The sequence below is a fragment of the Streptomyces sp. NPDC019443 genome, from assembly GCF_044389785.1.
GTDB lineage: Bacteria > Actinomycetota > Actinomycetes > Streptomycetales > Streptomycetaceae > Streptomyces.
In genome coordinates, this window is sequence record NZ_JBIRYJ010000002.1 from 855,870 (window position 1) to 901,967 (window position 46,098).

Below are 46,098 nucleotides of genomic sequence, written 5' to 3' on the forward strand. Positions count from 1 at the left end.
GCGAGCGGCGCCCGCCAGCTGCTGGCGCACGTCGAGGTCTCGCTGGTGCGGGCCGAGGCGGAGCGGGTCGCGGCCGAGGGAGCCAAGGCCGAGCGCGAACAGGAGTTGAGCGCAGCCCGCAATCAGGGGCGCGACCTCAAGAGCGAGCTCGACAAACTCACGGATTCAGTTCACCGCGGCGAGGTACTCGGGGCGGAGAAGCGGCTGCGGATCGAGCAGTTGGAGACCAAGGCTCTGGAGGAGCTCGGCGTGGAACCGGCCGGGCTGATCGCGGAGTACGGCCCCGACCAGCTGGTGCCGCCGTCACTGCCCGCCGAGGGAGAGGACCTGCCCGATGATCCTGAACACCCGCGCAACCAGCCGAGACCTTTCGTACGCGGTGAGCAGGAGAAGCGGCTCAAGTCCGCCGAACGGGCGTATCAGCAGCTCGGGAAGGTGAATCCGCTTGCCCTGGAGGAGTTCTCCGCGCTGGAGGAACGCCACAAGTTCCTCTCGGAACAGCTTGAAGACCTGAAGAAGACCAGGGCCGACCTACTCCAGGTGATCAAGGAAGTCGACGAGCGCGTCGAGCAGGTCTTCACCGATGCGTACCGGGACACGGCCCGCCAGTTCGAGGGTGTCTTCTCGCGGCTCTTCCCGGGCGGCGAGGGCCGGCTGATTCTGACCGACCCCGACAACATGCTCACCACGGGCGTGGATGTCGAGGCCCGGCCGCCGGGCAAGAAGGTCAAGCGGCTCTCGCTCCTGTCGGGCGGCGAGCGGTCGCTGACCGCCGTCGCGCTGCTGGTGTCGATCTTCAAGGCCCGGCCGAGCCCGTTCTATGTGATGGACGAGGTCGAGGCTGCGCTCGACGACACCAACCTCCAGCGGCTGATCCGGATCATGCAGGAGCTCCAGGAGTCCTCGCAGCTGATCGTGATCACGCACCAGAAGCGGACGATGGAGGTCGCTGACGCGCTGTACGGCGTCTCCATGCAGGGCGACGGCGTCTCCAAGGTCATCAGCCAGCGCCTTCGCTGACAACCGCTGACAACGCTGACCAATCTTCAAGTGTTGAACTCAAGTCGATACGCCTGCGGTTCAATCTCTTTGATACACGGGCTTGACTTCGAAACTTGAACGAATAGTCTCTGCAACGTTGCTTTTACCTTCAGGTGGTGGGCGTCGTGGAGTTGTGCGCCACTTGAAGGGCTCGCCCTGCCCACGCCCGGCGACGCTGCCGGACGGCCCCAGGAGTACACGTGACCAGCACCTCGCAGCCGCCACCGGCATCGGGAGCCCGTGAAGCCCACCCTGAGCATCTCGCCCACGTCATCTTCATCACGGCCTCCGCCGCGATGGGCGGCTTCCTCTTCGGGTACGACAGCTCCGTGATCAACGGCGCCGTCGAGGCCATCCGGGACCGCTACGACATCGGCTCGGGAACGCTCGCCCAGGTCATCGCCATCGCCCTGATCGGCTGCGCCATCGGCGCCGCCACCGCCGGCCGGATCGCCGACCGCATCGGCCGCATCCGCTGTATGCAGATCGCCGCCGTGCTCTTCACCGTCAGCGCGCTGGGCTCCGCTCTCCCCTTCGCTCTCTACGACCTCGCCTTCTGGCGCGTCATCGGCGGCTTCGCCATCGGCATGGCCTCGGTCATCGGCCCGGCCTACATCGCCGAGGTGTCCCCGGCTGCCTACCGAGGCCGGCTCGCCTCCTTCCAGCAGGCCGCGATCGTCATCGGCATCGCCGTCTCCCAGCTGGTCAACTACGGCATCCTGCAGCTCGCCGACGGTGAGCAGCGCGGCGAGATCGGCGGGATCGAGGCCTGGCAGTGGATGCTCGGCGTCATGGTCGTCCCCGCGATGCTGTACGGCCTGCTCTCCTTCGCGATCCCCGAGTCGCCCCGCTACCTGATCTCCGTCGGAAAGGTCGACAAGGCGAAGGGGGTCCTCAGCGAGGTCGAGGGCAAGAAGATCGACCTGGACGCCCGCGTCGCCGAGATCGACCTCGCGATGCGCCGCGAGCACAAGTCGAGCTTCAAGGACCTGCTGGGCAGCCGCTTCAACTTCCTGCCCATCGTCTGGATCGGCATCGGACTCTCCCTCTTCCAGCAGTTCGTCGGCATCAACGTCGTCTTCTACTACTCCGCGGCGCTGTGGCAGTCGGTCGGCATCGACCCGGCCAGCTCGTTCTTCTACTCGTTCACCACGTCGATCATCAACATCATCGGCACAGTGATCGCGATGGTCCTGGTCGACCGGGTCGGCCGACGTCCGCTCGCCCTCGTCGGCTCGACCGGTATGGCGATCGCTCTCGCCTTCGAGGCCTGGGCCTTCTCCGCCGACCTCGTCGACGGCAAGCTGCCCAGCACCCAGGGTGCCGTCGCTCTGATCGCCGCGCATGTCTTCGTGCTCTTCTTCGCCCTCTCGTGGGGCGTCGTGGTCTGGGTCTTCCTGGGCGAGATGTTCCCGAACCGGATCCGTGCAGCGGCACTCGGCGTGGCCGCGTCCGCGCAGTGGATCGCCAACTGGGCCATCACCGCGAGCTTCCCGAGCCTGGCGGACTGGAACCTCTCCGGCACGTACGTCATCTACACAGTCTTCGCCGCGCTCTCGATCCCCTTCGTGCTTCTGTTCGTCAAGGAGACCAAGGGCAAGGCGTTGGAGGAGATGGGCTAATCCCCGCTGCCCCTCTCCTCACCACGGAACTGCCCCGGCTCAGCGTCTCCCAGAGGCCCTTGAGCCGGGGCAGTACGTGTGCCCGGGCTCAGCCGGTGAGCCGGGGGAGCACGCTCTCGGCGAAGAGCTGAAGGCTGCGCCAGCCCTCGTCCACCGGCATGCCGCCGCACAGCGGATGCAGCACCAGACTGTCCCCGCCGAGCGCCACGCACTCGTCCGGCGTGACGATCCGGTACACGCCCTCGTGGCGCAGCTCCTCGACCGTCGTCGCCTTCGAGCGCACCGCGGAGCGGATGTCCTTCGACTGCCAGGAGGCGTACATCCGCGCCTCGTGCAGGAAGTGTCCGCCATGCTCGGCCCATGCGCGGTCCGGGTCCTCCGCGAGATGCAGGAGCGGCGTCTTCTCCGCCGGCATCATCGTCCAGCCCTCGGTCCCGTACCGCTCACGCTGCTCGTGGTAGTACGCCTCCAGCTCCGGCAGATGAGCGCTCGGGAAGAACGGCAGCCCGAGCCGGGCCGCGCGCCGGGCCGCCGCTCGCGAGGAGCCGCCCACCAGCAGCATCGGATGCGGCCGGGTGTACGGACGCGGGGTCACCCGGACAGTCCGGCCGCGGTATGTGAACGGCTCACCGGTCCACGCCGTCAGCAGTGTCTCGAGCAACTCGTCCTGGAGCTTGCCGCGCCGGGTCCACTCCACCCCCAACTGCTCGTACTCCTCGGGCCGGTAGCCGATGCCCGCGACCGTGACCAGACGGCCCTTGCCGACCAGATCGAGTACGGCGATGTCCTCGGCCAGCCGCAGCGGGTCGTAGAGCGGACCGATGATCGCGGAGACGGTGACCGCGATCCGGCGCGTGGAGCCGAGGACCGCGCCGGCGAAGACGAAGGGGGACGGCAGCCAGTTGTTCTCGGCGCCGTGGTGCTCCTCGGTCTGGATCGTGTCGAGGCCGCGGTCGTCGGCGTACGCGGCCATCTCCAGGGCGGCGCGGTAGCGAGCCGCGAGGGTCTCGGGCGTCGCGCCGGGATCGACGAGATTGAAGCGGGCCACTGTGAAGGCCATGGGAACGTCCCCCTCCGCCGGTATGAACGTGGCGAAGGGGGACGGTAACTGACGTAGCGTCAGATTGACAGGGTCTCGGACTCGGATTCCGCGACGGGGGCGGCCGGGATCGGCTCGGGCGCCGCGGACCGGGTGCGCGGCAGCACCGCGTACAGCGCCGCCGAGACGACGATCGTGGCCGCCCAGCCCAGGCCGTGCTTCCCGATCCAGGTCGGGGCGAGCGGACCGGCGAACCAGTCGACCTTGGTGAAGAGCAGACCGACCAGCAGCGCGAGCGCCCACGCCGTCATGGCCTGCCAGGCGAAGCCGCCGCGGTACCAGTAGGCGCTGGCGCGCGTGGTGTCCATCAGCGCCTCACCGTCGTACGTACGCCGGCGCAGCATGTCCACACCGAAGACGCCGATCCACGCCGAGAACGCCACCGCCAGCAGCGTCAGGAAGGAGATGAACGAGCCGATGAAGCTGGTCGCCACCACCATCAGCAGGAAGCCGAAGACCAGGCTGATGACGGCGTTCACGCTGACCGCCCAGGCGCGCGGGACCTTGATGCCCAGGGTCTGCGCGGTGAAGCCCGCCGAGTACATCGACATCGAGTTGATCAGCAGCATGCCCACCAGCGCGATCAGGAGATACGGAACGGCGATCCACATCGGCAGAATCTGGCCGATGAACGCGACCGGGTCGGTGGCGCTCGCCAGATCCGGTGTCGAGACCGCCATCACCGCGCCCATCAGCAACATCGGCAGTACGACGATCCCGGCTCCGCCGACCGTCGAGCCGACCATCGCCCTGCCGGAGGCGGCGCGCGGGAGGTAGCGGGTGAAGTCCGGGCCCGAGGGGACCCAGCTGATGCCGCCCGCCGCGATGGTGCCGATACCCGCGACCATCATCGCCGTCGACCCGGCCGGCTTGCCGAAGACCGCGGACCAGTCGGTGTTCGCGACCAGATGGACCAGCACCAGCACGCTGAACGCGCCGAAGAGATATGTCGACCACTTGCTGCACACACGCAGCGCGTTGATGCCGAGGCCGGAGACCAGGAACGTGCAGGCGACGAAGACCAGCAGCGTGACCACGATCAGCGCGGTGTTGCTCTTCACGCCGAAGAGCAGATCCAGCACGGTCAGCACGGCATACGCGCCGGTAACCGCATTGATCGTCTCCCAGCCCCAGCGCGCGACCCAGATGAGCGATCCGGGGAAGAGATTTCCGCGCTGGCCGAAGACCGCGCGGGACAGGGCCATGCCGGGGGAGCCGCCGCGCTTGCCGGCGATGGAGATCAGGCCCACGATTCCGTACGAGACGAGGGGTGCCGCGACCCCGACGACCAGCACCTGCCAGAAGTTCAGACCGTTGAAAACGATCAGGCCCGCGCCCATGGTGAGCAACAACACGCTGATGTTGGCTGCGACCCAGGTGGGGAAGAGTTCACGTACGTGGCCGGTGCGCTCGCCGTCGGGGACGGGTTCGAGGCCACGAGTCTCTATTGCGCCTTCGGATTCGGAGGCGTGGGGCATGGAAGTGCTCCGTACAGAGGTGGGGGCGCCGGGGGAGAGGTGCCGGCCGGCAGAGGCCTGAACAACCAGCATCGCCCGTACCCCCCAAAAGGTCCAAATGGAGTCCGATGCCTTGTGGGATCCTCCGGGGGCTGCTGCGGGTGAGCGGTCGTGGCCGATACTGGGTGGGTTATGGAAATCCTCATCCTTGCTGTAGTCATCGCCCTGGTCGCGGTCGGCGCGATCAGCGGGCTCGTGGTCAGCAGCCGCAAGAAGAAGCAGCTGCCGCCCTCGGCGCCGTCGAGCACGCCGACCATCACTGCCCCGCCCGCCGAGCCTCAGGTCGGTGAGGACGCGGCGCCGACGGTCGAAGAGCCACGCCGCACGATCGAGGAGGTCGACCTCCCCGAAGCCGCCGAGGCCGTCGAGACCCCGGCCGCCGTCGAGGATCCGGTCGTCGCGGCGCCGCCGCTCCCCGAGATCGAGATCCCCGAGCCGACCGCAGGCCGTCTGGTCCGGCTCCGCGCCCGCCTCGCCCGGTCCCAGAACACGCTCGGCAAGGGGCTGCTCACGCTCCTGTCCCGAGACAACCTCGACGAGGAGACCTGGGAGGAGATCGAGGACACCCTGCTCACCGCGGACGTCGGCGTCGCGCCGACCCAGGAGCTGGTCGAGCGGCTGCGCGAGCGCGTAAGGGTGCTCGGTACGCGTACGCCCGACGAACTGCGCGGCCTACTGCGCGAGGAACTGCTGCATCTGCTCGGCACCGACTTCGACCGCGCGGTGAAGACCGAGAGCGGTCTGGACACCCCTGGCGTCGTCATGGTCGTCGGCGTCAACGGCACCGGAAAGACCACGACGACCGGCAAGCTGGCGCGGGTGCTCGTCGCGGACGGCCGCTCCGTGGTGCTCGGCGCGGCGGACACGTTCCGCGCGGCGGCCGCGGACCAGCTCCAGACCTGGGGGGAGCGGGTCGGCGCGCGCACGGTGCGCGGACCGGAGGGCGGCGACCCGGCGTCGATCGCGTTCGACGCGGTCAAGGAGGGCATCGCCGAGGGCGCCGACGTCGTACTGATCGACACGGCGGGCCGGCTGCACACCAAGACGGGCCTGATGGACGAGCTCGGCAAGGTCAAGCGCGTCGTCGAGAAGCACGGACCGCTGGACGAGATCCTGCTGGTCCTGGACGCCACGACGGGGCAGAACGGTCTGGTCCAGGCGCGGGTGTTCGCGGAGGTCGTGGACATCACCGGCATCGTGCTGACGAAGCTGGACGGCACGGCCAAGGGCGGCATCGTGATCGCGGTCCAGCGGGAGCTGGGCGTACCGGTGAAGCTGGTGGGCCTGGGCGAGGGATCGGACGACTTGGCGCCGTTCGAGCCGGAGGCGTTCGTGGACGCGCTGATCGGCGACTAGCTGCCGCTGGGGCGGGCCTGTTCCCCGACCCGCCCCTCCCTGTAACTGGGGCTCCGCCCGGACCCCGCGCCTCAATCTCCCCAGGCTTCGTCCGGGGACCCCCACGAGGCTTGGTTTCGGGGCTCCGCCCCGAGCCCCGCTCCTCAAACGCCGGAGGGGCTGGATTCTGGGCTCCGCCCCGGACCCCGCGCCTCAAACTTCCCCGGACTTCGTCCGGGGGGACCCCCACGGGGCTTGAGTTTCCGCCGGGCGGGCGGAAACTCAAGCCCGTCCGGCGATTGAGGACAACGCCCGAAGGGCGTACGGGGGGCTGAGGGCTTGCCCCCAGTTCGGGAAGCGGCGGGGCGGGGAGCAAGCCCGCCGAAGGCGCACCCGCTCGCGGCGCGGCATGGGCGTGCCCAACGAAATGCCCGGCTACGTGGTGCAGACGAGGCCGGGCACTCCCGTATCGGCTGCCCGACCCAGCGTCACGAACGATGGCAGACGTACGCCAGCGTGCCCAACAGCAGTCGCGCCTCCGGCGGCGCCGTCGCCGTGTCCAGAGACGGTGGGCGCAGCCAGCTGACCGGGCCCAGGCCCGCGTGGTCGGAGGGCGGGGCCGTGATGTGGGCGCCCGGGCCCAGGCAGTGCAGGTCCAGGTCCGCGTCGTCCCAGCCCATCCGGTAGAGCAGGTCCGGGAGTTCGTCGGCGGCGCCTGGGGCGACGAAGAACTTGCAGCGGCCGTCCGGCGTGGCCGTCACCGGGCCGATCGGCAGCCCCATCCGCTCCAGGCGCACCAGCGCCCGGCGGCCGGCCGGGGCGGCGATGTCGAGGATGTCGAAGGTGCGGCCGACCGGCAGCAGCAGCGACGCGCCCGGCACCTCCGACAAGGCCTTGGTGACCTCGTCCAGCGTCGCGCCCGCGGGCACCTCGGGTGCGAAGCCCAGTGGATGGGCCCCCGGGGACGCGCAGTCCGCCACCCCGCAGGAACATTCGCCGGACGCCGCTCGCGCCCCCGGCGCCACGTCCCAGCCCCACAGCCCTGTGTACTCGGCCACCACTGTGCACTCTGTGGTGCGGCCGCGGCGCCGTGAGCCGGACCGCATCTCCCGGATGCCGCCGATCGTGAAGCCCATGCCCCCTCCAACGGGTCTGAGTCGCCGGTGGTTACGACCCGAAGTCTCCTCGTGACACTGAGTCGCAACCGGTAAAGGTCTGGTGGCGCACAGTGGCGCAAGGGGTGGTGCGGACCAGGCTGCGCGCCTGTGCGTGCACCGCTCCGCCACGTCCTGATTGTCGTATGTCAAGTGAATCGCGCCCGGCGGCAAGGGAGTTCATTCGAAGGGGTGGCGAATGGTGGCGTTTCTGCAATTGCGCTCGCGAGAGGGGTGATCGTGGGATTACTTTCAGTACACGAACCCTGGAGCTTTGCGCACCCGCGGGTATGCCGGGGGCAACTCGGTTTCCTGTTCGGTAGGGCGCAACCTCCGCACGGACGGTCTCAACTCACGGCATTCTGGTAGGGGTTCGGGGCAACAGAGGCTTCAGCGGATGGGGGCGTTCCAGTGGACGGCAGCGGCGCAGGCGGTACGGAGGCCGGCAAGCGCCCGAACGAGCAGTTGAGCTCGTGGTTCGTGCGCAGCGGTTGGTCGAAGGGCGAACTCGCGCGTCAAGTGAACCGCCGGGCGCGCCAGATGGGCGCACACCACATCAGCACCGACACCTCACGCGTACGCCGATGGCTCGACGGCGAGCAGCCGCGCGAGCCGATTCCGCGCATCCTCTCCGAGCTGTTCTCCGAGCGCTTCGGCACCGTTGTCGCCATCGAGGACCTCGGACTGCGCTCGGCGCATCAGTCACCCGCAGTGTCCGGGGTGGATCTTCCCTGGGCGGGCACCCAGACCGTCGCCCTGCTCAGCGAGTTCTCGCGCAGCGACCTGATGCTGGCCCGGCGCGGCTTCCTCGGGACCTCGCTCGCCCTGGCCGCGGGACCCGCACTCGTCGAGCCGATGCAGCGCTGGCTGGTGCCCTCCCCGCCCGGTGAGCCGGGGCAGCAGGTGCCTCTCGCAGCGTTGCGCAGGGCTTCGCGGCTCTCCAAGCCCGAGCTGGAGCTGCTGGAGTCCACCACCGCGATGTTCCGCCAGTGGGACGCGCAGTGCGGCGGCGGGCTGCGACGCAAGGCCGTCGTGGGCCAACTGCACGAGGTAACCGATCTGCTGCAGGAGCCGCAGCCCCAGGCCACCTCGCAGCGGCTGTTCAGGTGCGCCGCCGAGCTCGCCGAGCTGGCCGGCTGGATGAGTTACGACGTCGGACTGCAGCCCACTGCTCAGAAGTACTTCGTACTCGCCCTCCACGCCGCCAAGGAAGCGGGCGACAAGCCCCTCGGCTCGTACATCCTGTCCTCCATGAGCCGCCAGATGATCCACCTCGGGCGGCCCGACGACGCCCTGGAGCTCGTCCATCTCGCGCAGTACGGCAGCCGCGACTGCGCGACCCCGCGCACCCAGGCGATGCTGTATGCGATGGAGGCCCGCGCTTACGCCAACATGGGCCAGCCCAGCAAGTGCAAGCGAGCCGTCCGGATGGCCGAGGACACCTTCGCCGACGCCGGTCTCGACGGCGAGTCCGAGCCCGACTGGATCCGCTTCTTCTCCGAGGCCGAGCTCAATGGGGAGAACGCCCACTCGTACCGAGATCTGGCCTACGTGGCGGGCCGCAGCCCTACCTACGCCTCGCTCGCCGAGCCGGTCATGCGGCGCGCGGTCGAGCTTTTCGGCCAGGATGACGAGCACCAGCGGTCGTACGCACTCAATCTGGTCGGCATGGCCACGGTTCATCTGCTCAAGAGGGAGCCCGAGCGGTCCACGGAGCTGGCAGGCCAGGCGCTCAAGATCGCCAAGCGGGTGCGCTCCGAGCGGGTCAACACCCGGTTGCGCAAGACCGTCGACACGGCGGCCCGGGACTTCGGCGACGTGCCCGAGGTCGCCCACTTCACCGACCAGCTGACCTCCCAGCTGCCCGAGACCGCGGAAGCGGTCTGAGCGGGCGGCGTCACCAGGCCCCGGCCGCGGCGCTCACCCCGAACAACCCGACTCGGCTCCCCCGTGCCAGGTCAGGCGGGTAGGCGTCGCGGTCGGCTGGTGATGTGCGCAGAGGGTACTCCGGGCCCTCCCGCCCGACCCACCTGTTCATAGCTGCGTAACATGCCGGACCTCTTCGTCACTGCGGCGAAACATGGTGCGGCATTGACGGAAACCGCCTTGCGCCAACTTTAGGGCGCATAACCGGCCCGCCCTTCCGCACAGGCTTCGCCCGCACGCGGCCGCACCGACGACGAGGAGACGCCGATGCCTCAAGGCATCTCGACGCTTGCCGCAGACGCTCCAACACTGTCTGCAGCCAATACCGGCTTCATGCTCATCTGTTCCGCCCTGGTGATGATCATGACGCCCGGCCTTGCCTTCTTCTATGGAGGCATGGTCCGGGTCAAGAGCACCCTCAACATGCTGATGATGAGCTTCATCAGCCTCGGGATCGTCACCATCCTGTGGGTGCTGTACGGCTTCAGCCTGGCCTTCGGCACCGACAAGGGCTCCATCATCGGCTGGAGCGCCGACTACGTCGGGCTCAGCGGCCTCGGGCTCACCCAGCTGTGGGACGGCTACACCATCCCGGTGTACGTCTTCGCCGTCTTCCAGCTGATGTTCGCGATCATCACACCCGCGCTGATCAGCGGTGCGCTCGCCGACCGCGTGAAGTTCACCGCCTGGGCGCTGTTCGTCGCGCTGTGGGTCACCGTCGTCTACTTCCCGGTCGCGCACTGGGTGTGGGGCGCGGGCGGCTGGCTCTTCGAGCTCGGCGTCATCGACTTCGCGGGCGGCACCGCCGTCCACATCAACGCAGGTGCCGCGGCCCTCGGCGTGATCCTCGTCATCGGCAAGCGCGTCGGCTTCAAGAAGGACCCGATGCGGCCGCACAGCCTGCCGCTGGTCATGCTCGGCGCCGGTCTGCTGTGGTTCGGCTGGTTCGGCTTCAACGCCGGCTCGTGGCTGGGCAACGACGACGGTGTCGGCGCGGTGATGTTCGTCAACACCCAGGTCGCCACCGCGGCCGCGATGCTCGCCTGGCTGGCGTACGAGAAGATCCGCCACGGCGCCTTCACCACCCTCGGCGCCGCGTCCGGCGCGGTCGCGGGTCTGGTCGCCATCACCCCGTCCGGCGGCGCCGTGAGTCCGCTCGGCGCGATCGCCGTCGGCGTCATCGCCGGTGTGCTCTGCGCCATGGCTGTCGGCCTGAAGTTCAAGTTCGGTTACGACGACTCGCTCGACGTCGTCGGCGTCCACCTCGTCGGCGGTATCGTCGGCTCGCTGCTGGTCGGCCTCTTCGCCACCGGCGGCGTCCAGAACGACGTCAAGGGCCTCTTCTACGGCGGCGGCCTCGACCAGCTCGGCAAGCAGGCCATCGGTGTCGGCGCTGTACTGGCCTACTCTCTGGTGGCATCGGCGCTGCTCGCCTTCGTCCTCGACAAGACGATCGGCATGCGGGTCGAGGAGGACGTCGAGGTCTCCGGCATCGACCAGGACGAGCACGCCGAGACGGCGTACGACTTCAGCGGTGCCGGCGGCGGCGCCGGTTCCCGTAAGGCCGTGCCCGCCCCGGGCGACTCTGTGGCAGCCGCAGCTCCGACCAAGAAGGTGGACGCATGAAGCTCATCACCGCCGTCGTGAAGCCGCACCGGCTCGACGAGATCAAGGAGGCCCTGCAGGCCTTCGGAGTCCAGGGGCTCACGGTCACGGAGGCCAGTGGATACGGCCGCCAGCGCGGTCACACCGAGGTCTACCGCGGTGCGGAGTACACCGTCGACCTGGTGCCGAAGATCCGCATAGAGGTACTGGTCGAGGACGACGACGCCGAACAGCTCATCGACGTGGTCGTCAAGGCGGCCCGTACAGGCAAGATCGGTGACGGCAAGGTGTGGAGCGTCCCCGTAGAGGCAGCGGTACGGGTGCGGACCGGCGAACGCGGCCCGGACGCGCTGTAAACGCAGAGCAGAACAGGAGCTGCTGGGTGACGAGCCTTGATGTGACCACCGAAGCGGAAGACTCGGGACCCAGCGGCTATGCGGCGGCCCGGCTGCGCCTTCTCAACGAGAAGGCGCAGTCCGGGCCGCCGCGCCGTGCTGCCCTGGCCAGACTGACCGACGACTGGCTGAACGCGCTGTTCACCACCGCCTGTCTGGAGGCCGGGGTACGGGGCGCGGCGCTCGTCGCCGTCGGCGGTTACGGGCGCGGTGAACTCTCCCCGCGCAGCGACCTCGATCTGCTCCTGCTGCACGACGGGCGGGCGGACGCGGGTGACGTCGCCGCCCTCGCGGACCGGATGTGGTACCCGGTGTGGGATCTGGGGCTCGCACTCGACCACTCCGTACGCACTCCTGGCGAGGCCCGCAAGACCGCGGGCGAAGACCTCAAGGTGCAGCTCGGGCTGCTGGACGCGCGCCATGTAGCGGGCGATCTGGGTCTGCTGACCGGACTGCGCACCACTGTGCTGGCCGACTGGCGCAACCAGGCCCCCAAGCGGCTGCCCGAGCTGGACGAGCTCTGCCGTGAACGGGCCGAGCGCCAGGGCGAGTTGCAGTTCCTCCTGGAGCCGGACCTGAAAGAGGCGCGCGGCGGGCTGCGGGATGCCACCGCACTGCGCGCCGTCGCCGCCTCCTGGCTCGCCGACGCGCCTCGTGAAGGGCTCAACGAAGCCCGCCGGACGCTGATGGACGCCCGGGACGCGCTGCATCTGACCACAGGACGGGCCACCGACCGGCTCGCCCTGCAGGAGCAGGACCAAGTCGCCGCCGAACTCGGCCTGTTGGACGCCGACGCGCTGCTGCGGCAGGTGTACGAAGCGGCGCGCACCGTCTCGTACGCCACGGACGTCACTTGGCGCGAGGTGAACCGCGTACTCAGGTCACGCGCCGTACGGCCCCGGCTGCGGGCGATGCTGGGCGGCGGCCGCGGCACCCAGCCCGAGCGCAGCCCGCTCGCCGAGGGCGTCGTCGAGCAGGACGGCGAGGTGGTGCTCGCCCGCGCCGCGCGGCCCGAACGTGACCCGGTGCTCCCGCTGCGGGCCGCCGCGGCGGCCGCCCAGTCCGGGCTGCCGATCTCCCTGCACGCGGTACGGCGGCTCGCGGCCACTGCCCGCCCGCTGCCCGTGCCGTGGCCCGCCGAAGCCCGCGAGGAGCTCCTCACCCTGCTCGGCGCGGGGGAGTCGACGATCGCGGTCTGGGAGGCGCTCGAGGCCGAGGGCCTGATCACCCAGCTGCTGCCCGACTGGGAGCGCGTACGGTGCCGGCCACAGCGCAACCCTGTACACACCTGGACCGTCGACCGGCATCTCGTCGAGGCGGCGGTCAAGGCATCCGCGCTGACCCGCCGGGTGGTCCGCCCCGATCTGCTGCTGATCGCGGCCCTGCTGCACGACATCGGCAAGGGCTGGCCCGGGGACCACTCGGTGGCGGGCGAGACCATCGCCAAGGACGTCGCCGTCCGGATCGGATTCGACCGCGCCGACGTGGCCGTCATCGCCACGCTCGTACGCCACCACCTGCTGCTCATCGAGACAGCCACCCGGCGCGATCTGGACGACCCGGCCACGGTCGCCTCCGTCGCCGAGGTCGTCGGATCGGCCGGCACGCTCGAGCTGCTGCACGCCCTGACCGAGGCCGACGCGCTCGCCACCGGGCCCGCCGCCTGGTCCTCCTGGCGCGGTTCGCTCGTCGGCGACCTGGTGCAACGGGTCGCCGCGGTCCTCGCGGGCAATGCCCCGGCCGAGCCGGAGCCCGCCGCGCCCAGCGCCGAACAGGAACGCCTCGCCATCGAGGCGCTGCGCACCGGCGAACCGGTTCTCGCGCTGCACGCCCAGACCGAGCCGCCGGCAGGTGAAGAACCCGAACCCGTCGGCGTCGAGCTGCTGATCGCGCTGCCCGACCAGCCGGGGGTGCTGCCCGCAGCGGCCGGCGTGCTGGCCCTGCACCGGCTGACCGTCCGGGCCGCCGACCTGCGCTCCATCGACGTGCCCAGCGAACTCGGAGGGCCCAGTGGCGTACTGCTGCTGAGCTGGCGGGTGGCGGCGGAGTACGGCTCACTGCCGCAGGCCGCCCGGCTCCGCGCCGATCTCGTACGGGCCCTGGACGGCTCGCTCGACATCCCGGCGAGGCTCGCCGAGCGGGAGGCCGCCTATCCGCGCCGCCGTGGGGTCCAGGCCCCGCCCCCGCGCGTGACCGTCGCACCCGCGGGCTCCCGGCTCGCCACCGTGATCGAGGTACGCGCCCACGACGCTCCCGGGCTGCTGCACCGCATCGGCCGCGCGCTGGACGAAGCGGCGCTACGGGTGCGCAGCGCCCATGTCTCCACGCTCGGCGCGAACGCCGTCGACGCCTTCTATGTGACGGGCCCGGAAGGGGCGCCGCTGCCGGCCGAGGAGGCCGCCGAGACGGCCCGTGCGCTGGAGGCGGTGCTGCGCGCCTGACGTGAGACCCCCCACGGGGCAGACCACACCGCGCGCGGCCGGATACCCTGGGGGACACTGTCCGCCTGCTCCCGACACCTGAGGATCCGCGACCACCGTGTTCGACACCCTCTCCGACCGCCTTGCCGCGACATTCAAGAACCTCCGGGGCAAGGGCCGCCTGTCCGAGGCGGACATCGACGCCACGGCGCGCGAGATCCGTATCGCGCTGCTCGAGGCGGATGTCGCGCTGCCCGTCGTCCGGGCCTTCATCAAGCAGGTCAAGGAGCGCGCGAGTGGCGCCGAGGTCTCCCAGGCGCTGAACCCGGCCCAGCAGGTCATCAAGATCGTCAACGAGGAGCTCATCGGCATCCTCGGCGGCGAGACCCGCCGCCTCCGGTTCGCCAAGCAGCCGCCGACCGTGATCATGCTCGCGGGTCTGCAGGGTGCCGGTAAGACGACGCTGGCCGGAAAGCTGGGCCTGTGGCTCAAGGGCCAGGGGCACTCGCCGCTGCTCGTCGCCTGTGACCTCCAGCGCCCCAACGCGGTCACCCAGCTCTCCGTCGTCGCCGAGCGCGCGGGCGTCGCGGTCTACGCGCCGGAGCCGGGCAGCGGCGTCGGCGACCCGGTCAAGGTCGCCAAGGACTCCATCGAGCACGCCAAGTCCAAGCAGTACGACGTGGTCATCGTCGACACCGCCGGCCGCCTCGGCATCGACCAGGAGCTGATGCAACAGGCCGCGGACATCCGCGACGCCGTCAGCCCCGACGAGGTCCTCTTCATCGTCGACGCGATGATCGGTCAGGACGCGGTCAACACCGCGGAGGCGTTCCGCGACGGCGTCGGCTTCGACGGCGTGGTGCTCTCCAAGCTCGACGGTGACGCCCGCGGTGGCGCGGCGCTCTCCATCGCGCACGTCACCGGCCGCCAGATCATGTTCGCCTCCAACGGCGAGAAGCTGGACGACTTCGACGCGTTCCACCCGGACCGCATGGCGTCCCGCATCCTCGGCATGGGCGACATGCTGTCGCTGATCGAGAAGGCCGAGCAGACCTTCAGCCAGGAAGAGGCCGCCAAAATGGCCTCCAAGCTGGCGAGCAGCAAGGGCAAGGACTTCACGCTCGACGACTTCCTGGCCCAGATGGAGCAGGTCAGGAAGATGGGCTCCATCTCCAAACTGCTCGGAATGCTGCCCGGCATGGGGCAGATCAAGGACCAGATCAACAACATCGACGAGCGGGACGTGGACCGTACCGCCGCGATCATCAAGTCGATGACGCCCGGCGAGCGTCAGGAGCCGACGATCATCAACGGCTCGCGCCGTGCCCGTATCGCCAAGGGCTCCGGTGTCGAGGTCAGCGCCGTGAAGGGCCTGGTGGAGCGGTTCTTCGAGGCCCGCAAGATGATGTCGAGGATGGCGCAGGGCGGTGGGATGCCGGGTATGCCCGGGATGCCCGGCATGGGTGGCGGCCCCGGCCGCCAGAAGAAGCAGGTCAAGCAGGCCAAGGGCAAGCGCAAGAGCGGCAACCCGATGAAGCGCAAGGCTGAGGAGCAGGCGGCCGCGGCGCGCCGCGAGCAGACGACGCAGGGCAACGCGTTCGGCCTGCCGGCCAGTGAGCCGGGCAAGGACTTCGAACTGCCCGAGGACTTCAAGAAGTTCATGGGCTGACGCGCCGACACGCTGACGCGCTGACATCAGCCCCGAAGGGCCCGCGGCCGGACCGGCCGCGGGCCCTTCGCGTGCTCGATCCCGCCGGGTGACGGCGCCCTCGCAGGGCCTGCGGCTTCGGCTGGCGACGCCTGGGGATCTGTGCGGTCATGGGCACAGGCGCCGAGTCACGGCAGAGGAGAGCAGGCGTGGCCAACCCCGTACCCCCACGCGAGCGGACCGACCAGCCGTGGCGCTCCGAGGGTGTGCCTCCGCCGAGGAAGATGCCCGGAGGCTGGGCCGGCCTGATTCTCACCGCGCTCGTCGTCTTTCTGGCCGCCAATCTGCTGCTGTCCTTCTTCGGTGGTGGGGGCGGGCCCGCCATCTCGTACACGGAGTTCAGCAAGCAGGTCGGAAACGGCAACGTCTCGAAGATCTACGCCAGGGGCGACACGATCCAGGGCGAGCTCAAGCGGGAGGCGCCCCTTCCTGACGGCAAGGGCGACTACACCAAGTTCACGACCCATCGACCGGCCTTCGCCGACGACAAGCTCTGGGACGAGCTGAGCAAGCAGAACGTCACCGTGACGGCCGAGCCGGTCGTCACTTCGGGACGCGGCATTCTGGCCAATCTGCTGATCTCGCTCGCGCTGATGCTGTTCCTCGTACTGCTGTGGTTGTACATCGCCCGGCGGATGGGCGCGCCGCTGGGCGGCGGCGTGCTCGGGCGTAAGCCGAAGCCGGTGGAGGTCGAGCCGGGCAAGCGCACCACCTTCGAAGACGTGGCCGGCATCGACGAGGTCAAGGCCGAGCTCAATGACATCGTCGAGTTCCTCAAGAACCCGCCGGCGTACCGGAAGATGGGCGCGAGGATGCCCGGCGGCGTACTGCTCTCAGGACCGCCCGGCACCGGGAAGACGCTGCTGGCGCGGGCAGTGGCGGGCGAGGCCGGGGTGCCGTTCTTCTCCGCGTCCGCCTCGGAGTTCATCGAGATGAGCGTCGGACCGGGCGCCGGCCGGGTCCGTGAACTCTTCGCCGAGGCGCGCAGGGTCGCCCCCGCCATCATCTTCATCGACGAGATCGACACGATCGGGCGGGTGCGGGGCGGCGGCGCGGGCGTGGGCGGGCACGACGAGCGTGAGCAGACGCTCAACCAGATTTTCACCGAGATGGACGGCTTCAGCGGCTCGGAGGGAGTGGTCGTACTCACCGCCACCAACCGCGCCGACATCCTCGACCCCGCGCTGACCAGGCCCGGCCGCTTCGGCCGGGTCGTCCATGTCTCTCCGCCCGACCGCGCAGGCCGCCAGGCCATCCTCAAGATCCACACCCGGCGGGTCCCACGGGCCGAGGACGTCGACCTGGCCCAGATCGCCAGTGCGACGCCGGGGATGACGGGCGCGGATGTCGCCAACCTGGTCAACGAGGCCGCTCTCCTCGCGGTCAAGCGCCGGCAGTCGGCAGTCACCCAGTCCGACCTCTTCGCCGCCCTGGAAAAGGTCCAGCTCGGCGCGGAACGCCCGCTGGTCATGCCGGAGGAGGATCGCAGACGTACCGCCTACCACGAGAGCGGTCACGCGCTGCTCGGCATGCTCCAGCCCGGCGCGGACCCGGTCCGCAAGGTCACCATCGTGCCGCGCGGCCGGGGGCTGGGCGGCACACTCTCCACCCCCGACGCGGACAGGTACGCGTACACCGAGGCGTATCTGCGCGGCCGCATCGTCGGCGCGCTGGGCGGGATGGCGGCCGAGCACGTGGTCTTCGACGTGATCACGACGGGCTCGGAGAGCGACCTGGAACAGGTCACGCACCTGGCCAGGGGCATGGTCGGCCGCTGGGGCATGAGCGAACGGGTCGGCAGACTGACCGCGATCCCGAACGATGCCCAGCAGGCGTACGGGCTCTGCGCCGCCCCGGCGACGCTGGACACGGTGGAGCACGAGATGCGCCGGATCGTCGACGAGTGCTACGAGAGCGCCTGCCGCCAACTGCGAGACAACCGCGACCGTTTGGACGCGCTGGCGCGGGCGCTGCTGGAGAACGAAACCCTGGAGGAGTCCGCGGCGTACCGCGCGGCGGGCATCTCGCGCCCGGACAAGGCGGAGTAGCGCGTCGGCGTGCGGCGCGCCACACGAGGTCCGTTGGCTGCCCCCGGCGATCCCGGGGCCACCCGAGCCCCAGCAGCCCGGCGGCGCGAAGTTGCCGCCGGGCCGGGGCGAGCGCCCTCAGGGTGGCGGCGCGAAGCTGCCGTTCAGGAACGCCGGCACGGTGGCGCGAAGCTGCCGCCCGCCGTCCGGGGACGCCGTGCCGGGCCCGAGGCGAGCGCCCGCGGGCCGACGCCGGGAAGCTGCCGTTCAGGAACGCCGGCACGGCGGCGCGAAGCTGCCGTTGAGGAACGCCGGTGCAGCGCCCCGGCGAGCCGGGCGGCGTGAAGGTGCCCGCGCCGGGCATCATGCGCGCCTCCGGCGCGGGCAGTTGCTCCCGCAGAGTGCGGCGCGAAGCTGTCGTCGGCTGGGCCTGGTTCAGGGGTCCGGGGCTTGTCCCGGTTGTGGGAAGGGGCGGGGAGGGAAAGGCTCCGCGCAGCGGAACCCGCACCCCCGCCCAGCCTCACCGCGTCCGCGCGATCAGGTACCGGAACACATTCGGCATCCACACCGTGCCGTCCCGCCGCCGATGCGCATGCAGCGCCTCCCTGATCTCCTTCTCCACCTGCGACTGGTCCGTCGCCCGCACCGCCGCCGCGTACAGCCCCGTCGACAGCAGCCCCCGCACCGCGCTCTCAATGTCCGCGTAGCCGAAGGGGCACGCCACCCGGCCCGAGCCGTCCGGCTTCAGACCCGCCTGGGCCGCGACGTCCTCCAAGTCGTCCCGGAGCGCCGGGCGCCAGCCGCCCTTCCGCAGCCGGTCGGTCAGCCGTCCCGCCACCCGCAGCACACCCGACGTCGCGCACCGCTCCGGCGGGCCCCAGCCCGTCAGCACCACCGCGCTGCCGTGCTCCGCCAGGCCGACGGCCGCCGCGACAGCCGGTCCAAGGCCCTGCGAGTCACCGGCCGCACAGCCGATCGGCTGAAACGCGGTGATCAGGTTGTACGGACCCCGCTCCGAATCCGCCGCGGCCGCCGCATCGCCTTCCGCCAGCTCGACGTCCCGCGCAGCCGCCCCCGCATCCGGAGTCATCCGTTCCCGCGCCAGCGCGAGCCGTTCGCGGTCCGTGTCGACCCCGGTCACCCGCGCACCGCGCGACGCCGCGATCAGCAGTGCGAGACCGGACCCGCAGTCGAGGCCGAGCAGCCGCGTCCCGGAGCCGACCTCCAACCGCTCGTACACCGCCTCGTACAGCGGCACCAGCATCCGTTCCTGGATCTCGGCCCAGTCCCGGGCCCGCGCACACGCCTCCGCCGGTGACGGAGACGCAGACGACGCGTGGGGTCGGTGCTGGACGAGCGTTGGTGTCATCGAAAGCGCCCCAATCCGCCAAGAGGTCAGCAGAGCCCTGAAGGACAGCCCCCCGTGTGCGTACGCCTGCGCTCCCCCCGTATGCCAGAGAACTCCGCATGCGCCCGCAAGTCCAGGGGTTGAGTGGCAATGCTTGCGTGCCCCCGGCGTGCGCCCGCAGACGCCGGCCGATTCACGCTTGGCCCCGGTGTCGCCGTACGATGCGCGCCATGGCAAAGGCACCCGTTCTCACGCCCCAGGCGGAAGACTTCCCGCGCTGGTACCAGGACCTGATCAACAAGGCCGAACTGGCGGACAACGGCCCGGTGCGCGGCACCATGGTCATCCGGCCGTACGGCTACGGCCTGTGGGAGCGGATGCAGCAGGAGATGGACGCCCGCATCAAGGACGCGGGTGCCCAGAACGCCTACTTCCCGCTCTTCATCCCACAGTCTTACCTGACTCGGGAAGCTGAGCACGTCGAGGGCTTCGCACCCGAACTCGCGGTCGTCACACACGGTGGCGGAAAGGAGCTCGAGGAGCCCGTCGTCGTACGCCCCACGTCCGAGACGATCATCAACGACTACTTCTCGAAGTGGGTGCAGAGCTACCGCGATCTGCCGCTCCTGATCAACCAGTGGGCCAATGTGGTCCGTTGGGAGATGCGCCCGCGGGTCTTCCTGCGTACGACCGAATTCCTCTGGCAGGAGGGCCACACCGCCCACGCCACATACGAGGACGCCCGCGACTACGCCGCCTACATTCACAAGCACGTCTACGCGGACTTCATGATCAACCTCCTTGGCATCGACGTGGTGCTCGGCCGCAAGACGCCCAAGGAGCGCTTCGCCGGCGCCATCAACACCCTTACGCTCGAAGCCATGATGGGCGACGGCAAGGCCCTTCAGATGGGTACGAGCCATGAGCTCGGCACCAACTTCTCCAAGGCCTTCAACACCACGTACCTGTCGAAGGACGGCAAGCAGGAGCTTGCCTGGCAGACCTCCTGGGGCTCGTCCACCCGGATGGTCGGCGGTCTGATCATGTCGCACGGCGACGACAACGGACTGCGCGTCCCGCCGCGTCTCGCGGCCGTCCAGGTCGTCGTCATGGCCATCAAGGGCGACGAGGCGGTCGCCAAGGTCCGGGAGATCGGCGACCGGCTCAAGGCCGCGGGCCTGCGCGTGCAGATCGACGACCGCACCGACACCCCCTTCGGTCGCCGCGCGGTCGACTGGGAGCTCAAGGGCGTTCCGGTACGCATCGAGGTCGGCCCGCGCGACCTGGAGGCGGGCACCGCGATGCTGGCCCGTCGCATCCCCGGGGGCAAGGAACCGGTGCGGATCGAGGCGCTGGCCGAGCTGCTGCCCAAGGTCCTCGAGGAGGACCAGGCGCAGCTGCTGAAGGAGTCGCGCGACCGCCGCGAGTCCCGTACGACCGACGTGACGACGGTCGAGGAGGCCGCAGAGGCCGCGGTCGCCGGCGGCTGGGCCCGTATCCCCTGGTCGACCCTGGGCCAGGAAGGCGAGGACAAGCTCGCCGAGCAGGCCGTGTCCGTACGGTGTCTGGTCGCCGAGGACGGGTCGGTTCCTGAGGCCGATGACGCGCCGGGTACTGTCGCGATCGTGGCTCGCGCCTACTGACGCGGCCCGCTGAGGCGCACGCTGCCCGGAGTCGGGCAGCCGCCCCGGCGCACGGCCCTTGTCTACGCGCGGGGGCGTACGCGCCGCTACGTACCACCTTGATGTGAGCTGTGAAGCTTCTCCGCAGATCGGCGCACCCGCCCTCGTCCGGACGCATCAACGGCAACTGACTGGTACGTGCAAATTATTTGGGATGCCCCGGAATGGAACCCGCGAGCGCCCCGGCTCGTTATCACGACGTGAGCACGACACCACCTGTTCTCGCCGCAGAGCTGGCACAGGCGTGGGCCGATATTCAGCGGCACCACCCCGAGCTGCCGGATCTTGCCGCGCCAGAGTCCCTGATCGGAGAGTCCTCGTCCGCCTGCGGCCACGAGCTCTCCTTCGAGCGACTGCTCCACGAGGCAGTCCATGGCATCGCCGCCGCCCGAGGTGTCCGCGACACCTCCCGCGCCGGCCGCTATCACAACCGCCGATTCCTGGCGATCGCCGAGGAGATGGGCCTGGACCATGTCGACGAGCCGCACCCCAGCAGCGGCTTCTCGCTGGTCGCGCTCAACCCCGAGGCGAAGCGGCGGTACCGACCCACGATCGAGAGACTGCAGCGCGCCCTCAAGGCGCACACCGTTGCGACGGCCTCCGACACCAAGCGCACCTTCCGCGGGCCGGCCGCCCGGCACGGCTCGTCCGGCGGTGGCGTGCGGGTCAAGGCCGTGTGCGACTGCGGCCGCAATGTCCGCGTCGTCCCGTCCGTTCTCGCCCAGGCTCCCATCGTCTGCGGCGGCTGCGGCAAACCTTTCCGTATCCCGGAAGTAGTCGCCGCCGCGAGCTGATGACCTCCGCCCGCCGGGTCGGGCCGCCGGCGGGGGCGGTGCGACACCGGCCGGGTGCAAGCCCGCTGCAGGTCTGTGGCACAATGGCAAGCTGTACTCGACAGCCGCACAGGAACCCTCTCGCCTCCGGCTGACGCGTCCATCGGGCACCCGAGTACCGCAACCCCACGTGGCATCTCGTTGTGCCCAACCACGTCAAGACCAGGAGACACCACTCCCGTGGCAGTCAAGATCAAGCTGAAGCGTCTGGGCAAGATCCGTTCGCCTCACTACCGCATCGTCGTCGCCGACTCCCGTACCCGCCGTGACGGCCGGGCCATCGAGGAGATCGGCCTGTACCACCCGGTGCAGAATCCCTCGCGCATCGAGGTCAACTCGGAGCGTGCGCAGTACTGGCTGTCCGTCGGTGCCCAGCCGACCGAGCCGGTTCTCGCGATCCTGAAGCTCACCGGTGACTGGCAGGCGCACAAGGGCCTGCCGGCCCCGGCGCCGCTGCTCGTCGCGGAGCCGAAGGACAAGCGCGCCGCGTTCGATGCCTTCACCAAGGGCCTCGAGGGTGACGAGCCGAAGGGTGAGGCCATCACCCCGAAGGCGAAGAAGACCGACAAGAAGGCGGACGAGGCTGCTGAGGCCCCGTCCACCGAGTCGACCGAGGCCTGAGCATGCTCGAGGAGGCTCTCGAGCACCTCGTGAAGGGCATCGTCGACAACCCGGACGATGTGCAAGTGGCCTCGCGCAATCTGCGCCGCGGTCGCGTGCTCGAGGTCCGGGTTCACCCCGACGATCTCGGTAAGGTGATCGGCCGCAATGGCCGCACCGCGCGCGCCCTGCGCACCGTCGTGGGCGCCATTGGTGGCCGTGGCATCCGCGTCGACCTCGTCGACGTGGCCCAGGTTCACTGACCTACGCAGCACCGGCACGGGCCGGGGAGGGCCTTATGGCCGTCCCCGGCCCGTAGTCGTCGACAGGAGAGAGTGCTAAGTGCAGTTGGTAGTCGCGCGGATCGGCCGCGCCCACGGCATCAAGGGCGAGGTCACCGTCGAGGTGCGCACGGACGAGCCGGAACTGCGGCTCGCGCCCGGCGCCGTACTGGCCACCGACCCGGCCACCACCGGACCGCTGACGATCGAGACCGGCCGGGTGCACAGCGGCCGGCTGCTGCTGCGCTTCGAGGGAGTACGGGACCGCAACGCCGCCGAGGCCCTGCGCAACACCCTGCTGATCGCCGAGGTGGACCCGGCAGAAGTCCCCGAGGACCCCGAGGAGTTCTACGACCATCAGCTGATGGACCTCGATGTCGTCCTCGCCGACGGTACCGGGATCGGCCGGATCACCGAGATCAGCCATCTGCCCTCGCAGGACCTGTTCATCGTCGAGCGGCCCGACGGCAGCGAGGTGATGATCCCCTTCGTCGAGGAGATCGTGACCGAGATCGACCTCGAGAAGCAGCGCGCCGTCATCGACCCGCCGCCCGGGCTCATCGACGACAGCGAGGCGGAGATCGCATCGTCGCGCGATGCCGAGGACGATGCCTGATGCGGCTCGACGTCGTCACGATCTTCCCCGAGTACCTGGAACCGCTGAACGTCTCGCTCGTCGGCAAGGCACGCGCGCGTGGGCAGCTCGATGTCCATGTGCACCACCTGCGTGAGTGGACGTACGACCGGCACAACACCGTCGACGACACCCCCTACGGCGGCGGCCCCGGCATGGTCATGAAGACCGAGCCCTGGGGCGACGCCCTCGACGACGCGCTGGCGAGCGGCTACGAGGCGGGCGCGCACGGCCCGGTCATGGTCGTGCCCACACCCAGCGGCCGCCCCTTCACCCAGGGGCTCGCCGTCGAGCTTTCCGAGCGGCCGTGGCTGATTTTCACCCCCGCTCGGTACGAGGGCATCGACCGCCGGGTCATCGACGAGTACGCCACCCGGATACCGGTCTACGAGGTGTCCATCGGCGACTACGTCCTGGCCGGCGGCGAGGCGGCCGTACTGGTGATCACCGAGGCCGTGGCGCGGCTGCTGCCCGGGGTCCTGGGCAACGCCGAATCGCACCGGGACGACTCCTTCGCGCCCGGCGCGATGGCCAATCTGCTCGAAGGCCCCGTCTACACAAAGCCGCCCGAGTGGCGCGGACGCGCCATTCCGGAGGTGCTGATCAGCGGGCACCACGGGAAGATCGCGCGCTGGCGGCGGGACGAGGCGCTCCGCCGTACGGCATCCAACAGGCCCGACCTGATTGAGCGTTGCGACCCGGCCGTCTTCGACAAGAAGGACCGGGAGATCCTCTCCATCCTGGGCTGGGCGCCGGAGCCCGGCGGCCGATTTTGGCGCAGGCCCGAGGCCGTGGAAGAATAGGCCGCTGCTGTACGTCCGGCGTGCGCCCCTGCCACAGGGGGAACGACGCCCGCTCGACGTGGACGGCACTCTGATTCTCATCTCGATCATTCCGCTGATGACCTGTGGCATCGGCGAGGAAGCAGACCTTCATGGCCAGCCTGCTCGACTCCGTCAACTCCGCGTCGCTGCGCAGCGACGTCCCCGCCTTCCGTCCCGGCGACACCGTGAACGTCCACGTTCGCGTCATTGAGGGCAACCGCTCGCGTATCCAGCAGTTCAAGGGCGTTGTCATCCGCCGCCAGGGCTCGGGCGTCAGCGAGTCCTTCACGGTCCGCAAGGTCTCCTTCTCCGTCGGCGTCGAGCGCACCTTCCCGGTGCACAGCCCGATCTTCGAGAAGATCGAGCTCGTCACCCGCGGTGACGTCCGTCGCGCGAAGCTGTACTACCTCCGCGACCTGCGCGGCAAGGCCGCCAAGATCAAGGAGAAGCGCGACAACTGAGCTTCGGCTCGCCTCTCGCGCCTGAGCTTCGGCTCACACTGACGCCGGGTTCACAGGGCCGCCGGATAGGCTCTGGCCCCGATGGACACCGAAGCGAAGCACACGGAGCGCGACCGCTCTTCCGCCCCCGAAACCGGGGAAGAGGGAGAGGGGTCGCGTTCTGTGCGTTCATCGAGCCCCTCCGGACAGTTGGGAAAACGTCTCTCCGGGATGTCCTGGCGCAGGGCCGGGCTGCTCGGCGTCGTCTGCACCGTCGTCGTGCTGCTGTTCAGTCACTTCGTGGTGCAGCCCTTCCAGATCCCCAGCAGCTCCATGGAGCCCACCCTTCAGGTCGGCGACCGGGTACTGGTGAACAAGCTGGCGTACCGTTTCGGTTCCGGGCCCCAGCGGGGGGACATCGTCGTCTTCGACGGCACCGGATCCTTCGTACAGGAGGGTCTGGAGGAGAATCCGGTCAGCACCCTGACGCGTGGCGCGCTCGCGGCGCTGGGGCTGGCCGAGCCTGCCGAGACCGACTTCGTCAAGCGCGTCGTCGGTATGGGCGGTGACAGAGTGGTCTGCTGCGACAAGGGGGGCAGGGTCGAGGTGAACGGCGTACCGGTCGACGAGAGATATCTCCATCCCGACGACGTCCCGTCCGAGGTCCCTTTCGACATCGTCGTTCCGCAGGGCACTTTGTGGGTCATGGGGGACCACCGGAGCCACTCGCGTGACTCCCGCGACCATCTCGGGGAGCCCGGCGGCGGCATGGTGCCCGTCGACAAGGTGATCGGACGGGCGGACTGGATCGGCTGGCCGATCGGGCGCTGGACCTCGCTGGAGGGGACCGACGTCTTCGTGGGCGTACCTGAGGCGGAACGAATGCCGGGCGGCGCCCATGGGTAACCGCGGGCGTCGTGCGAGTCACCGGGCCGACACCCGGCTGCCGACCGGAACCCGGCCGACGGACGGCGCCAGGACGCTGCCCGGCCGGGCGGAGCGGCGCAGACTCGCGCAGAAGGTGAAGCGCAAGCGCCGCCGGTCGGCCGTGAAGGAGATACCCCTCCTGATCACCGTGGCGCTGCTGATCGCGCTGGTCCTGAAGACGTTCCTGGTGCAGGCCTTCGTGATCCCGTCGGGCTCGATGGAGCAGACCATACGGATCCAGGACCGCGTACTGGTGGACAAGCTCACCCCGTGGTTCGGCTCCAAGCCGCAGCGCGGGGATGTCGTCGTCTTCAAGGATCCCGGCGGCTGGCTCCAGCAGGAGCAGGCCCCCAAGAAGGACGACCCGATCGTCGTCAAACAGGTCAAGCAGGGCTTGACCTTCATAGGGCTGCTGCCGTCGGACGACGAGCAGGACCTGATCAAGCGGGTGGTCGCGGTCGGCGGGGACACCGTCAAGTGCTGCGACAAGGACGGGCGGGTCACCGTCAACGGCGTACCGCTCATCGAGCCGTATCTGAACCCCGGAAACGTTCCCTCAACGCTCAAGTTCGAGGTCAAGGTGCCGGCTGGGCGGATCTTCGTGATGGGCGACCACCGGGCCAACTCGGCTGACTCGCGCTTCCACCTCGACGAGAAGGACCGGGGCACCGTCTCGGAGGAGGAGGTCGTCGGGCGAGCGGTCGTCATCGCCTGGCCGGTCAGCCACTGGCGCAAACTGGAAGAGCCGGAGACATACGCATCCGTCCCGAACGCGCGTGCCGGGTCGACCTCGGCGCTCTCCCCGTCGAATAGGGTGTCACCTCAGGATCTGAACGGGATGATCCTGCTCCCGAGCCCTGCGGAACTCCCGCTCGTTATGGGAGTGGTGGGCTTGCTCCGACTTCGGGGCAGGCGGTTCGCACGGAGTGAGGAGTGGATGTGGGGGATGTGGCCGTCGGCGCACGATCCGGACACGACGAGCCGGAGGAAAGGCCGGGGAAGCTCGCCGAGCCGCCCGCGGCCGTAACGGACGAAGCGGCGGCTCGGACGCCGGGGACGGCGGGAACGGTGGACGCCGAGAGCGGATCCTCCGAGGACAGTGGTACGGGACAGAAGAAGCAGCGATCCTTCTGGAAGGAACTGCCGCTCCTGATCGGTATCGCGCTGCTTCTCGCGCTGCTCATCAAGACCTTCCTGGTGCAGGCCTTCTCGATCCCCTCCGACTCGATGCAGAACACCCTGCAGCGCGGCGACCGGGTGCTGGTCGACAAGCTCACCCCGTGGTTCGGCTCGGAGCCCGAGCGCGGTGAGGTCGTCGTCTTCCACGACCCGGGCGGCTGGCTGGAGGGCGAGCCCACCCCCGAACCGAACCCCGTGCAGAACTTCCTCAGCTTCATCGGCCTGATGCCGTCGTCCGAGGAAAAGGACCTGATCAAGCGGACGATCGCGATCGCCGGCGACACGGTGGAGTGCAAGAAGGGCGGCCCGGTCAGGGTCAACGGGAAGGCGCTCGACGAGCCGTACATCTACCCCGGCGACACCCCCTGCGACGACCAGGCCTTCGGCCCGTTCAAGGTGCCCAAGGACCGGATCTGGGTGATGGGCGACCACCGCCAGAACTCCAGGGACTCCCGCTACCACATGGAAGACGTGAACAACGGCTTCGTACCGGTCGACAAGGTCGTCGGACGCGCTGTCGTGGTGGCCTGGCCGCTGAACCGCTGGTCGACGCTGCCAGTGCCCGGCACCTTCGACCAGCCCGGGATCAACACCGCTGCCGCTGTCATGTCGGCCGGTCCCGTCCTGGGCGTTCTGCCCTTCGCGCTGTGGCGCCGCAGGAGGCTGACCGCGGGGCATACCGCCGGGTAGGGTGCCGTCCCAGATCGCCGATCTCCGAGGATGGCTCTCGGGGACCGAATCTCCGAGGTGGGGAGCGCTGGGATGAGCGGAACAGTACGTACGGACGACGGCCGCGGCCGGCTCGGCAGTGCATTGTCGGGCCTGGCCGTGGCCGTCGGCTGTGTGCTCTTCCTCGGGGGGTTCATCTGGGGGGCCGTGGTCTACCAGCCGTACACAGTGCCGACCGACTCGATGTCCCCGACCGTGATGGCGGGTGACCGGGTACTGGCGCAGCGGATAGACGGCGACCAGGTGAGGCGCGGCGACATCGTGGTGTTCCGCGATGCGCAGTGGGGCGATATGCCGATGGTGAAGCGGGTGGTGGGCGTGGGTGGCGACAAGATCGCCTGCTGCGGCGACGGCGGCAAGCTGACGGTCAACGGCACGGCGGTTGAGGAACCGTATCTGCGCAACAAGGGGCTCGCTTCGCCGGACCGCTTCACGGCCACGGTCCCCAAGGGGCAGCTGTTCCTGCTGGGCGACGAGCGCAGAGGCTCGCTGGACTCCCGCGTACACCTCCAGGACCCTGGGCAGGGGTCGGTGCCGCGCTCGGCGGTGACGGCGCGGCTGGACGCCGTGGCATGGCCGCTGGACGGCGGTCTGCTGGACCGGCCGCAGGGCTTCGCTGTGCTGCCGGGCGGAGTGTCGCAGCTGGGCCCGGTGAAGCTGGTGGTCGGGGCGGTGGTGGTCGGGGCCCTGTTGATCGTGGGCGGTGCGACGTACGGTCCGATCGCGCGACGGCTTTCGAGGAAGGGGCGCGGGGCCTCGGGCGCCGGTGGCGGCGGACGCGGGGGCTCGGGCCGCGGAACGGCGGCCGCCGGTGTCGGCTGAGGGCCGCGAGGGCCGGGACCACGAGAGGGAGCTGCGGGACCGTGACGGCGGGCCGGCCCCTGAGAAGGAGCTGCGGGCTCCCGAGGACGAGCTGCGGAAGGTCGCACGGGTCGTGCTGCTCGATCCGCAGGACCGCATTCTGCTGATGCACGGGTACGAGCCCGAGGATCCGGCCGACCGCTGGTGGTTCACACCGGGCGGCGGCCTGGAGGGCGACGAGACCCGACAGGAGGCCGCGCTGCGCGAGCTGGCCGAGGAGACCGGGATCACAGAGGTGGAACTGGGCCCGGTGCTGTGGCGCCGGACCTGCTCATTCCCGTTCGACGGACGGCGCTGGGACCAGGACGAGTGGTACTTCCTGGCACGTACCTCGCAGACGGTGACGGCCCCGCACGGACTGACGGAGCTCGAGCAACGCAGTGTCGCTGGGCTGAGGTGGTGGACCTACGCCGAACTGTCGGCGGCGCGTGAGACGGTGTATCCGACCAGGCTCGCCGAGCTGCTGCGCACGCTGTTCGACGAGGGTCCTCCGAGTGCGCCGGTGGTCCTGGCCCCAGAAATCGTCTAGGGGCGCAGGGGGCTGGAGCACAATAGGGGGACGCACGGCTGAAGGGGAACATGCCATGAGCGCCGAGGACCTCGAGAAGTACGAGACCGAGATGGAGCTGAAGCTCTACCGGGAGTACCGAGACGTCGTCGGGCTGTTCAAATACGTGATCGAGACCGAGCGTCGCTTCTACCTCACCAATGACTACGAGATGCAGGTGCACTCCGTACAGGGTGAGGTCTTCTTCGAAGTATCGATGGCGGATGCCTGGGTCTGGGACATGTACCGACCGGCCAGGTTCGTCAAGCAGGTACGCGTGCTCACGTTCAAGGACGTGAATATCGAGGAGCTGAACAAGAGCGATCTCGAGCTTCCCGGCGGCTGACGCTCGGGTGGCTGAGTTATCCACAATGGACGGGTTATCCACCAAGATCCACTAAGGGTGGTCTGACGCGTCACAGTCGGTGCCGGAGGTGGTGCCGATATGAACGCGACGGGGGCACTGGGGCGGTACGGCGAGGATCTGGCGGCGCGGCTGCTTGCCGGTGCCGGCATGACTGTGCTGGCACGGAACTGGCGCTGTGGGCGGGCCGGTGAGATCGACATCGTCGCCCGGGACGGCGACGCGGTGGTCGTCTGCGAGGTCAAGACCCGCAGAGCTGGTGCTGACGGACCGTACGAGCATCCGATGGCCGCGGTCACGCCGACGAAGGCGGAGCGGCTGAGACAGCTCGCCGAATGCTGGCTGGAGCGGCACGGCGGACCGCCGCCCGGCGGGGTGCGCATCGATCTCGTGGGCGTGGTGCTGCCCAGACGTGGCGCACCGCTCGTCGAGCACGCGCGGGGGGTGGCCTGATGGGGTTCGCGCGTTCCTGTTCCGTGGCGCTGGTGGGCGTCGAGGGCGTGGTGGTCGAGGTCCAGGCGGACCTGGAGCCGGGCGTGGCCGCGTTCACCCTGGTGGGGTTACCGGACAAGAGCCTGGTGGAGAGCCGGGACCGGGTCAGGGCGGCGGTGGTGAACTCCGGCGCCGAGTGGCCGCAGAAGAAGCTCACCGTGGGCCTCAGCCCGGCGTCCGTGCCGAAGGGCGGAAGCGGGTTCGATCTTGCTGTGGCCTGTGCCGTGCTGGGCGCGGCGGAGCGCATCGACCCCAAGTACATCGCCGATCTGGTGCTGATCGGCGAGCTGGGCCTGGACGGCCGGGTGCGGCCGGTGCGCGGGGTGCTGCCCGCCGTCCTTGCGGCCGCCGAGGCGGGCTACCAGCAGGTGGTCGTCGCCGAGCAGACTGCGGGGGAGGCCTCACTGGTGCCGGGAGTTTCGGTCCTCGGTGTGCGGAGCCTGCGGCAGCTCATCGCAGTACTGACCAATGAACCGGTGCCCGAGGAGGAGCCGGTCCCTGAGGGCAGCCCGGACCCCATGCTGGCCGGGCTGATGGTGCCCGGCGCGGGGGTGGGCACGGGGCTGGCGAGGGAGCCGGCGGACGGCCCCGACCTGGCCGATGTCGCCGGGCAGCGCGCGGCACGCACGGCTCTGGAGGTTGCCGCCGCCGGTGGCCACCATCTGCTGCTGCACGGACCGCCGGGCGCGGGCAAGACCATGCTGGCGGAGCGGCTGCCCGGGGTGCTTCCGCCGCTGACCAGACGGGAGTCCCTGGAGGTCACGGCAGTGCACTCGGTGGCGGGCATCCTGCCGCCGGGGGAGCCCCTGGTGCGTACGCCGCCGTACTGCGCGCCCCACCACTCGGCGACGATGCAGTCGCTGGTCGGTGGAGGCAACGGGCTGCCGAGGCCCGGAGCGGTGTCGCTGGCCCACCGCGGCGTGCTGTTCCTCGACGAGACCCCCGAGTTCTCGGGCAAGGCGCTGGACGCCCTGCGGCAGCCGCTGGAGTCGGGGCACGTGGTGGTGGCGCGCAGCGCGGGGGTGGTGCGGTTGCCGGCCCGCTTTCTGATGGTCCTCGCGGCCAACCCCTGCCCCTGCGGGCGGCACACGCTGCAGGGGGCGGGGTGCGAGTGCCCGCCGTCGGTGATCCGGCGGTATCAGGCGCGGCTGTCCGGGCCGCTGCTCGACCGGGTCGATCTGCGGGTGGAGGTCGAGCCCGTCAGCCGCAGCGACCTGCTCTGCCAGGGCGGCCGGGGTGAGCCGACGGCGGCCGTTGCGGCACGGGTCCGGGAGGCCAGGGAGCGCGCCGCGGCCCGGCTGCGGGACACCCCCTGGAGCGCCAACAGCGAGGTGCCGGGCCATGAACTGCGTACGCGCTGGCTGGTCGCGCCCGGGGCACTGGCCGCGGCCGAGCGGGACTTGGAGCGGGGTCTGCTCACGGCGCGCGGACTCGACCGGGTGCTGCGGGTGGCGTGGACGATCGCGGACCTGGCGGCACGGGACCGGCCGCAGGCGTACGACGTGGACCTGGCACTGGAGCTGCGCACCGGGATCTCCCGCGGTGCGCCCATGCCGGTCGGCGGGGGAGGGCACTGATGCGCGAATCGGGGGCGGGTGCGGGGGAGCGGGAGCGGATCGCGCGGGCCGCGCTGTCGCGGGTGATCGAGCCGGGCGACGAGCACGGCGGGCGGTGGCTGCGCGAGTTCGGGGCCACGGAGCTATGGGCGCGGCTCACCTCGGCGGAGCACGAGGACGCGGCGCTTGCCGGGGCCACGGCGCGGCGGCTGGCGGGCTACCGGATACGGGCGGCGGCGGCCGAGCCGGACCGGGATCTGGCGGCGGTCGCCGCGGTCAAAGGACGCTTCATCTGCCCCGGCGACAAGGAATGGCCCACCCAGCTCGACGACCTCGGGGACGCCAGACCCATCGGGCTCTGGACGCGAGGAGGGGCCGACCTGCGCAAATGGGCGCTGCGCTCCGTCGCCGTCGTGGGGGCCAGAGCCTGCACGCCGTATGGGGCGCACATGGCGGCCGGCCTCGGTTCCGGGCTCGCGGAGCGCGGCTGGGTCGTGGTGTCGGGGGCGGCGTTCGGGGTCGACGGCTCCGCGCACCGCGGCGCACTGTCCGCGGGCGGGGCCACCGTCGCCGTACTCGCCTGCGGTGTCGATGTCGTCTATCCGCGCGGCCATGCCGAATTGATCGGGCGCATCGCGGAACAGGGGCTGGTCATCGGGGAGTTGGCGCCGGGCAGTCATCCCACGCCCAGCAGATTCATCCTGCGGAACCGGGTGATCGCAGCACTGACCAGGGGCACCGTCGTGGTCGAGGCCGAGTACCGAAGCGGTTCGCTGGTCACGGCGCGCAGCGCGCAGAAGCTCGGACGCTTCACGATGGGAGTTCCCGGGCCTGCCACCAGCGGGCTCTCGGCCGGTGTGCACGAACTCCTGCGCGGTGAGGGCGTGCTGGTCACGGATGCCGACGAAGTGGCCGAGCTGGTCGGCGGCATCGGCGAGCTGGCACCGGACAGACGTGGTCCTGTGCTCCCCAGGGATCTACTGGATCCCATGAGCGCACGGGTTCTTGAGGCCCTTCCGGCCCATGGCGCGGTCGGCGGGGAGCAGGTGGCCCGCGACGCCGGGACGACGACCGACGAGACGCTCGGCAGGCTGTACGAACTGCACTCGCTGGGCTTCGTGGAACGGCGCGGGGACGGCTGGCAGTTGACGCACACGGCGATCGGCGGTTCGAACGCGCGGCGAGGCGGTCCTTGACCTGGAGCATTCGGGTGAAAAGGTGATGGCGATGACCTTTGCAGGCCTGTCGGCGACACCTGAGGGGCCGGCGCCGACGGCGTCGGCACCGGTTCGAAGGTATGGGCGACGGCAGGTACCCGCACAGGTTCGTTCCCCCGCCCTTCGCCCACCGCAACGCCGCAGTCACGCTACGCTCACCTCGATTCCGGCCCAGACGCTCGTCCCTTCCCCCCTCACAGCAGAACGGCTCAAGGCAACGCATGCCCCAGCACACCTCCGGGTCTGACCGCGCGGCAGTGCCACCCGCTGCCCGTGGCACCGTGCGGCCCCCCGCTCCCTCGTCGCTCGACGAGTTGTGGCGGTCGTACAAGGCCACGGGTGACGAGCGGCTGCGGGAGCAGTTGATCCTGCACTACTCACCGCTGGTGAAGTACGTCGCGGGCCGGGTGAGCGTCGGGCTGCCGCCCAACGTCGAACAGGCGGACTTCGTCTCCTCCGGAGTCTTCGGACTCATCGACGCAATCGAGAAGTTCGACATCGAACGGTCCATCAAGTTCGAGACATACGCGATCACCCGGATCCGTGGCGCGATGATCGACGAGCTCCGCGCGCTCGACTGGATCCCGCGCTCCGTGCGGCAGAAGGCCAGGGCCGTGGAGCGCGCCTACGCCACGCTCGAAGCGCAGCTGAGACGTACGCCTTCGGAGTGCGAGGTTGCCGCTGAAATGGGCATCGCGGTTGAGGAACTGCATGTGGTTTTCAGCCAGTTGTCGCTGGCCAATGTCGTCGCGCTGGAGGAGTTGCTGCACGTCGGCGGCGAGGGCGGCGACCGGCTCAGCCTGATGGACACCCTCGAGGACACCGCCGCCGACAACCCGGTCGAGGTGGCAGAGGACCGGGAGTTGCGCCGGCTGCTCGCGCGCGCCATCAACACCCTGCCGGAGCGCGAGAAGACCGTCGTCACCCTCTACTACTACGAGGGCCTCACCCTCGCCGAGATCGGCAATGTCCTCGGCGTCACAGAGAGCAGGGTCAGCCAGATCCATACGAAGTCGGTGCTTCAGTTGCGGGCGAAGCTGGCCGACGTCGGACGTTGACGCTGAATCGTCCCTGCCTCATCCGTAGAGTGGAGGCGTGCCCAGGATTCGAGCGGCCTCTGTGGCCGAGCACCGGACCATGCAGCGCGGCGCCCTGCTGGACGCCGCGCGCTCCCTGCTGTCCGAAGGCGGTACGGAGGCGCTGACCTTCCCCGCCCTCGCCGAGCGCACGGGCCTGGCCAGGTCCTCCGTCTACGAGTACTTCCGCTCGCGCGCCGCGGTCGTCGAGGAGCTCTGCGCGGTCGACTTCCCGGTCTGGGCGGCGGAGGTCGAGGCCGCGATGCAGCAGGCCGACACGGCAGAGGGCAAGGTCGAGGCGTACGTACGCCAGCAGCTGGAGCTCGTCGGCGACCGGCGCCACCGGGCCGTTGTCGCGATCTCCGCGAGTGAGCTGGACGCCGGGGCACGGGAGAAGATCCGTGCCGCGCACGGCGGGCTGATCGCGATGATCGTGGAGGCGCTCGGCGAGCTGGGGCACGACCAGCCCCGGCTGGCGGCGATGCTGCTGCAGGGCGTGGTGGACGCCGCGGTGCGCCGCATCGAGATCGGCGCGGCGGAGGACCCGGCGGCGATCGCCGAGGCGGCAGTGTCGATGGCCCTGCGGGGCGTGCAGGGCTGACCCCGCAAGGGCCTCGCGGACCGGGAGGGCCCGGTGGGCCGGGTTCCGGAGCCCGGCGCAGGCCCCGGTGCGTCAGGGCGACTGTGATCAGCAGCAACGCCGCGTGCAGTGCTGTCCCGGACGCCCCCGCGAGAACGGGCGCGGCAACCCGTGCGGCGACCGGAGCGACAGTCGCCTCAAGAGGCGGGACGCCGAACACCGGCAGCAGCCGGGACGGCGATCGGCGCAGCAGCCAGGGCGGCAGCAGAGACAGCGGATCCAGATACTCCGCGCCGCGCAGCAGCCCCCAGTGCAGACAGCCGGCCGCACAGTGCGAAGGGCCCGGCTCGACGGTCGCCACCACCTGGCCGGCGCTCACCTCCGTGCCCTCGGGGAGCAGCGGGCGCACGGGTTCGTACGTCGTGCGCAGCGGCGGTTCACCCGTACCGGTGAGGGTGAGGGAGAGGACGCCGCGGCCCGCGACCCGGCCCGCGAAGGAGACCCGGCCGGGCGCCGCGGCCCGCACCGGGGTGCCCGGCGGCGCGGCCAGATCCACGCCGCGGTGCCCCGGCCCGTACGCCGAGTCCGGTGGCTCCCAGCCGCGTACGACGATGGGCCGCGGCGGACCCACCGGCCAGCTCCGGTCGCGATCGAGGGCAGACGCCGGGGGCGCGCCCCCAATGAGCAGGGCAGCGGCAAGGGCAACGACAACGGCGACTACGGGTACGAGAAGTCTGCGGATGGATCTGCGGATGTGGCGGTACATGGCACAGACCGTCCCGCGGAACCCCGCAACCGCGTGGATCATGGTCCCGATCTGTGGAGTACTGACCGGTTGTGGACAGCGCCGTCACCCGGCACCGCGCCGGTCCCGTACACTTCTTCTGGCGATCCGGGTCACCGGGTCGACTTCGCACGCCCCGCCACCACACCCTCTTCAGGTCGGTGGCCGCGCTCCTCGGTCCCTTGTGGCACGGCGCGTCGGGGCGTCAGGACATAACCGAGAATCCAAGGAGATACGGCCATGGCCGTCGTCACGATGCGGGAGCTGCTGGAAAGCGGCGTCCACTTCGGTCACCAGACCCGTCGTTGGAACCCGAAGATGAAGCGATTCATCTTCACGGAGCGCAACGGCATCTACATCATCGACCTGCTCCAGTCGCTGTCGTACATCGACCGCGCCTACGAGTTCGTCAAGGAGACCGTCGCGCACGGCGGCTCCATCATGTTCGTCGGCACCAAGAAGCAGGCCCAGGAGGCCATCGCCGAGCAGGCGACGCGCGTTGGCATGCCGTACGTCAACCAGCGTTGGCTGGGCGGCATGCTCACCAACTTCTCCACCGTCTACAAGCGCCTTCAGCGTCTGAAGGAGCTTGAGCAGATCGACTTCGAGGATGTGGCCGCGTCCGGCCTCACCAAGAAGGAGCTCCTGGTCCTCTCCCGCGAGAAGGCCAAGCTGGAGAAGACCCTCGGTGGTATCCGCGAGATGCAGAAGGTGCCCAGCGCCGTCTGGATCGTCGACACCAAGAAGGAGCACATCGCCGTCGGTGAGGCGCGCAAGCTCCACATCCCGGTCGTCGCGATCCTGGACACCAACTGTGACCCCGACGAGGTCGACTACAAGATCCCGGGCAACGACGACGCGATCCGCTCCGTCACCCTGCTCACCCGCGTGATCGCCGACGCCGTCGCCGAGGGCCTCATCGCCCGTTCCGGCGTCGCCACCGGTGACTCCAAGCCGGGCGAGAAGGCCGCCGGCGAGCCGCTCGCCGAGTGGGAGCGCGACCTCCTCGAGGGCGAGAAGAAGGCGGACTCCGACGAGGCTGCCGAGGCTCCGGCCGCCGCCGAGGCCGAGAAGCCGGCCGAGGCCGCTGCTGAGGCCCCCGCTGCTGAGGCTCCGGCTGCCGAGGCCCCGGCCGCCGAGGACGAGAAGCCGGCCGCGGACGCCGAGCAGGCCTGACCGCTCAGGTTCGGTAGTTGACGGCGGGGGACGGTGTCACAAGCACCGGCCCCCGCCGCTCACCCGTAGATCTTCGACTTTCGACTTTCGAGAGAGATTCAAGGACATGGCGAACTACACCGCCGCTGACGTCAAGAAGCTCCGTGAGCTCACCGGCGCCGGCATGATGGACTGCAAGAAGGCGCTGGACGAGGCCGACGGCAACGTCGACAAGGCCGTCGAGGCTCTGCGCATCAAGGGCCAAAAGGGCGTCGCCAAGCGCGAGGGCCGCTCCGCCGAGAACGGCGCCGTCGTCTCCCTCATCTCGGACGACAACACCTCCGGTGTCCTCGTCGAGCTGAAGTGCGAGACGGACTTCGTCGCCAAGGGTGACAAGTTCCAGGCCGTCGCGGCCGCGCTCGCCGCCCACGTCGCCGCGAGCTCCCCGGCCGACATCGAGGCGCTGCTCGCCTCCGAGATCGAGCCCGGCAAGACCGTCCAGGCGTACGTCGACGAGGCCAACGCCAACCTCGGCGAGAAGATCGTCCTGGACCGCTTCGCGCAGTTCACCGGTGGGTACGTCGCTGCGTACATGCACCGCACCATGCCTGACCTCCCGCCGCAGATCGGCGTCCTCGTCGAGCTCGACAAGGAGAACGCCGAGGTCGCCAAGGGCGTCGCGCAGCACATCGCCGCCTTCGCGCCGAAGTACCTCTCCCGTGAGGACGTCCCGGCCGAGGTCGTCGAGGCCGAGCGCCGCGTCGCCGAGGAGACCACGCGCGCCGAGGGCAAGCCCGAGGCCGCCCTCCCGAAGATCGTCGAGGGTCGCGTCAACGGCTTCTTCAAGGAGGCCACCCTCCTGGGCCAGCCGTACGCGCTCGACAACAAGAAGTCCGTCCAGAAGGTCCTGGACGAGGCCGGTGTCACGCTGAAGCGCTTCGCGCGCATCAAGGTCGGCATCTGACCCGTTAAGCGATCGACACGGGAGCCCGCTAGGGTTCCTTACGCAGTCGCCGGTCGCGCTCGCGCCGGACGACCGCAGATCTGACGAGGAGGCCATTGCCGACAGGGATACCAGTAACCCACGGCAATGGCCTTCTTCGTATGTGCACGAGGAGATCTCCATGAACAAGGGCGCGGACGCCAAACAGGCTGCCGACGACAAGAGCGACCACGACGTCAAGAAGGTCGGGCGCTTCATGCTGAAGCTGTCCGGTGAAGCCTTTGCCGGCGGTGGAGGGCTCGGCGTAGACCCCGACGTCGTACACGCCATGGCGCGCGAGATCGCCGCGGTTGTCCGCGACGGTGCTCAGATCGCGGTCGTCATCGGTGGCGGCAACTTCTTCCGCGGGGCCGAGCTCCAGCAGCGCGGCATGGACCGGGCCCGTTCCGACTACATGGGCATGCTCGGCACGGTGATGAACTGCCTCGCCCTCCAGGACTTCCTGGAGAAGGAGGGCATCGACTCCCGCGTCCAGACCGCCATCACCATGGGGCAGGTCGCGGAGCCGTACATCCCGCTGCGCGCAGTACGCCACCTGGAGAAGGGCCGCGTCGTCATCTTCGGCGCCGGTATGGGCATGCCCTACTTCTCCACCGACACCACCGCGGCGCAGCGCGCCCTGGAGATCGACGCCGAGGCCCTGCTGATGGGCAAGAACGGCGTCGACGGGGTCTACGACTCCGACCCCAAGACCAACCCCGACGCGGTGAAGTTCGACGCGCTGGAGTACGGCGAGGTGCTCTCCCGCAACCTCAAGGTCGCCGACGCCACCGCCATCACGCTCTGCCGCGACAACGCCCTTCCGATCCTCGTCTTCGAACTGCTCGCCGAGGGCAATATCGCTCGGGCCGTCAAGGGTGAGAAGATCGGCACGCTCGTGAGCGACCAGGGCACCCGCGCCTGACTCGGAGGACGCCCCTCGGGGGACGTCCCTCGAGGGATGGACAAAGTCCTGCCGGTCGGACACCGTGCAGGAGAAGACGCGACACAGGGTTCCGCCGGCCCAGTTTGACGCCGGGCCCACTCAAGACACGCAGGAGCAAGTGGTGATCGAAGAGACCCTCCTCGAGGCCGAGGAGAAGATGGAGAAGGCCGTCCTGGTCGCCAAGGATGACTTCGCCGCGATCCGCACCGGACGTGCGCACCCGGCGATGTTCAACAAGATCGTGGCGGACTACTACGGTGCGCTGACCCCGATCAACCAGCTGGCCTCGTTCTCGGTTCCCGAGGCGCGGATGGCCGTGGTGACTCCGTTCGACAAGAGCGCGCTGCGCAACATCGAGCAGGCGATCCGCGACTCCGACCTCGGCGTCAACCCGAGCAACGACGGCAATATCATCCGGGTGGTGTTCCCGGAGCTCACTCAGGACCGCCGCAAGGAGTACATCAAGGTCGCCAAGACCAAGGCCGAGGACTCCAAGATCTCGATCCGCTCCGTGCGCCGCAAGGCCAAGGAGACCATCGACAAGCTGATCAAGGACGGCGAGGTCGGCGAGGACGAGGGCCGCCGCGGGGAGAAGGAGCTCGACGACACCACCGCGAAGTACGTCTCGCAGGTGGACGAGCTGCTCAAGCACAAGGAAGCCGAGCTGCTCGAGGTCTGATGAACGACTCTTCCTGGGGGGCCCCGCCGAGAGCCGGTTTCTGGGGACCGCCCGACCAGGGGCCTGCCCCGGCGGGTCCCGCATACGATGAGCATGACGCACAGCAGACTCGGCCCATGCCCATCGTGCCGGACTTTCCCGACGCAGGTAGAGACGCCGAAGACCGCGACGACCGCGATCGCCGCGACGACAGCAACGACCGCGACCGGGGGGCCGCTCGGCTGGGTGGCCCCCTGTTCCGCGACGAGATTCCGCAGGAGCCCATGCCCACCCCGTCGTCGGCACCCGAGCCGCCGCAGAAGAAACGGGCCGGCCGTGATCTGCGCGCGGCCATAGGGGTCGGCGTCGGTCTCGGCGCTGTGATCGTCGCGTCGCTCTTCATCGTCAAGGCCGTGTTCGTCGGCGTGATCGCGGTCGCCGTCGTGGTCGGACTGTGGGAACTCACTTCGCGGCTGGAGGAGCGCAAGCGGATCAAGGCTCCGCTGGTGCCGCTCGCGGTGGGCGGCGCGGCGATGGTTGTGGCCGGTTATGTGCGCGGCGCCGAGGGCGCCTGGGTCGCCATGGCGCTCACGGCGCTCGCGGTGCTGGTCTGGCGGATGACGGAGCCTCCCGAGGGCTATCTGAAGGACGTCACGGCGGGCGTCTTCGCAGCTTTCTACGTTCCTTTCCTGGCAACTTTCGTCGCGTTGATGCTCACCGCGGACGACGGCCCGTGGCGGGTGCTCACCTTCCTGGCGCTGACCGTGGTCAGCGACACGGGTGCGTACGCCGTCGGCTGGCGCTTCGGCAAGCACAAGCTCGCGCCGCGCATCAGCCCGGGGAAGACCCGCGAGGGCCTCGGCGGCGCGGTGGCGTTCGCGATGGGCGCGGGTGCGCTGTGCATGCAGTTCCTCATCGACGACGGCACCTGGTGGCAGGGTCTGCTTCTGGGCTTCGCGGTCGCGGTCAGCGCCACGCTCGGCGACCTGGGCGAGTCGATGATCAAGAGGGACCTGGGCATCAAGGACATGGGCACGCTGCTGCCAGGTCATGGCGGCATCATGGACCGGCTGGATTCGCTGCTGCCCACGGCTCCGGTGGTATGGCTGCTGATGGTGATCTTCGTCGGGTCCGGCTGACCCATTTGACCTGCGCTTTTACGTGTTAGGGGCTCGTTGTTCACAGGCGGCGGGCCCCTCTTCGTATCTCTGCGACACTCGTATCACCATGCCCAAGCCCGGAGAACTTGCAGTCTCGGAGCAGCGACAGGCCCTCTACCAGCACCACTGGAGTTGGTAGAGGGCCTGTCGTCGGACACTGGGCCGTCTCTGGGCCATCAGCCTTCATTCCGGCGGAGGTCGACGTTCTGCCACGGAGGCGTCGCTGACTGCGCCCACGATCATGCGGCTGACGCAGCCCGGTGGTTCCATGGGGTCCATGGCAACCAGGACTGTCGTCGTCGAGCGCGTGATCCGGGCGTCTCCCGAGCGGGTGTGGGAGGCCCTGACCGACCTTGAGGGCGCGGAGCGCGTGCTGAGCGGTGTGGAGCGGATCGAGGTCCTCACCGAGGGCGGCTTCGGAGCGGGCACACGGTGGCGCGAGACCCGGCGGATGCTGGGGAAGGAGGCCACCGAGGAGATGTGTGTGACCGCCAGCGAGCCCCCCGAGCGTTTTGTGGTGGAGGCCGACTCCCAAGGCACCCACTATGTGTCGGAGTTCGCGCTGCTGACCGCCGGGCCGGAGGCGACGACCGTGCGGATGACATTCTCGGCCGTCCCGCCCGGCGGCTTCATGGGTCTGCTCGCAAAGCTGCTCGGCGGCCTCGGCGTCAAGGCCGTGAGCAGGGCGATCGCGAAGGACCTCGACGATGTCGCCGCCGCGGTGGAAAGCCGCAGCGGCTAGCTTTGTCGGAGTGCCCCAAAGTACTCGCTCACGGCCTTGATGCTCCCTCCTGCCCGGTTTCGACAGAGAGACCACAGCGGGGGAGAGGTTCGCCATGCCGTGGTCGACGGCTTCAGCGGTAGCGCCGGCGCTGCCCGTTGGCGTGCTGGCCAGCCAGAACGCCCTTCGGCTGGGCCGTGTGTGGGCCGGCCGAAGGTGCCCAGCAGTGACCAACAACGACCGTCGATGCCCACCCGGGGCGGCAACGGCCGCAGGTCATGAGATTCGGTCTGCGACACTGGTGGGACCATGCCCAAGCCCGGAGAACTCACTTTCGTCGCGCCCCGCGGAGCCAAGAAGCCCCCGCGGCACCTTGCCGACCTCACGCCCGCCGAGCGCAAGGACGCCGTCGCCGCGATCGGCGAGAAGCCGTTCCGCGCCAAGCAGCTCTCGCAGCACTACTTCGCGCGGTACGCCCACGACCCCACACAGTGGACCGACATCCCCGCCGCCGCGCGAGAGAAGCTCGCGTCCGAGTTGCTGCCCGATCTGATGTCGGTCGTCCGGCACATCTCGTGCGACGACGACACCACCCGCAAGACGCTGTGGCGGCTGCACGACGGCACGCTCGTCGAATCCGTCCTGATGCGCTACCCGGACCGGGTGACGATGTGCATCTCGTCGCAGGCCGGCTGCGGGATGAACTGCCCCTTCTGCGCCACCGGGCAGGCGGGGCTCGACCGCAATCTGTCGACCGCCGAGATCGTGCACCAGATCGTCGACGGCATGCGCGCCCTGCGTGACGGTGATGTGCCGGGAGGCCCGGCGCGGCTGTCCAACATCGTCTTCATGGGTATGGGCGAGCCGCTCGCCAACTACAAGCGGGTCGTCGGCTCCATCCGCCGCCTCACCGACCCCGAGCCGGACGGGCTCGGGCTCTCGCAGCGCGGCATCACTGTGTCGACCGTCGGCCTGGTTCCCGCGATGCTGCGCTTCGCCGACGAGGGCTTCAAGTGCCGTCTCGCCGTCTCGCTGCACGCGCCGGACGACGAGCTGCGCGACACCCTGGTCCCGGTCAACACCCGCTGGAAGGTACGGGAGGTGCTGGACGCCGCCTGGGAGTACGCGGAGAAGTCGGGCCGCCGCATCTCCATCGAGTACGCACTGATCAGGGACATCAACGACCAGGCGTGGCGGGGCGACCTGCTGGGCCGCCTTCTCAAGGGCAAGCGGGTCCATGTGAACCTGATCCCGCTCAACCCGACGCCGGGATCGAAGTGGACGGCCTCCCGCCCGGAGGACGAGAAGGCGTTCGTGGAGGCCATCGCGTCCCATGGTGTGCCCGTCACCGTCCGCGACACCCGTGGCCAGGAGATCGACGGAGCGTGCGGACAGCTCGCGGCCTCCGAGCGGTAATCTTGGCTCGAACATTTACATATTCCGACAGGGGAGCGCCACAGCGCTGAGAGTGCGACCACCGCTATGAAACAGCACAGCGGTCGCAGACCCTCTGAACCTTGCCCAGGTCATTCTGGGTAGGAAGTTCGGTCACCACTCAAGCTGTTGCGCCCTGCTCACTTTGTGAGCAGGGCCGCGTCTCTTCCTGGTCACTCCAGGAGGAATTTCAGTGAGCACCACCAAGAAGTTGACGGTTACCGCCGTCGCCGCCGCTCTCGGCATCTCGACCCTCGCGGCCTGTGGCGGGGAGTCCAAGGACTCCTCCTCCGGCGGCTCGAAGTCCAAGACCGTGACGCTCGTCAGCCATGACTCCTTCGCCGCCTCCCCGGCCGTGCTGAAGGAGTTCACCCAGGAGACCGGCTACACGGTCAAGGTGCTCAAGAGCGGTGACGCGGGCGCGGCCCTCAACAAGGAGATCCTCACCAAGGGATCCCCGCAGGGCGATGTCTTCTTCGGCGTCGACAACACCCTGCTCTCGCGGGCGCTCGACAACGACCTGTTCACGCCGTACGTCGCCAAGGGACTCGGCCAGGTGGCCGACGAGGCGCAACTCGACAAGGACAAGCACCGCGTCACGCCCGTCGACACCGGCGACATCTGCGTCAACTACGACAAGAAGTACTTCGCCGACAAGAAGCTCGCGCCCCCGCAGTCCTTCGACGATCTGATCAAGCCCGAGTACAAGAACCTCCTCGTCACCGAGAATGTCGCGACCTCGTCGCCCGGTCTCGGCTTCCTCCTCGGCAGCGTCGGTAAGTACGGCGACGAAGGCTGGCAGGACTACTGGAAGAAGCTGAAGGCCAACGGCGTCAAGGTCGTCGACGGCTGGGAGCAGGCGTACAACGAGGAGTTCTCCGGTTCGGCCGGTGGCAAGAAGGCCAAGGCGGACCGGCCGCTGGTCGTCTCATACGCGTCCAGCCCGCCCGCCGAGGTGCTCTTCGCCAAGCCGCAGCCGACCGAGGCGCCCACCGGCGTCGCGACCGGAACCTGCTTCCGCCAGACGGAGTTCGCGGGTCTTCTCGACGGTGCGAAGAACGAGGCGGGCGGCAAGGCCCTGCTGGACTTCCTGGTCTCCAAGAAGTTCCAGGAGGACATGCCGCTGAACATGTTCGTGAACCCGGTGGTCAAGGACGCGAAGCTGCCCGAGCTGTTCACCAAGTTCGGCGCGGTCGTCGACAAGCCGGAGACCGTCGCGCCCGACAAGATCGCCAAGAACCGTGAGCAGTGGGTCCAGTCGTGGTCCTCGCTCGTGCTGAAGTAAGCAGGTCCGTCCGCGGGAATGCGGCGCGGCTCGGGCTGATGGCCGGGCCCGTCGCGTTCTTCGCGGTCTTCTTCGCCTATCCCGTTGTCGCGATCGTGGGCCGCGGTCTGGAGATCGACGGGGTATGGCAGTTCGGGCGGATCGGCGAGGTGCTGGGCCGTTCCGACATTCAGCAGGTCCTGTGGTTCACCATCTGGCAGGCGCTCGCCTCCACTGCGCTCACCCTCCTGATCGCGCTGCCCGGCGCGTACGTCTTCGCCCGCCTCGACTTTCCCGGCAAGCGGCTGCTGCGGGCGGTGGTCACCGTTCCGTTCGTGCTGCCGACCGTCGTCGTAGGGACGGCGTTCCTGGCGCTGCTGGGGCGCGGCGGTCTGCTCGACGAGCTGTGGGGCGTCAGGTTCGACACGACCGTCTGGGCGATCCTGCTCGCCCATGTCTTCTTCAACTACGCGGTGGTCGTACGGACCGTGGGCGGACTGTGGGCGCAACTCGACCCGCGTCAGGAGGAGGCCGCGCGAGTTCTGGGCGCCGGGCGGTTCGCGGCCTGGCGGCGGGTGACGCTGCCCGCGCTCGCGCCCGCCGTGGCGTCGGCCGCCCTGATCGTCTTTCTGTTCACCTTCAGTTCCTTCGGCGTCGTACTGATCCTCGGCGGGCCGGCCTTCTCCACACTTGAGGTGGAGATCTACCGTCAGACGGCTCAACTGCTGGATCTGCCCACGGCGGCGGTGCTCACGCTGCTGCAGTTCGCCGCGGTCGGCGCGATCCTCGCCGTGCACGCGCGGACGGTACGGCGGCGGGAGACCGCGCTGAAGCTGGTGGACCCGGCGCAGACCGCGCGCCGACCGCGTGGCGCGGGGCAGTGGGCGCTTCTCGGCGCGGTGCTCGCCACGATCCTGCTGCTGGTCCTGGCTCCGCTCGGCATCCTGGTTGAGCGCTCCTTCGACGGTCCCGGAGGCTATGGCTTCGGCTACTACCGGGCGCTCGCCTCCAGCGATGCGAGCGGTGGGGCGTTCCTCGTGCCGCCCATCGACGCCGTGTGGAACTCCTTGAGTTACGCATTCGTCGCGACCGCCATCGCGCTCGCCGTCGGCGGCCTCGCTGCGGCCGCGCTCACCCGGAAGGCAGGCCGACTGGTGCGCGGCTTCGACGCGCTGCTGATGCTGCCGCTCGGCGTCTCCGCGGTGACCGTCGGCTTCGGGTTCCTCATCACCCTCGACAAGCCGCCGCTCGATCTGCGTGGGTCGTGGATTTTGGTGCCCCTCGCCCAAGCGCTCGTCGGCGTGCCCTTCGTCGTACGCATCATGCTGCCGGTGCTGCGAGCGGTGGACGACCGACTGCGCGAGGCCGCGGCGGTGCTCGGCGCGTCCCCGCTGCGTGCGTGGCGAGAGGTGGACCTGCCGTTGGTGCGGCGGGCGCTGCTGATCGCCGCGGGGTTCGCATTCGCCGTGTCGCTAGGCGAGTTCGGGGCAACCGTCTTCATCGCCAGGCCCGACAATCCGACGCTGCCGGTGGCCGTGGCCCGGCTTCTCGGCCGGCCTGGTGAGCTCAACTACGGGCAGGCGATGGCGCTGAGCACGATCTTGATGGTGGTGTGCGCGGCGGCGCTGCTGCTCCTCGAACGCATCCGTACCGACAAGACCTCCGGAGAGTTCTGATGGCGTTGCTGCGGCTTGAGGGCGTGACCGTACGGTTCGGGGCGCGGGCGGCGCTCGACTCGGTGGATCTGGAGGTCGCCGAACACGAGATCGTCTGCGTGCTGGGGCCGAGCGGCAGCGGTAAGTCAACGCTGCTGCGGATCGTCGCCGGGCTGCAGACCGCCGACGCCGGGCGGGTGCTGCTGTCCGGCGCGGACCAGGCCGGGGTGCCGGTGCACCGGCGCGGTGTGGGCCTGATGTTCCAGGACCACCAGCTCTTCCCGCAGCGCGACGTGGGCGGCAACGTCGCCTTCGGGCTGCGGATGCACGGCAGCGGCCGGGCCGAACAGGCCCGCCGCGTCGACGAGTTGCTGGAGCTCGTCGGGCTGCCGGCAGCGCAGCGCCGGGCCGTTGCCTCGCTGTCCGGCGGGGAGCAGCAGCGGGTGGCGCTGGCCCGCGCGCTCGCGCCGGAGCCCCGGCTGCTGATGCTGGACGAGCCGCTCGGCCAGCTGGACCGCGGGCTGCGGGAGCGTCTCGTCGTCGAACTGCGCGGGCTGTTCGGGCGGTTGGGCACCACCGTGCTCGCCGTCACCCACGACCAGGGCGAGGCCTTCGCGCTCGCCGACCGCGTCGTCGTCATGCGGGACGGACGGATCGCCCAGGCGGGTACGCCGCTGGAGGTCTGGGAGCGGCCCGCCTCCGAGTTCGTGGCCCGCTTCCTCGGCTTCGACAATGTGGTGGCGGCGACGGTGAGCGGTGCCGCCGCTGACACGGTGTGGGGCAAGATCCCGGTGCCGGAGGGTTCGCCGCAGGGCGAGTGCAAGGTGCTGGTCCGGCCCGCCGGGGTGCGGCTGGCCGACGCCTCGGACGGGCTGCCCTGCACGGTCGAGGGGCGTACGTTCCGGGGCAACCACGTCGCCGTACAGCTGCGGCCCTGTGACGGGCCGCCGCTGGAGGCGGACTGCTCGCTGCGGGACGCGCCGGATGAAGGGGCCGAGGTGGGGGTCGTCTTCGCCGCCGCCGATGTGGTGGTCCTGGACCCGGCCGGGTGAGCACTTGCTGCCCGCTGGGGGAAGCGTCGATCACCCCGCCGGGTAATGGACGGGGCGGCTAGTCTTCTGAGTCAGGAATTCTGTTCAGATATGAGGCGAGGTGTTCGAGGATCTCGTCTGCGGTCTTCGTCCAGACGTAGGGCTTCGGGTCGGTGTTCCAGGCGGCGATCCAGTTGCGGATGTCCTTCTCCAGGGCCTGGACGGACTTGTGGACGCCTCGCCGTATCTGCTTGTTGGTGAGTTCGGCGAACCACCGCTCGACGAGGTT

Annotated in this window: 40 protein-coding genes, 3 pseudogenes and 1 riboswitch (1 of these 44 cut by a window edge); of the genes and pseudogenes, 37 read left to right on the top strand and 6 right to left on the bottom strand. The window is 69.6% G+C overall.

Translation table 11 applies throughout. The features are described from left to right. Together smc and ACH492_RS10245 are read left to right on the top strand one after the other, a co-directional pair. Window positions 1-1,020, top strand: the 3' portion of a protein-coding gene (smc, locus tag ACH492_RS10240) for a chromosome segregation protein SMC (RefSeq protein WP_398984704.1). Its footprint begins 2,535 nt before the window's first position; the window shows 1,020 of its 3,555 coding nt (coding positions 2,536-3,555); its start codon lies off the left edge, out of view; the stop codon is at window positions 1,018-1,020. Between the two features lie 221 nt (window positions 1,021-1,241). After that, window positions 1,242-2,663: a sugar porter family MFS transporter gene (locus ACH492_RS10245; RefSeq protein ID WP_398984706.1), complete on the top strand. Its 1,422-nt coding sequence runs from the start codon at window positions 1,242-1,244 to the stop codon at window positions 2,661-2,663. A gap of 88 nt (window positions 2,664-2,751) precedes the next feature. Here the strand turns inward: ACH492_RS10245 and ACH492_RS10250 are convergent, their stop codons facing one another. Then, on the bottom strand, window positions 2,752-3,723 hold the full coding sequence (locus ACH492_RS10250) for an LLM class flavin-dependent oxidoreductase (RefSeq protein ID WP_398984708.1): 972 nt from the start codon (window positions 3,721-3,723) through the stop codon (window positions 2,752-2,754). Window positions 3,724-3,782: 59 nt separating this feature from the next. After that, window positions 3,783-5,240, bottom strand: coding sequence for a cytosine permease (locus tag ACH492_RS10255; RefSeq protein WP_398984710.1), 1,458 nt, complete (start codon window positions 5,238-5,240; stop codon window positions 3,783-3,785). A 171-nt stretch (window positions 5,241-5,411) separates the two neighbouring features. Between ACH492_RS10255 and ftsY the strand changes: the two genes are divergently transcribed. Continuing rightward, a complete protein-coding gene (ftsY, locus tag ACH492_RS10260; protein ID WP_398984712.1) occupies window positions 5,412-6,635 on the top strand; it encodes a signal recognition particle-docking protein FtsY in 1,224 nt (407 codons plus the stop codon). Between the two features lie 467 nt (window positions 6,636-7,102). Here the strand turns inward: ftsY and ACH492_RS10265 are convergent, their stop codons facing one another. Further along, window positions 7,103-7,750 (bottom strand): bifunctional DNA primase/polymerase, encoded by a 648-nt coding sequence (locus ACH492_RS10265; protein ID WP_398984714.1) that lies wholly within the window; start codon window positions 7,748-7,750, stop codon window positions 7,103-7,105. 429 nt (window positions 7,751-8,179) lie between these two features. On the opposite strand from ACH492_RS10265, the gene ACH492_RS10270 reads away from it, so the two are divergent. The 6 genes from ACH492_RS10270 to ftsH all read left to right on the top strand — a co-directional run bounded on the left by ACH492_RS10270 (window position 8,180) and on the right by ftsH (window position 17,870). Further along, complete coding sequence (locus ACH492_RS10270) at window positions 8,180-9,655, top strand: hypothetical protein (RefSeq protein ID WP_398984716.1); 1,476 nt, start codon at window positions 8,180-8,182, stop codon at window positions 9,653-9,655. Window positions 9,656-9,961: 306 nt separating this feature from the next. Continuing rightward, window positions 9,962-11,320, top strand: coding sequence for an ammonium transporter (locus ACH492_RS10275; RefSeq protein WP_398984718.1), 1,359 nt, complete (start codon window positions 9,962-9,964; stop codon window positions 11,318-11,320). Further along, a complete protein-coding gene (locus ACH492_RS10280; RefSeq protein ID WP_398984721.1) occupies window positions 11,317-11,655 on the top strand; it encodes a P-II family nitrogen regulator in 339 nt (112 codons plus the stop codon). The genes ACH492_RS10275 and ACH492_RS10280 overlap by 4 nt, the downstream gene beginning before the upstream one ends. Before the next feature lie 26 nt (window positions 11,656-11,681). Then, window positions 11,682-14,135, top strand: a complete 2,454-nt coding sequence (locus ACH492_RS10285) for a [protein-PII] uridylyltransferase (RefSeq protein ID WP_398984723.1) — start codon at window positions 11,682-11,684, stop codon at window positions 14,133-14,135. 97 nt (window positions 14,136-14,232) lie between these two features. After that, entirely contained in the window at window positions 14,233-15,783 is a 1,551-nt protein-coding gene (gene ffh / locus ACH492_RS10290) for a signal recognition particle protein (protein WP_398984725.1), read from the top strand. A gap of 188 nt (window positions 15,784-15,971) precedes the next feature. After that, complete coding sequence (gene ftsH, locus ACH492_RS10295) at window positions 15,972-17,870, top strand: ATP-dependent zinc metalloprotease FtsH (protein WP_398984727.1); 1,899 nt, start codon at window positions 15,972-15,974, stop codon at window positions 17,868-17,870. 499 nt (window positions 17,871-18,369) lie between these two features. Here the strand turns inward: ftsH and ACH492_RS10300 are convergent, their stop codons facing one another. Next, a complete protein-coding gene (locus ACH492_RS10300; RefSeq protein WP_398984729.1) occupies window positions 18,370-19,218 on the bottom strand; it encodes a class I SAM-dependent methyltransferase in 849 nt (282 codons plus the stop codon). Between the two features lie 209 nt (window positions 19,219-19,427). Between ACH492_RS10300 and proS the strand changes: the two genes are divergently transcribed. The 18 genes and pseudogenes from proS (at window position 19,428) to ACH492_RS10390 (ending at window position 34,040) form a co-directional block, all read left to right on the top strand. Further along, window positions 19,428-20,840 (top strand): proline--tRNA ligase, encoded by a 1,413-nt coding sequence (proS, locus tag ACH492_RS10305; RefSeq protein ID WP_398984731.1) that lies wholly within the window; start codon window positions 19,428-19,430, stop codon window positions 20,838-20,840. A 203-nt stretch (window positions 20,841-21,043) separates the two neighbouring features. Continuing rightward, window positions 21,044-21,673, top strand: a complete 630-nt coding sequence (locus ACH492_RS10310) for a hypothetical protein (RefSeq protein ID WP_398984733.1) — start codon at window positions 21,044-21,046, stop codon at window positions 21,671-21,673. Window positions 21,674-21,892: 219 nt separating this feature from the next. Continuing rightward, on the top strand, window positions 21,893-22,333 hold the full coding sequence (rpsP, locus tag ACH492_RS10315; RefSeq protein ID WP_398984735.1) for a 30S ribosomal protein S16: 441 nt from the start codon (window positions 21,893-21,895) through the stop codon (window positions 22,331-22,333). A 2-nt stretch (window positions 22,334-22,335) separates the two neighbouring features. Next, on the top strand, window positions 22,336-22,575 hold the full coding sequence (locus tag ACH492_RS10320; RefSeq protein ID WP_398984737.1) for an RNA-binding protein: 240 nt from the start codon (window positions 22,336-22,338) through the stop codon (window positions 22,573-22,575). Window positions 22,576-22,654: 79 nt separating this feature from the next. Next, window positions 22,655-23,209: a ribosome maturation factor RimM gene (rimM, locus tag ACH492_RS10325; protein WP_398984739.1), complete on the top strand. Its 555-nt coding sequence runs from the start codon at window positions 22,655-22,657 to the stop codon at window positions 23,207-23,209. Beyond that, a complete protein-coding gene (gene trmD / locus ACH492_RS10330; RefSeq protein ID WP_398984741.1) occupies window positions 23,209-24,030 on the top strand; it encodes a tRNA (guanosine(37)-N1)-methyltransferase TrmD in 822 nt (273 codons plus the stop codon). The genes rimM and trmD overlap by 1 nt, the downstream gene beginning before the upstream one ends. A gap of 131 nt (window positions 24,031-24,161) precedes the next feature. Then, the gene (gene rplS, locus ACH492_RS10335; RefSeq protein WP_307660845.1) at window positions 24,162-24,512 is read left to right on the top strand and encodes a 50S ribosomal protein L19; all 351 of its coding nucleotides are present in this window, start codon (window positions 24,162-24,164) and stop codon (window positions 24,510-24,512) included. A gap of 81 nt (window positions 24,513-24,593) precedes the next feature. Further along, entirely contained in the window at window positions 24,594-25,397 is an 804-nt protein-coding gene (lepB, locus tag ACH492_RS10340) for a signal peptidase I (RefSeq protein ID WP_398984743.1), read from the top strand. Continuing rightward, window positions 25,390-26,461: pseudogene (gene lepB / locus ACH492_RS10345) on the top strand (signal peptidase I); the annotation flags it as partial. The gene lepB (ACH492_RS10340) and the pseudogene lepB (ACH492_RS10345), both read left to right, overlap by 8 nt. After that, window positions 26,358-27,287: a signal peptidase I gene (lepB, locus tag ACH492_RS10350; protein ID WP_398984745.1), complete on the top strand. Its 930-nt coding sequence runs from the start codon at window positions 26,358-26,360 to the stop codon at window positions 27,285-27,287. The pseudogene lepB (ACH492_RS10345) and the gene lepB (ACH492_RS10350), both read left to right, overlap by 104 nt. Before the next feature lie 72 nt (window positions 27,288-27,359). Further along, on the top strand, window positions 27,360-28,148 hold the full coding sequence (gene lepB, locus ACH492_RS10355; protein ID WP_398984747.1) for a signal peptidase I: 789 nt from the start codon (window positions 27,360-27,362) through the stop codon (window positions 28,146-28,148). Window positions 28,149-28,239: 91 nt separating this feature from the next. Next, window positions 28,240-28,716, top strand: a complete 477-nt coding sequence (locus ACH492_RS10360; RefSeq protein WP_398984838.1) for an NUDIX hydrolase — start codon at window positions 28,240-28,242, stop codon at window positions 28,714-28,716. Between the two features lie 55 nt (window positions 28,717-28,771). After that, window positions 28,772-29,080 (top strand): DUF2469 domain-containing protein, encoded by a 309-nt coding sequence (locus ACH492_RS10365; protein WP_003965949.1) that lies wholly within the window; start codon window positions 28,772-28,774, stop codon window positions 29,078-29,080. A 99-nt stretch (window positions 29,081-29,179) separates the two neighbouring features. Further along, window positions 29,180-29,551, top strand: coding sequence for a YraN family protein (locus ACH492_RS10370; RefSeq protein ID WP_398984749.1), 372 nt, complete (start codon window positions 29,180-29,182; stop codon window positions 29,549-29,551). After that, window positions 29,551-31,167, top strand: coding sequence for a YifB family Mg chelatase-like AAA ATPase (locus ACH492_RS10375; protein WP_398984751.1), 1,617 nt, complete (start codon window positions 29,551-29,553; stop codon window positions 31,165-31,167). The genes ACH492_RS10370 and ACH492_RS10375 overlap by 1 nt, the downstream gene beginning before the upstream one ends. Further along, window positions 31,167-32,342 (top strand): DNA-processing protein DprA, encoded by a 1,176-nt coding sequence (dprA, locus tag ACH492_RS10380; protein WP_398984753.1) that lies wholly within the window; start codon window positions 31,167-31,169, stop codon window positions 32,340-32,342. The genes ACH492_RS10375 and dprA overlap by 1 nt, the downstream gene beginning before the upstream one ends. Before the next feature lie 242 nt (window positions 32,343-32,584). Further along, window positions 32,585-33,421 (top strand): RNA polymerase sigma factor WhiG, encoded by an 837-nt coding sequence (gene whiG, locus ACH492_RS10385; RefSeq protein WP_307660839.1) that lies wholly within the window; start codon window positions 32,585-32,587, stop codon window positions 33,419-33,421. Between the two features lie 61 nt (window positions 33,422-33,482). After that, a complete protein-coding gene (locus tag ACH492_RS10390; RefSeq protein WP_398984840.1) occupies window positions 33,483-34,040 on the top strand; it encodes a TetR/AcrR family transcriptional regulator in 558 nt (185 codons plus the stop codon). Window positions 34,041-34,224: 184 nt separating this feature from the next. On the opposite strand, the pseudogene ACH492_RS10395 reads toward ACH492_RS10390, so the two are convergent. Beyond that, window positions 34,225-34,785, bottom strand: a pseudogene (locus ACH492_RS10395) (M23 family metallopeptidase); the annotation flags it as partial. 258 nt (window positions 34,786-35,043) lie between these two features. Here ACH492_RS10395 and rpsB point away from each other — a divergent pair. The 10 genes from rpsB to ACH492_RS10445 all read left to right on the top strand — a co-directional run bounded on the left by rpsB (window position 35,044) and on the right by ACH492_RS10445 (window position 45,830). After that, entirely contained in the window at window positions 35,044-35,979 is a 936-nt protein-coding gene (rpsB, locus tag ACH492_RS10400; RefSeq protein ID WP_398984756.1) for a 30S ribosomal protein S2, read from the top strand. 106 nt (window positions 35,980-36,085) lie between these two features. Then, window positions 36,086-36,922 carry a translation elongation factor Ts gene (gene tsf / locus ACH492_RS10405; protein WP_398984758.1) on the top strand — a complete coding sequence of 279 codons (837 nt, stop codon included), beginning with the start codon at window positions 36,086-36,088 and terminating at the stop codon, window positions 36,920-36,922. 160 nt (window positions 36,923-37,082) lie between these two features. Next, complete coding sequence (gene pyrH / locus ACH492_RS10410; RefSeq protein ID WP_307660836.1) at window positions 37,083-37,865, top strand: UMP kinase; 783 nt, start codon at window positions 37,083-37,085, stop codon at window positions 37,863-37,865. 142 nt (window positions 37,866-38,007) lie between these two features. Then, a complete protein-coding gene (gene frr, locus ACH492_RS10415) occupies window positions 38,008-38,565 on the top strand; it encodes a ribosome recycling factor (protein ID WP_307660835.1) in 558 nt (185 codons plus the stop codon). After that, window positions 38,565-39,683, top strand: coding sequence for a phosphatidate cytidylyltransferase (locus ACH492_RS10420; protein ID WP_398984762.1), 1,119 nt, complete (start codon window positions 38,565-38,567; stop codon window positions 39,681-39,683). The genes frr and ACH492_RS10420 overlap by 1 nt, the downstream gene beginning before the upstream one ends. A gap of 298 nt (window positions 39,684-39,981) precedes the next feature. Then, entirely contained in the window at window positions 39,982-40,446 is a 465-nt protein-coding gene (locus tag ACH492_RS10425) for an SRPBCC family protein (protein ID WP_398984764.1), read from the top strand. A 288-nt stretch (window positions 40,447-40,734) separates the two neighbouring features. Next, complete coding sequence (gene rlmN / locus ACH492_RS10430; protein WP_398984766.1) at window positions 40,735-41,841, top strand: 23S rRNA (adenine(2503)-C(2))-methyltransferase RlmN; 1,107 nt, start codon at window positions 40,735-40,737, stop codon at window positions 41,839-41,841. A 19-nt stretch (window positions 41,842-41,860) separates the two neighbouring features. Continuing rightward, window positions 41,861-41,985: riboswitch (TPP riboswitch) on the top strand. Between the two features lie 67 nt (window positions 41,986-42,052). Continuing rightward, a complete protein-coding gene (locus ACH492_RS10435; protein ID WP_398984768.1) occupies window positions 42,053-43,144 on the top strand; it encodes a thiamine ABC transporter substrate binding subunit in 1,092 nt (363 codons plus the stop codon). 38 nt (window positions 43,145-43,182) lie between these two features. Then, window positions 43,183-44,799, top strand: a complete 1,617-nt coding sequence (locus tag ACH492_RS10440) for an ABC transporter permease (protein ID WP_398984770.1) — start codon at window positions 43,183-43,185, stop codon at window positions 44,797-44,799. Continuing rightward, the gene (locus ACH492_RS10445; RefSeq protein ID WP_398984772.1) at window positions 44,799-45,830 is read left to right on the top strand and encodes an ABC transporter ATP-binding protein; all 1,032 of its coding nucleotides are present in this window, start codon (window positions 44,799-44,801) and stop codon (window positions 45,828-45,830) included. Before ACH492_RS10440 ends, ACH492_RS10445 begins: the two co-directional genes overlap by 1 nt. 58 nt (window positions 45,831-45,888) lie before the next feature. Here ACH492_RS10445 and ACH492_RS10450 read toward each other — a convergent pair. Continuing rightward, window positions 45,889-46,098 (bottom strand): annotated as a pseudogene (locus ACH492_RS10450) (IS630 family transposase); the annotation flags it as partial.

Coding starts and splice junctions, on each gene's coding strand:
- ACH492_RS10420 (WP_398984762.1), top strand. CDS start 38,565: ATGAACGACTCTTCCTGGGGGGCCCCGCCGAGAGCCGGTTTCTGGGGA.
- ACH492_RS10425 (WP_398984764.1), top strand. CDS start 39,982: ATGGCAACCAGGACTGTCGTCGTCGAGCGCGTGATCCGGGCGTCTCCC.
- rlmN (WP_398984766.1), top strand. CDS start 40,735: ATGCCCAAGCCCGGAGAACTCACTTTCGTCGCGCCCCGCGGAGCCAAG.
- ACH492_RS10250 (WP_398984708.1), bottom strand. CDS start 3,723: ATGGCCTTCACAGTGGCCCGCTTCAATCTCGTCGATCCCGGCGCGACG.
- ACH492_RS10275 (WP_398984718.1), top strand. CDS start 9,962: ATGCCTCAAGGCATCTCGACGCTTGCCGCAGACGCTCCAACACTGTCT.
- whiG (WP_307660839.1), top strand. CDS start 32,585: ATGCCCCAGCACACCTCCGGGTCTGACCGCGCGGCAGTGCCACCCGCT.
- ACH492_RS10255 (WP_398984710.1), bottom strand. CDS start 5,240: ATGCCCCACGCCTCCGAATCCGAAGGCGCAATAGAGACTCGTGGCCTC.
- ACH492_RS10265 (WP_398984714.1), bottom strand. CDS start 7,750: ATGGGCTTCACGATCGGCGGCATCCGGGAGATGCGGTCCGGCTCACGG.
- ACH492_RS10320 (WP_398984737.1), top strand. CDS start 22,336: ATGCTCGAGGAGGCTCTCGAGCACCTCGTGAAGGGCATCGTCGACAAC.
- dprA (WP_398984753.1), top strand. CDS start 31,167: ATGCGCGAATCGGGGGCGGGTGCGGGGGAGCGGGAGCGGATCGCGCGG.
- trmD (WP_398984741.1), top strand. CDS start 23,209: ATGCGGCTCGACGTCGTCACGATCTTCCCCGAGTACCTGGAACCGCTG.
- ACH492_RS10370 (WP_398984749.1), top strand. CDS start 29,180: ATGAACGCGACGGGGGCACTGGGGCGGTACGGCGAGGATCTGGCGGCG.
- rpsB (WP_398984756.1), top strand. CDS start 35,044: ATGGCCGTCGTCACGATGCGGGAGCTGCTGGAAAGCGGCGTCCACTTC.
- ACH492_RS10440 (WP_398984770.1), top strand. CDS start 43,183: ATGGCCGGGCCCGTCGCGTTCTTCGCGGTCTTCTTCGCCTATCCCGTT.
- pyrH (WP_307660836.1), top strand. CDS start 37,083: ATGAACAAGGGCGCGGACGCCAAACAGGCTGCCGACGACAAGAGCGAC.
- lepB (WP_398984743.1), top strand. CDS start 24,594: ATGGACACCGAAGCGAAGCACACGGAGCGCGACCGCTCTTCCGCCCCC.
- rplS (WP_307660845.1), top strand. CDS start 24,162: ATGGCCAGCCTGCTCGACTCCGTCAACTCCGCGTCGCTGCGCAGCGAC.
- proS (WP_398984731.1), top strand. CDS start 19,428: ATGGCAAAGGCACCCGTTCTCACGCCCCAGGCGGAAGACTTCCCGCGC.
- ACH492_RS10375 (WP_398984751.1), top strand. CDS start 29,551: ATGGGGTTCGCGCGTTCCTGTTCCGTGGCGCTGGTGGGCGTCGAGGGC.
- lepB (WP_398984747.1), top strand. CDS start 27,360: ATGAGCGGAACAGTACGTACGGACGACGGCCGCGGCCGGCTCGGCAGT.
- tsf (WP_398984758.1), top strand. CDS start 36,086: ATGGCGAACTACACCGCCGCTGACGTCAAGAAGCTCCGTGAGCTCACC.
- ACH492_RS10300 (WP_398984729.1), bottom strand. CDS start 19,218: ATGACACCAACGCTCGTCCAGCACCGACCCCACGCGTCGTCTGCGTCT.
- ftsY (WP_398984712.1), top strand. CDS start 5,412: ATGGAAATCCTCATCCTTGCTGTAGTCATCGCCCTGGTCGCGGTCGGC.
- ACH492_RS10280 (WP_398984721.1), top strand. CDS start 11,317: ATGAAGCTCATCACCGCCGTCGTGAAGCCGCACCGGCTCGACGAGATC.
- ACH492_RS10310 (WP_398984733.1), top strand. CDS start 21,044: ATGGAACCCGCGAGCGCCCCGGCTCGTTATCACGACGTGAGCACGACA.
- ACH492_RS10365 (WP_003965949.1), top strand. CDS start 28,772: ATGAGCGCCGAGGACCTCGAGAAGTACGAGACCGAGATGGAGCTGAAG.
- ACH492_RS10445 (WP_398984772.1), top strand. CDS start 44,799: ATGGCGTTGCTGCGGCTTGAGGGCGTGACCGTACGGTTCGGGGCGCGG.